Raw genomic sequence first — 55,719 nt, 5'->3', positions numbered from 1 at the left:
ATCAAGCCTGCCAGCGCCGCGAACGGGTTGTGCGTGGCCTTGGCGATTGTCGGGCTGCTGGTGGAGCCTTCCGAAAAGTATTGCTGGTCGGTGTAGCGCGAGTGTTCGTTGTCATGGCAATACAGGCACAGCAGCTCCCAGTTGGAGCCGTCTTGCGGGTTGTTGTCATGGTTGTGGTCACGGTGGTGCACGGTCAGTTCGCTCAGGCGCTTGCCGGCAAACTCGCGGGCGCAACGGCCACACACATGGGGGTACATCTTCAGGGCCTTGTCGCGGTAGCCCATTTCACGGTCACGCTGGGCATCGGCCAGGATGCGGTCCAGCTTGGCGGTGTGGGAGGGTGGATTCGCCGAACTCATGGGTTCACCTTGTAGGACTAATGACGGTTATGTCGTGAAGTTTAGCTGTTGATCAGCCTTTGATTTTTTCTGCAATCCAGATTGTATGCCGGGTGCCTTTGTTGCCGTGGGCAAAAACCTGGACTTCTTCAGCCTTGAAACCGGCTTTGCGCAGCTTGTCAGAGAACTGCTTGTCGGCGCTGGCCGACCACACCGCCAGCACGCCTTTTGGCCGCAGGGCCTTGGCGCATGCACTCAGGCCACCGGCCGAGTACAGCCAGCTGTTGGCTTTTTGAGTCAGACCTTCGGGGCCGTTGTCGACGTCGAGCATGATGGCGTCAAACCCGTTGGGTTCGGCTTGCAACACATTGGCCACGTCTTCCATGCGGATGACTGTGCGCGGGTCTTGCAGCGGGTTGCCCGATTTTTCGCCCAACGGGCCGCGATTCCACTCGACCACGCCGGGTACCAGCTCGGCGACCACCACTTCGGCAGTCTTGCCCAGATGCTTGAGTGCCGAGGCCAGTGTGAACCCCATGCCCAGGCCGCCGATCAGTACCCGCGATTGCGGGCGCCCGGCGACTTTGCGGCAAGGGATTTCGGCCAGTGCATCTTCGGAACCGTGCATGCGGGTGTTCATTAACTGGCCGCCGTCACCGCCCTGAATCTTGATCACGAAGTCTTCGCCATACTCGAACAGGCACAAGGCACCGCCGTTTTCGGGGATCGGAGTGGTGTCGAGCAAAACAAAACGTTTCATGGAAATCTCATTGAAGGGGGCAAAAACCGCAGGTTACGAGTAGCCTGAGGGCAGACAAGCCGGTCTGGCAACGGAGTGATTGATGAAACGCACTATTCTAACGGCCATTGTGTGGAGCGCGCTCTTGATAAGTGCAGCCCGGGCAACGGAATTAACCCCTGTTCCGAGCGCCCCGGTGACACCGGCACCGGGTTCGCCGGGCACTGCCACGCCGACCCCGTATCCGCAGATCACTCCCCGCGCCGTGCCAAAACCGGTTGCAGGGAGCGCCAGCTTGATCCCGCTGCCACCGATTGATCTGCCGCAACCGCCCAAGGACCAGCCGCTGCCGGGGCTTGAGGTTAAAGACTCGAAGGGCAAAATCCCCCTGGATTGATCGTTCATCAATGCAGTAGATGCTTTGTTTCCGGTCAAGTCCCCCGTGTGAGCGAGCCTGCTCGCGAATGATCTTCGCGAGCAGGCTCGCTCACACAGTTGAAGTATCCCTAGCCGCCGAAAAGGGGAGTTATCGCGGGGCTGTCAAATCCCCAGCACCTTGAACACAAACGCATATTCCAGCGCCACATCGCGCAACCCCTGATAACGCCCGCTCATGCCGCCATGGCCGGCGTCCAGCTCGGTCTTGAGCAACAGCAGATGATCGTCGGTTTTGGTGGCGCGAAGCTTGGCCACCCACTTGGCAGCTTCCCAATACTGCACGCGGCTGTCGTTGTAGCCGGCAATCACCAGCATCGCCGGATACGCTTGCGCCGCGACGTTTTCGTACGGTGCATAAGCCTTGATCCGGTCATACACCTCAGGCTCTTGCGGGTTGCCCCATTCGTCGTACTCGGTGACGGTCAGCGGCAAGTCCGGGTCGAGCATGGTGTTCAGTACATCCACAAACGGTACTTCGGCTATGGCCGCCTTGAACAGCTCCGGGCGTTGATTGAGCACGGCGCCAATCAGCAGGCCACCGGCACTGCCACCGCTGATCACCAGCTGTTCGCTACGGGTCAGGCCCTGGTCGATCAGGTGTTCGGCGCAGGCGATAAAGTCGCTGAAGGTGTTGTGCTTGTGTTCCTGCTTGCCGGCGCGGTACCAGGCTTCGCCCAGTTCGCCTCCGCCCCGCACGTGGGCGATGGCAAACGCCACGCCGCGGTCCAGCAGGCTCAGGCGGGCATGGGAAAACCACGGGTCCAGGCTTTCGCCATAGGCGCCGTAGCCATACAGGTAAAGCGGGACGGGCTGGCCGAGCGTATCGCGCTTGACCACAAGGCTGATCGGCACCTGAGTGCCATCGGGCGCAGTGGCCCACAGGCGCTGGCTGACGTAATCATCGGCATTGAACGGCCCCAGCACCGGGGTTTCCTTGAGTACGCTTTGCTCGCCCGTGGCGAGGTTCAGCTGGCGTACCTGGGCCGGACGATTCAGTGCCTCATAGCGCAGGCGGATGTGCTTGCTGTCAAATTCAAGGCTGTCTTGCACATACAGGCTGTAGGCCGCGTCCGGCAGTTGCACGCGATACGACGGCAAACCCTCAGGGCGAATCTCGATGATCGGCAGGCCACCCTCACGCAGGCTCAGGCACAAGGCCCGGGCGTTCAGGGTCATGCCTTCGAGCATCACGCTGTCGCTATGGGCGATCAGGCGCTGCCAGTCATTGCGCTGGGGCACTTCGCCGAAGGCGTAGTACAGCGCAAAGTTGATCCCGTCCTGATTGGTGCGGATAAACCACGCCCACTGGCCTTCATACAGACCGTGGTCGACGCTGTAGTCGTGGTCCTCAACCCGTGCAGCCAGACGACTGAAGTGCTGCCGGGGCTGATCGGCGTCCAGCACCCAGCTCTCACTGGTGGTTTTGCTGTTAAGCAGCAAAATCAGCTGTTGCTCGGAGCTTGAACGGTAGCAATGCAGGAAAAATCGCCCGTCCGGCTCGTTAAATACTTCGTGTGCGTCTGCTTCTCCCAGGGTATGGCGCAACAGCTTGTGCGGACGATGGGTGTCGTCCAGTTCGGCGAAAAACAGCGTCTGGTTGTCATTGGCCCAGGTCATGCTGCCATCGCAATTTTCAAATGGCAGTTCGGTGACTGCGCCGGTGCTTAGCTCTTTTACAAACAGGCGGTAGGTTTCTTCACCGCTGGTGTCCAGGCTGTAGGCCAGACGCTGGTGATCGGGGCTGATGCTGAAAGCACCCAGGGAAATAAACCCGCCTTCGGCCAGGGCGTTCGGGTCCAGCAGCAAGTGTTCGGCGTTTTCGTCCACCTGCTGGCTGTCATCGGCCGGGCGCGGGCAGCGGTAATGACGGGCGTATTCGTCACCGGCGTTGGTGCGCGTGTAATACAGGTACGGGCCCCAAGGGGAGGGCAGCGACAGATCGGTCTCGCGGATTCGCCCCTTGATCTCCTGAAACAGCGTCTCACGCAAGTTGGCCTGGTCGGCCAGCTGTGCCTCCTGATACTCGTTCTCGGCTTTCAGGTAGTCTAAAACCTCATCGCTATCGCGATTTTGTAACCACGAGTAGGGGTCTGAACCCTCGACTTTATGTGCGACAGGAGCGCTATTTGCGTAGGCTGATTCGGTCATTGCGTGTTCTCTGAAACCTGCATGAAAGGATGTGACGCTGACGGCGTTGCAGCCGCACTGCCTAAAAGCCGTTATCATAGCGCCTCATTGCCTGCAGACCATGGATACCATGACCGAGAACGACTATCTGATCGCTTGGGGCCTTTACGCCTTTGCCGCTTTGGGCTGCCTGCTCGTGTGGATGCGCATGACCCGCTTTATGTGGCGCTGGTTGCGCGAACCGCTGCGCGTGCTGATGGCCGTGCTGCTGTTCAGCCCGACCATTATTGATCCGGTCAAAGAGCAGTTTGCGCCCGCGGTGGCGATTACCGCTCTGGACCTGGCCTTTAAAGTCGGCAACAACGCCTGGCGTGCGGTCTCGGACCTGCTGATGTACACCATTATTGCGTTTTGCCTGTACGGCCTGTTTGTGCTGATCCGCTGGCCCGTCGAGCGCGCCGGCAAGGCTCGCAAGGCGCAAGCGGCGGCGGCAGAGCAAGCGCGCAAGCATGATCCTGAAGATGACCAGCCTTTCGGCTCGGCGGGCGATGATCGCTACGGCCGTGCTGCGGTGTCATCTGCACCGGGATCGTCACGGGTTGAACCGCGGTTGTAATTATTTTTCCGTCGAGCCTGAATGCGAGAGTGCGAGCATGTGTGAATTATTGGGCATGAGCGCCAACGTCCCGACCGATATTGTGTTCAGTTTCACCGGCCTGATGCTGCGCGGCGGGCGTACCGGCCCGCACCGTGACGGCTGGGGGATTGCCTTCTATGAAGGTCGTGGCCTGCGTCTGTTCCAGGACCCGGGTGCCAGTTGCGACTCCGAGGTCGCTTTGCTGGTACAGCGTTACCCGATCAAAAGCGAAGTGGTGATTGGCCATATCCGTCAGGCCAACGTGGGCAAGGTATGCCTGTCCAACACTCACCCGTTTGTCCGTGAACTGTGGGGGCGCAACTGGTGTTTCGCCCACAACGGCCAACTGGCGGATCTGGCGCCGAGCACACGTTTTTACCGGCCCATTGGCGACACGGACAGCGAAGCGGCGTTCTGTGACCTGCTCAATCGGGTGCGCGAAGCTTTTCCCGAGCCGGTTGACGTTGAACGCATCCTGCCGGTGCTGGTGGCGGCCTGCGCCGAGTTTCGCAGCAAGGGCGTGTTCAACTGCCTGCTCAGCGACGGTGACTGGTTGTTCTGCTACTGCTCGACCAAGCTGGCGCACATAACCCGTCGCGCCCCGTTTGGCCCGGCACGCTTGAAAGATGTCGACGTGATCGTGGATTTTCAGGCCGAAACCACGCCCAACGATGTGGTGACGGTCATCGCCACCGAGCCACTGACTGAAAACGAAACCTGGACCCGCTACGAGCCGGGCCAATGGAGCCTGTGGCGACGCGGCGAATGCGTCAGCCAGGGCACAACCGAATAAGGATGGGCGTGTATGTTCCTGAGCTACCTGCGGTTGGTGTTGTTTACCCTTGGCCTGTTGATCGGTGTGCAAGTGCCGGGGTTTATCAATGACTACGCCAATCGTGTCGAAGCTCATCTGATCGAGGCCCAAACCGGGCTCGCAGGTTTCCAGAACACTGCCAACCTGTTCTTCAAAGGCGACTTGCAAGCGCTGGTGGCGCATTACCAGGCCAGTGACGACCCGGTCTTTCGCAGCGATGCCACGAGCCTGGGCACCTTGCTCAACCGCCAGCGCCTGCTCGATGAGCAGTTCCAGGCCATGCAAGGCCCGTGGTACATGCGCGCCCTGCAAGTGGCCTATGCCGCCGACCCGGCTATCCGCCAGGAAACCCTGAACGCCTACACCTATCAGGTGCTGTTATCGCCAACGGCTATCGGCTGGGCGATGGCCGGGGCCTTGTTATTCTCCTTCATCATCGAAGGCGTCTTGCGCCTGATCGACTGGGTGGTGCTGGGCGGCAAGCGTCAGCGCGAGCGTATAGCCCGGCGTGAGCGCAGTTTTTAGGCGTTGCGGGAGCGAGCCTGCTCGCGAAAATTCCCAGCGACCTCCGCGAGCAGGCTCGCTCCCACAGAAGCAATCAACTTTTTCTTATGCCCGAACCCGGCTTTTATTAGTTGGACGAACGGTGTGTGGCTGTCGAAAAATGCCCTACACATAAACTATAAGAAGACCACAGGAGCATCATCGTGAGCCGCCTGTTATTGAATTGCGACATTGGTGAGAGTTTCGGCAGCTGGACCATGGGCCTGGATGCTGAGGTCATGCCGTTTATTGACTGCGCCAACATTGCCTGCGGTTTCCACGCGGGTGATCCGGGGATCATGCGTAAAACCGTGAGTCTGGCGCTGGCGAACAACGTAAAAATCGGTGCCCATCCGGCGTATCAGGACCTGGCAGGCTTCGGTCGCCGCTCCATGGCCTATTCGGCGCAAGAGCTGCAAGACCTGCTGCATTATCAGATCGGCGCGCTGGACGGTATTTGCCGGGCCCAGGGCACGCGGGTCAGCTACGTCAAACCCCACGGCGCGATGTACAACGACATGATGGCCGACCCTGCACAGCTGCGGGCGGTGATTCAGGGTCTGGCCGCTTACGATTCAAGCCTGCCGCTGATGCTGATGGCCACTCGCGACAACAGCGCCGCGCAGGCCATTGGTGATGAGTTCGGCGTAACCCTGTGGTTCGAAGCCTTTGCCGACCGCGCCTACGACAGCGCCGGGCGTCTGGTTGCGCGACAACTGCCGGGTGCCGTGCACCACGACGCAGATGTCATCGTGCAACAGGCCCTGACCATAGCAGCGGGCAAAGCGCTGGTTGCCAGTGATGGCAGCGCCTTGCACCTGCACGCCAACACGCTGTGCGTACATGGCGATAACGCCAGCTCGGTTGCCGCCGTGCAACGTATTCGCGAGGCCTTGAATCAGCAGGCTCAGGCATGAAGCCGCGTATCGAAGTGGTGGCCATCGACTGTCTGATGCTGCGTTTGTTCGATGACATTGCAGAAGCCAACATGCCGTGGATGCTGGCTGCAAGCGAACGGCTGCGCACCAGCTTTGCCGGGTATCTGATCGATCTGGTGCCTTCGTACACCACCTTGATGGTGCATTACGACGGGCTGGCGCTGAGCCCGGTCCAGGCCCGCGAACTGATCGCCCAGGCCATGACCGATCTGCGCCCGCAAACCCGAGGCCTTGGTCAGTGCCATGTGCTGCCGGTGTGGTACGACTTGAGTGTTGGCCCGGAACTGACCCTGCTGGCCACGCGTGCCGGCTGCTCGGTGAGTGAAGTGATTCGCCGTCACAGCGAGCATGAGTACCAGGTGTTTGCGCTGGGCTTTGCCCCGGGCTTTGCCTTTATGGGCCTGGTCGAAGAGGCACTGGCCGCGCCGCGCCTGAACACTCCGCGCAAGCGGGTGGCCAGTGGTAGCGTCGGGATTGCCGAGCGCCAGACAGCAGCTTACCCGGCGCAATCCCCGGGCGGCTGGAACCTGGTGGGGCGCACCCCGAGCGCACTGTTTGACCGCGAACGCGATGGCTATAGCCTGATGCAACCCGGCGATACGGTGAGATTCGAGCCTGTCTCCCACGCTGAATTCATCCGCTTGGGCGGTGACGACACACCTCAGGAGGCCCTGGCATGAGCCGTTTACTGATTCAGGCCAGCACCCCGCTGTGCCTGCTGCAAGATGCCGGGCGCTTTGGCGTACGACACCTGGGCGTGACCCAGGGCGGTGCTGCGGACTGGTTGTCGATGGCCTGGGCCAACTGGTTGCTGGGTAATTCGCCGGATGCAGCGGTGATCGAAATCACCCTTGGTGGCTTGACCCTCGTTGCGCAAGCCGATTGCACTCTGGCACTGGCGGGCGCTGACCTTTCGGCGGCAGTGGACGGCCAGGCGCTCAAGCCCTGGCGCAGTTTTGACCTGAAAAAGGGTCAGACCCTGGCCTTCACCCAGCCGCGGCTCGGTGCCCGCGCTTATCTGGCGGCCCCTGCGGGTTTTAATGCGCCTCAAGTCCTGGGCAGCTGCGCTACCGTGGCCCGTGAACAGCTTGGCGGGCCGGATGGCTTTGGTCGTGGTTTGGCCGCAGGTGATGAGCTGAGTTATGGCGGGCATGTGCAGCCGCATCGCGAACTGGCCCGTGAGCTGCAACCGCAGTTCAGCCCCAATCCTGGGCTGGACGTAGTGTTAGGTGCGCAAGTCGGTGCATTCAGCGGCCAAAGCACGTTCGATGCCTTCAACAGCCCGTGGATCCTGGACACTCGCGCTGACCGCATGGGTATCCGTTTGCTGGGGCCCCCACTGGTCTACCAGGGCGCACCGATGATTTCAGAAGGGATACCGCTGGGCGCGATTCAAGTCCCGCCCGATGGCCAGCCGATTGTGCTGCTCAATGATCGCCAGACCATTGGTGGCTACCCGCGACTGGGGGCATTGACGCCATTGGCGTTGGCGCGCCTGGCGCAATGCTTGCCGGGGGAGGGTGTGCATATGCGCCCGACCACCCAGGATGCGGCGCAGCGTGAGCATGTGGGGTTTATGCAGCGCTTTGTGCAGTAAGGCATGCGGGCGCGGGCTTGCTCGCGATTCAGGCATATCGCGTTGATGCCATCGCGAGCAAGCCCGCTCCCACACAGTCAGCGCGGTACTACTTCGCCAAAAACCGCATCCCTTCCTCCAGCCCCTCAAGGGTCAGCGGGTACATGCGGTCTTCGATCAAGTCCCGCACGATGCCGGTCGAGGCCGTGTAGTGCCAGGTGTCCTTGGGGTACGGGTTGATCCAGACCAGCTTTTTGTACTTCTCCATGAAACGCTGCATCCACTTGTAGCCCGGCTCTTCGTTCCAGTGCTCGACACTGCCCCCTGCGTGGGTGATCTCGTAAGGTCCCATCGCAGCGTCGCCAATAAAGATCACTTTGTAATCGGCGCCGTACTTGTTCAGCAGGTCCTGGGTCGAGATGCGTTCGGACTGGCGGCGCTGGTTGTTCTTCCACACGGACTCGTAAATGAAGTTGTGGAAGTAGTAGTACTCCAGATGCTTGAACTCGGTCCTGCAGGCTGAAAACAACTCCTCGCAAATCTTCACGTGGGAGTCCATCGAGCCGCCGATATCGAACAGCAACAGCAGCTTGATGTTGTTGCGCCGCTCGGGCCGCATCTGGATGTTCAGCAGCCCGGCGTCACGGGCGGTATGGTCGATGGTGCCGTCGATGTCCAGCTCGTCTGCCGCGCCCTGGCGGGCAAACTTGCGCAGGCGCCGTAGCGCGATCTTGATATTGCGCGTGCCCAGTTCGACCTGGTCGTCGAGGTTCTTGTACTCGCGTTGCTCCCAGACTTTGGCCGCCTTGCCCTGGCGGGCTCCGGCATCGCCCACGCGAATGCCTTCGGGGTGGTAGCCGCCCGAGCCGAACGGGCTGGTGCCGCCGGTGCCGATCCATTTATTGCCGCCGGCATGGCGTTCCTTTTGTTCCTCGAGGCGTTGTTTGAACGCCTCGATCAGCTTGTCCAGGCCGCCCAGGGACTGCAGCTGCGCACGGTCCTCGTCGCTTAGCGAACGCTCGAACTCCTTGCGCAGCCAGTCTTCGGGGATCAACGCCTCAAGGTGCTCATTGAGGTTTTGCAAACCGTTGAAATAGGCGCCGAACGCCCGGTCGAACTTGTCGAAATGGCGCTCGTCCTTCACCAGGATCGTGCGCGCCAGGTAATAAAACTCGTCCATGTCGGCGAAGGTCACGTGGTTCTTCAGGGCGTTGATCAGGTCCAGCAGCTCACGCACTGAAACCGGCACCTTGGCCGCACGCATTTCATTGAACAGATTAAGCAGCATGCTTATCGCCTTCTCGAAAAATCAGCGATTGGGGCGACGGCTCATAAACGCCAGGCGCTCAAGCAATTGCACGTCCTGTTCGTTTTTAACCAGCGCACCGGCCAGTGGCGGGATGGCTTTGGTCGGATCACGTTCGCGCAACACCGCTTCGCCAATGTTGTCGGCCATCAGCAGCTTGAGCCAGTCCACCAGTTCGGAGGTGGACGGTTTTTTCTTCAGGCCCGGTACTTTGCGCACATCGAAAAACACGTCGAGCGCTTCGCTGACCAGCTCTTTCTTGATGTCGGGAAAGTGCACGTCGACAATTTTTTGCAGCGTGGTGCGATCCGGGAAGCTGATGTAGTGGAAGAAGCAGCGGCGCAGGAAAGCATCCGGCAGCTCTTTTTCGTTATTGGAGGTAATGATGATGATCGGGCGAACTTTGGCCTTGATCGTCTCGTCAGTCTCGTAAACGTAGAACTCCATCTTGTCGAGTTCTTGCAGCAGGTCATTCGGGAATTCGATGTCGGCCTTGTCGATTTCGTCGATCAGCAAAATGACCCGCTCTTCGGCCTCGAAGGCTTCCCACAACTTGCCCTTTTTCAGGTAATTGCGCACATCGTGGACTTTATCGACACCCAGTTGCGAGTCGCGCAGGCGGCTGACCGCGTCGTACTCGTACAGGCCCTGATGGGCCTTGGTGGTGGACTTGATGTGCCAGGTGATCAGCTTGCAGTCAAAAGACTCGGCCAGTTGCTCGGCGAGCATGGTCTTGCCGGTGCCGGGCTCTCCCTTGACCAGCAGCGGGCGCTCCAGAGTAATGGCTGCGTTGACCGCCAGTTTCAGATCATCGGTGGCCACATAGGCGCGGGTGCCTTCAAACTTCATCTGCAATTCCTCAAACCCTGCCCCTTGCCCTGCAAGGGGCAGGGCGGGAGAACTTAAAAGTATGTCCGACTATAACGCGCTGCCCGCATAACGTGAACGCAGACGCCTCATTCAGTCTCTGAATGCAGCGTCACGGCATGACTGGACGCATGTGATCGTGAGGCCTACCCTTGGGATCTTCCTAAAAGGTGCACAAGGACCCCGCCATGAGCCGCATTTTTGCAGATAACGCCCAATCCATCGGTAATACGCCGTTAGTTCAGATCAACAGCATCGCGCCGCGTGGCGTGACTATCCTGGCCAAGATCGAAGGCCGTAACCCGGGCTACTCGGTGAAGTGCCGCATTGGCGCCAACATGATCTGGGATGCCGAGAGCCGGGGCGTGCTCAAGCCGGGCATGACCATCATTGAACCGACGTCGGGCAACACCGGTATTGGCCTTGCATTTGTTGCGGCGGCTCGCGGCTACAAAATGGTACTGACCATGCCGTCGTCGATGAGCATCGAACGGCGCAAGGTGCTCAAGGCGCTGGGGGCCGAGCTGGTCTTGACCGAACCGGCCAAGGGCATGAAAGGCGCAATCGAGAAGGCCTCCGAGATCCAGGCCAGCGATCCGGCCCGGTACTTTATGCCGCAGCAGTTTGAAAACCCGGCCAACCCGGCGATTCATGAAAAAACCACCGGCCCGGAAATCTGGAACGACACCGATGGCGGGGTAGACGTACTGGTTTCTGGCGTGGGTACGGGAGGCACGATTACCGGGATTTCGCGCTATATCAAACACACCCAGGGCAAGCCGATCCTGTCGGTTGCGGTAGAGCCGATTACCTCGCCGGTGATCACCCAGGCGCTGGCCGGGGAAGAAATCAAACCTTCGCCGCACAAGATCCAGGGCATTGGTGCTGGCTTTGTGCCCAAAAACCTTGACCTGTCGATTGTCGACAAGGTTGAGCTGGTGAGCGATGACGAATCCAAAGCCATGGCCCTGCGCCTGATGCAGGAAGAAGGCATCTTGTGCGGGATCTCCAGTGGAGCCGCCATGGCGGTGGCTGTCCGCCTGGCAGAAACCCCGGAAATGCAAGGCAAGACCATTGTCGTGATCCTGCCGGACTCGGGTGAGCGCTACCTGTCGAGCTTCCTGTTCAGCGATATGTTCAGCGATCAGGAACTGCACCAGTAAGCACGTCCTCAATCCCCGCAGGCGCCCGCAAGCTGGCGCCTGCGGGGTTTATGCAACTGACTCAAATCAAGTGGCTCAAGGCTCTGTTTCTGCATAATTAACCCGTTATTACGTATGACTTAACACTGAATGTTGGAACACGCGGGTTTTGTCCTGCGCCGGTAGTGTTTATCATGGCCGGCTGCCACGTCGGGCGATTGGTGCCGCACGGTATTTTCGAGGAGTTGTTGCATGACCTTATCCTTCGCCATCAAGGCAGGGCTGATACTGCTGTTTGTCGGCAGCATCCTTTACGTGCATTTGCGCGGCAAGGCGCGGTTGCCGGTGTTACGCCAGTTCGTCAACCACTCTGCGATCTTTGCGCCCTACAACGCCTTGATGTACCTGTTTTCCGGTGTACCGTCCAAACCGTACCTGGACCGCAGCAAGTTTCCCGAGCTGGATGTCCTCAAAGACAACTGGCAAGCGATCCGCGAAGAAGCCATGCACTTGTTCGACGAAGGCTATATTCGCGCTGCCGAAAAGAACAACGACGCCGGCTTTGGCTCATTCTTCAAAAAAGGCTGGAAGCGTTTTTACCTGAAGTGGTACGACAAAGCGCTGCCATCGGCCGAATTGCTGTGCCCAAAAACCGTTGAGCTGGTCAACAGCATTCCCAACGTCAAAGGTGCGATGTTTGCGTTGCTGCCGGGTGGTAGCCACCTCAACCCGCACCGTGACCCGTTCGCCGGCTCTCTGCGCTATCACCTGGGCCTGTCGACGCCGAACTCCGACGCTTGCCGGATTTTCGTCGATGGCGAGGAATACGCGTGGCGTGATGGCGAAGACGTAATGTTCGATGAGACCTATGTGCACTGGGTCAAAAACGAAACCGACATTACCCGTGTCATCCTGTTCTGCGACATCGAGCGCCCACTGACCAGCCCGCTGATGACCCGTATCAACCGCTGGGTCAGCGCCCAGCTGGGCAAAGCCACCGCGCCACAGAACCTCGATGACGAGCGCGTGGGCGGGATCAACAAGGCTTACGCCTGGAGCAAAACTTTCAGCGACCGCTTCAGTGGTGTGGTCAAACAGTGGAAGCGTCGCAACCCCAAGCTGTACCGCATTGCACGGCCTGTACTGGCGGTGATTGTGCTGGTGTTTCTGGGGCGCTGGTTGTTCGGCTGATCCAGTGAGGCACAAAAAACCGCTCTATCGAGAGCGGTTTTTTTTGGGGAAAAATCTGGTTGCTGGCCAGCTTACACGCCAGCAGGCTCATCAGCTTTATGTACGCTGCCTCCCCAATCCTGGTGCGCATCCACTGCTCTGCAGTCAATGGGGTCAAACTTTATTGCCCACGGCCCGCTGTTCTTGATGGCTGGATTCTCAGCCAACATCGAGTAAGCGGTGGCTCTGGCTTGTGATTCAAGACGCTGGTGTTCAAGTCGGGCTCTGGTTTTGGGCATAGGGGCGGAGGGTGGCTGAGTGGGTTCAGAATCGTTGCAATTAATGTCCAGCGTTGGTTATAGTCGACGCTCGATGAGCCCTGGTGCTCACGCCCTTATCCTCAAAAAAGATCAGCCCATGCCGGTTTCCCTTTCACATAGCGTTGACGTCTCAGCAGTGACTGCTGGCGTTGAGCCGTGCGGGAAGCAACAGCCTGTGCAGATCAGTCACTATCCCCCTCCTGTCAGCAGCACTGTGGTGTACGACGTCGTATCGCCACCGGGTGTTGTTGCGGGCTGAACCGTGCTTTCGGTTGCCCGTACCCGTCGATAAAACCACTGAACTTCAGCCTCGGCTGAGTTGGCTGTTTTGCCTGATGACAGGTGTTATCCATGTTTTCGATTTCTAAAGAATCCGCGCTGGCGGCTGCGTCCACGAGTCTGTTCGTTTTGCTGTGGAGCAGCGGGGCGATCTTTTCCAAGTGGGGGCTGGCCCACGCCTCGCCGTTTGCCTTTTTGTTGATTCGCTTTGCCATCGCACTGCTGGCGTTGGTGCTGTTGATCCCGTTGATGAAGTTCAAACTGCCCGGCACCGCTCAGGGCATACGCTATGCACTGGCTACGGGCGTGGTGCTGCTAGGCGCCTATCAGATTTTTTATTTGCTGGCGCTGGACCTTAAAGTCACGCCCGGTGTGATGGCGACGGTCATGGGGGTGCAACCGATTCTGACCGCGGTGATCATGGAGCGCCGCCTGTCCTGGAGTCGTGTGCTGGGGCTGGTGCTGGGGCTGACCGGATTGATTCTGGTGGTGTATCAGGGCATCGGACTGGCGGGGATGTCGTGGATCGGGATGCTGTTCGCGGTGCTGGCGCTGGCCAGTATGACCGTGGGCACCCTGATGCAAAAACGCATCACGACCAACCCGCTGGGGACCTTGCCCGTGCAATACCTGGCCGGGTTGGTGATGTGCGGGGTGTTTGTGCCGTTCCAGCCCTTCCACTTCGAGCACAGCGCAGGCTTTGTTGTGCCGGTGTTGTGGATGGGGTTAGTGGTGTCGGTGATGGCGACCTTGCTGCTGTACCGGATGATTTCCAGGGGCAATCTGGTCAATGTCACCAGCCTGTTTTACCTGGTGCCTGCTGTCACGGCGGTCATGGACTACCTGATCTTCGGCAACAAACTTGCGGCCCTGAGCTTGCTGGGGATGGCGATGATCATCATCGGTCTGATGTTTGTGTTCCGTAAAACTCGCTAGGCAACATCTGTTTGTAGCCGCTGCCGAAGGCTGCGATGGGCTGCGAAGCGGCCCCGTTTGAAGGTCCTTTGGCCCTTGTCGCACCCTTCGCCAGCAGCTACAGGCTCAGTTTTTTACCGCTGCCCCAGGCTTGAGCACCAGCCACAGCGCCACGGCGATCAGCAACCCGCCGTAAAGGTGCGCCATTGACAGCGGCTCACCCAGGAACAGCGCGCCCCACAACACGCCAAACGGCGGGATCATAAAGGTAACGGTCATGGATTTGACCGGGCCAATGCTGGTCAGCAAACGGAAGTAGAGGATGTAGGCAAACGCCGTACACACCAGGCCCAGTCCCAACAACGATAACCAGACATTCATGCCGCCCCAGCTGGCGGGCGGTTGAGTCATCACGCTCACGCCAAACAGTGGCAACAGGAACAGGGTGGCACCAAGCATGCTGCCCAGTGCCGAAAGCCGCGGGTCAAGACCGCCTTGCTGATCCAGCCAGCGGCGTGCCAGGAAACCGGCAAAGCCATAGAAGGTGGTGGCCAGCAGGCAGGAGAGTGCACCCAGCAGCAAGTCCAGATCAAAAGCCACTGGCCCGGCACGGGTTAAAATCCCGACGCCGAGCAATCCGAGAAACACCCCGGCCATTTTGGTCAGGGTCAGTTTTTCACTGAAAAACAGCCCGCCAATCAGCACACCCATCAGTGGAGTGGTCGCGTTAAAAATCGATGAGTAACCGGCAGGTAATACCTGGGCCGCAACCGAGTACAGCGTGGCCGGGATCCCGGAGTTGATCACCCCCAAAATCAGAATCACCTTGAGCTTGCCGCCGAAATTCCAGCTGACGCGCATCAACGCCAGAATCACCACCAGGCCGGTAGCAGCGATGGATACTCGAAAAAATGCCGTAGGAATCGTCCCGATTACAGGCGCGATAATCCGCATAAACAAAAAGCTGGCGCCCCAGATACCGGCCAGCGACAGCATGCGGACCAAATCGACAAGTCTCACGGGATTTTCCTTACAATGTTTGAGGCGGGCAGTGTAGGGGATGCTGCGCGCAAGGCAATGGTTGCGCCTGCTAACAATTGGCCACTAAGCTCAAGCGCATAACAAAACCCTCACCGACTTTCGTGCAGAGGCTCCACCATGCCCCAATCCTGGCCGGCCGCCGAAATTGCTCGAATGATCCTCGACGGCTTCGACGATTACCGTGAGCACTTTCGTCAAATTACCGATGGCGCCCGAGCCCGCTTTGAGGGGGCGTTGTGGCAAGCCGCACAGCTTGCCTCGGCCGCGCGGATCAATCTGTACGAGCAGAAAGTCAGTGAAATCAGCCAGGGCTTGCGTTGCACCTTTGGCGGTCAGGATTTACTGGATGCCGAACAATGGCCGCGGGTCAAAAGTGCTTATATCCGGCTTATAGACCTGCGTTTTGACGATGAGCTGGCAGAGACCTGGTACAACTCGACCTTTTGCAGCCTGTTCAGCCATGACCTGATCAGCGATGGCTGCATGTTTATTCACACCACCCGACCCGCTTTGCGTCAGGCCCGAGCCGCGCAAACCCGCACCTATCGGCCTGCCGGGCAGTTGTACCAGGCACTGGCGCAGATTTTTACCGACTTTGCCTTCGACGAGCCTTACGCCGATTTGCCGGGTGATCTGCGCCGGCTCGAAGCCCGCTTGCGCGAGAGCCTGCCGGATTGGGTGTGCAAAGACCCGCAGTTGAACATCGAGCTGTTTTCATCGGTGCTGTACCGCAACAAGGGTGCGTATCTGGTGGGGCGGATTTATACCCGGGACGAGCAATGGCCGTTGGTGATCGCGTTGCTGCACCGTGAAGGTCAGGGGGTCCAGATCGATGCGCTGATCACCGACGAGGCCGAGGTGTCGATCATCTTTTCGTTCACCCGCTCATATTTCATGGTGGATGTGCCGGTACCGGCAGAGTTTATCGGCTTTCTCAAACGCATCCTGCCGGGCAAGCATGTGGCCGAGCTGTACACCTCGATCGGTTTTTACAAACACGGCAAGTCCGAGTTTTACCGGGCGCTGATCAACCACCTGGCCACCACCGACGACCGCTTTATCATGGCCCCCGGGGTGCGTGGCATGGTGATGGCCGTGTTCACCCTGCCGGGCTTCAACACGGTTTTCAAACTGATCAAGGACCGTTTTTCGCCGTCGAAAAACGTTAGCCGCGCCACGGTGATTGAAAAGTACCGGCTGGTAAAAAGCGTCGATCGGGTAGGGCGTATGGCGGATACCCAGGAGTTCGCCGACTTTCGCTTCCCGTTGAGCAAATTCGAGCCCGAATGCCTGGCCGAGTTGCTGGAAATCGCACCTTCAACCGTGGTTGTCGAAGGCGATCAGGTATTGATCCGCCACAGCTGGACCGAACGGCGCATGACCCCGCTCAATCTGTATCTGGAAAACGCCAGCCCTGCGCAAATCCGCGAAGCGCTGGACGATTACGGGCTGGCCATCAAGCAACTGGCGGCGGCCAATATTTTCCCCGGTGACATGCTGCTGAAAAACTTCGGCGTCACCCGGCATGGCCGCGTGGTGTTCTATGACTACGACGAAATTTGCTACCTGACCGAAGCCAACTTCCGACATATCCCGCAGCCGCGGACCCCTGAAGACGAAATGGCCAGTGAACCCTGGTACTCCATCGGCCCGCTGGACGTGTTCCCCGAAGAGTTCCCGCCGTTCCTGTTTGCCGATGCGGGGCAGCGCCGTCTGTTCAATGAGCTGCACGGTGAAATCTACAACGCCGATTACTGGAAAAGCCTGCAAGCGGCGATTTTGGAGGGCAAGGTGATTGATGTGTTTCCCTACAGGCGCAAGGGGCTGGACGTAGCCTGATGGTTTTGTGGGCGCGGGCAAGCCCGCGCCCACAGTTATCCCCGTGTCTGCAGAGCCCAAATCTGCGACAATCCGCCCCCTGCATTTACGAAGAATTCTGCGTACCTGATGACTGACGAATCGCCTGCTATCGACCAACTGTTGAAAAACCTTGATCAAGCCATGATTGCCGACCGCCACAAGCTGCGTCGGCAGTTGCATGAGCTGCGCAAAAAGCCTGACGACCTGGCCAAGCTGGCGGCGTGGGCTGAGCGGGTGCAGGCGTCGTGTGCGCAGGTGATGGCGCGGGCGGCCAGCGTGCCGTTGATTCGCTATGACGAAAACCTGCCGATTGCCGCCAAGCGCGACGAGATCAAGGCCGCGCTGCTCAAACATCAGGTGCTGATCCTTGCCGGTGAAACCGGCTCGGGCAAAACTACCCAGTTGCCGAAAATCTGCCTGGAAATCGGCCGTGGTCAGCACGGTCTGATCGGTCACACCCAGCCGCGACGTATCGCTGCACGCAGTGTCGCCAGCAGGGTGGCCGAAGAGTTGGGTACGCCTTTGGGCGCACTGGTCGGGTATCAGGTGCGGTTTGAGGATCAGAGCGATTCCAGCACCCTGGTCAAGTTGATGACCGATGGCATCCTGCTGGCCGAAACCCAGCACGATCGCTATCTCGAACGTTATGACACGATCATCGTCGACGAAGCCCACGAACGCAGTCTGAACATCGACTTTCTGCTGGGTTATCTGAAGATCCTGTTGCCGCGCCGCCCGGATCTCAAGGTCATCATTACCTCGGCGACCATCGATCTGGAGCGCTTCTCCAAGCACTTTAACGACGCGCCGATTGTCGAAGTGTCGGGCCGTACCTACCCGGTCGAAACCTGGTATCGCCCGTTGACTTCCGAGCAGGATGAAGAGGGCAACAACGTCGAAGAGGACTTGAGCGTCGATCAGGCGATCATCGCCACCCTGGACGAGATCGCCGCCTTCGAGCGCAGTGAGCGCAAAAGCCCGGGCGACGTGCTGGTGTTTTTGCCCGGCGAGCGCGAAATCCGCGATGCCGCCGACATGCTGCGCAAGGCCCAGCTCAAACACACCGAAATCCTGCCCTTGTATGCGCGGCTATCGCCCGCCGAGCAGCAGCGGATTTTCCAGTCCCACCCGGGGCGCCGCGTAGTTCTGGCCACCAACGTGGCAGAAACGTCGCTCACGGTTCCCGGCATTCGCTATGTGATCGACAGCGGTACCGCCCGTATCAGCCGTTACAGCTATCGGGCCAAGGTGCAGCGGCTGCCGATCGAGGCGATTTCCCAGGCCAGTGCCAATCAGCGCAAAGGGCGTTGTGGTCGGGTCGAGCCGGGTATCTGCGTACGTCTTTACGCTGAAGAAGATTTTAACGGTCGCCCGGAATTTACCGATCCGGAGATTTTGCGTACCAACCTCGCGGCAGTAATCCTGCAGATGCTGCACCTGCGTCTGGGCGAAATCACGGCGTTTCCGTTTATCGAGCCACCAGATGGCAAGGCGATTACCGACGGTTTCAACCTGCTGCAAGAACTGTCGGCGGTTAACCGCGAAAATCAGCTCACCCCGCTGGGCCGCCAATTGGCGCGCTTGCCGGTGGACCCGCGCATGGGCCGCATGCTGCTTGAGGCCGCCAAGCTCGGCAGCTTGCAGGAAGTGTTGATTGTCGCCAGTGCGATGTCGGTGCAAGACCCGCGTGAACGTCCGCCTGAGCGTCAACAAGCGGCGGATCAGGCCCACGCACAATGGAAAGATGTTGACTCCGATTTCGCTGGTTTGATCAACGTCTGGCGTGGTTTTGAAGAGCAACGCCAGGCCCTGACAGCCAGCCCGTTGCGCAACTGGTGTCGCAAGAACTTCCTCAATTACCTGCGGTTGCGCGAGTGGCGCGATTCCCATCGTCAGTTGAGCCTGATCTGCCGTGACATGCAGCTCACGGTCAACCAAGAGCCGGCCGACTACCCGAAATTGCACAAGGCGGTGCTGTCCGGCCTGTTGAGTCAGATCGGGCAAAAAACCGAAGACGGTGATTACCTGGGCGCGCGTCAACGCCGGTTCTGGATTCATCCCTCGTCCGGCCTGGGCAAAAAGCGTCCGCAATGGCTGATGACGGCCGAGCTGGTGGAAACCACCAAGCTGTATGCGCGGATGGTGGCCAAGATCGAACCGGACTGGATCGAGCCGCTGGCCGGGCATTTGATCAAAAAGAATTACTTCGAACCGCACTGGGAGAAGAAGCGCGGGCAAGTGGTGGCCTACGAGCAGATCACCTTGTTTGGCCTGATCGTGGTCGGTCGGCGTGCGGTGCATTACGGACCGATCGATCCGGTGCTGTCACGTGAGCTGTTTATCCGCGAAGGGCTGGTGCGTGGCGAGATTCAGTCGCGGGCCAAGTGCCTGACGGCTAACGCCCAGTTGCTCGAGCAGCTCGACGAGCTGGAGGCCAAGGCCCGTCGCCGCGATATCCTGGCCGACGAAGAAACCCTGTATGCGTTTTACGACGCCCGTCTGCCTGCCGAAATCCACCAGACGGCGACGTTTGATAGTTGGTACCGGGTTAACAGTCAGAAAGACCCGCAGTTGTTGATCATGCGCGAAGAAGACGTGCTGGCCCGCGAAGCCACCGAAATCACCGCCAGGCATTACCCGGACACGCTGCACCTGGGGGATCTGACCCTTGAGCTGAGCTATCACTTTGAGCCCAACCACCCCCGTGACGGGGTGACGGTCAAGGTGCCTGCGCCGCTGCTGCCGGTATTGCCGCCCGAGCGACTGGAATGGCTGGTGCCTGGAATGATCGAAGCCAAGTGCATTGCACTGGTGCGCAGTTTGCCCAAGGCATTGCGCAAAAACTTTGTACCGGTGCCGGACTTCATCAAGGCGGCCCTGGAGCGCATGGAGTTTGCTCAAGGTTCGCTGCCCCAGACCCTGGGCCGCGAATTGCTGCGCATGACCGGTGCCCGGGTGAGTGACGAGGCGTGGGCAGAAGCCGCGCTGCAGGTCGAAAATCACCTGAAGATGAACATTGAAGTGGTCGACGCGGACGGCAAGTTCCTCGGTGAAGGCCGTGATCTGGCCGAGTTGACGGCGCGCTTCGCCCAGGCCAGCCAGGCGGCACTGGCCGTACCGCAAACAGCCAAGAACCAGCTGCCGGTCGAGGCCAAGGTGTTTGCCCCGGTTGCCGCAAAGACCCAGCAGAAGATCGCGGGCCTGTCGATGACGGTTTATCCGGCGCTGGTGGAAGAGGGCAATACGGTCAAGGAAGGGCGCTTTTCGACCCCTGCCGAGGCCGAGTATCAGCATCGCCGTGCGTTGCAGCGCCTGTTGATGCAGCAACTGGCCGAGCCGGCGAAGTTCTTGCGCGGCAAGTTGCCGGGGATGACCGAGTTGGGCTTGCTGTACCGCGAACTGGGCCGGGTTGAGAGCCTGGTCGAAGATATTCTGCTGGCCAGCCTCGACAGCTGCATCCTGGAAGGCGAAGCGGTATTGCCCCGTGATGGCGCCGGGCTGGCGTCGCTGGCCGAGCGCAAGCGTGGTGCCTGGACCGAGCATGCGGAAAAACTGGCCAGGCTGACGCTGGATATCCTCAAGCTATGGCACGGGCTGCAAAAGCGTTTCAAGGGCAAGATCGATCTGGCCCAGGCCGTTGCCCTGAATGACATCAAGCAGCAGTTGAGCCACCTGGTGTATCCGGGGTTTGTCCGTGAAACCCCGGCGATGTGGCTCAAGGAGCTGCCGCGCTACCTCAAGGCGATAGAAATGCGCCTCGAAAAACTGCCGGGCCAGGTGCAGAAAGACCGGGTCTGGAGTGGCGAGTTGAGCGGTTTGTGGGCGCAGTATCAGGCCCGCGCCACCAAGCATGCCCAGGAAGGTAAACGCGACCCGCAGCTTGAGCTGTACCGCTGGTGGCTGGAGGAATACCGCGTATCGTTGTTCGGCCAGCAACTGGGCACCAAGGTGCCTATTTCGGACAAGCGCCTGAGCAAGCAGTGGAGTGCGGTGGACGCATAGATGCCACTGATAACGGGATGCCTTGTTACCGGCCAAGGCCCCCTGTGGGAGCGAGCCTGCTCGCGAAAAATCTTCGCGAGCAGGCTCGCTCCCACAGTTGAAGTTTCTGCAGTGGCGCTCATCGCGCGTGCAAATGACGCCAAATGCTGGCGTTTATGGCAAACTTCGCGGCTATCGACACCTGAATACCTATAGAGGAACGACCGTGCATAACGTCGTCATCAGCGGCACCGGCCTGTACACCCCGGCCAACAGCATCTCCAACGAAGAGCTGGTGCAGTCTTTCAATACCTATGTGCAACAGTTCAACGCGGACAACGCCGCGGCTATCGAGGCCGGTGAAATCCAGCCTCTGGCCGAATCGAGCGCTGCCTTTATCGAAAAAGCGTCGGGTATCAAAAGCCGCTTTGTGATGGACAAGGACGGCATCCTTGACCCGCAACGCATGCGCCCGCACTTGTCGGCCCGTAGCAACGATGAAATGTCGGTTCTCTGCGAAATGGCCGTAGGCGCTGCCCGGCAAGCACTGGAGCGTGCAGGCAAGACCGCTGCCGACATCGACGGCGTGATCGTGGCGTGCTCCAACCTGCAACGCCCGTACCCGGCGATTGCCATCGAAGTCCAGCACGCGCTGGGCATTCAGGGTTTTGGTTTTGACATGAACGTGGCCTGTTCTTCGGCGACCTTCGGTATCCAGACAGCCAGCAACAGTGTCCAGCTGGGTCAGGCTCGCGCAGTGCTGCTGATCAGCCCTGAAGTGTGCACCGGCCACCTGAACTTTCGTGACCGTGACAGCCACTTCATCTTTGGCGATGCAGCGACGGCAGTGATTGTCGAACGCGCAGATCTGGCAACGTCCAAGCACCAGTTCGATATCGTCAGCACCAAATTGCTGACTACCTTCTCGAACAATATTCGCAACAACTTCGGCTTCCTTAACCGTGCTTCTGACGAGCCGGCTGATAGCCCGGACAAACTGTTCGTACAGGAAGGGCGCAAGGTGTTCCGCGACGTGTGTCCGATGGTGGCCGAGCTGATCGGTCAGCACCTGGAAGAAAATCAGCTGGACGTGGCGCAAGTGAAGCGCTTCTGGCTGCACCAGGCCAACCTGAGCATGAACCACCTGATCGTGCGCAAGCTTTTGGGCCGTGAAGCCTCGATCGAAGAAGCCCCGGTGATTCTCGATACATACGCCAATACCAGTTCGGCGGGTTCGGTCATTGCCTTCCACAAGTACCAGGACGATCTGCCAAGCGGTGCGCTGGCAGTGCTCAGCTCGTTCGGTGCAGGCTATTCGATTGGCAGCGTGATTTTGCGTAAACGCTAAACACAACGTGCTTCATGCAGGAGCGGGCTTGCTCGTGAGGGCACCAACTCGGTCTTCCAGTTAAGCCGAGCTGTCTGAATCGCGAGCAAGCCCGCTCCTGCAGGGGGCGATTGCTGAGGCCTCCATGGCAACTGCTGACGACGCTGAACTACTCAAAAGCCTGTTGGCCGGCGATCAACAGGCTTTTCGCCAGTTGGTCACTACCTATCAAAGTGCGATGCGTGCAGTGGCGTATGCCATCGTCGGCAGCCGCCATGCCGACGAAGCGGTGCAAGATGCATGGCTGTCAGTTGTGCGTAACCTGGCCGGGTTCGAAGGTCGCTCCAGCCTCAAAACCTGGCTGCTGACCATCACCGCCAACTCGGCGAAAAACCGCTACAAGCAAAATCGCCGCGAAGTATTGCTCGACGATCTTCCCTCGCCCCACGGCACCATCGATGACGACCGGTTCAGCGGCGATGGCCACTGGTTGCTGGCGCCGTTTGCCTGGCATCAAGACACGCCTGAAGCTTTGCTCACAGAAGATGAGTTGCGTGAATGCCTGGAGCACACGCTGCTCAGCCTGCCGCAGTTGCAAAGCAGTGTGCTGTTGTTGCGCGAGCGCCAGGGGCTGGAGCTGGAGGAGATTTGTAATTTACTGGAGATATCGCTCTCTAATGCTCGAGTGCTGGTGCATCGAGCCAGGCTTAAAGTCTTTGCCACGGTGGAGCATTTTGAGGAAACCGGTGAATGTTGACCTGCAAACAGCAAGTAGCACGCTCAAGCGACTACCTGGACGGCCAGCTGAGTTTCCGTGAGCGGCTGTTGGTGCGTCATCACCTGATGTTTTGTCCGAACTGCCGACGTTTTATCAAGCAAATGCGTTTGATGAGCGCCACGTTGAAAAAGCTTCCCGAACCGCTGCCGACTGATCTTGAGCAAACGGTTGAGCGGATGATGCGTGAGCGATCACGCTAAAGGCGGGGCATGAGCGAGGATGCCGTCGGTGGATTTGAAGGGGGCCGACGACACCCAGGCTCTGCTTCAGAGACACAGAACGCTGAATGACTTCAGCGTTCTGTTTGTTGCGTGAAACTCGGTGTAACCCGTTTTTAGAACTTGGCTTCCAGGTCCAGTTGCAAGGTGTTGGCCTTGGCATCTTTCTGTGTGGACGTTACGTAGTCAGCCTTGGTCAGGAAGTAAGTCACGCCGACACCGAAGTTCTTGTCGATTTCGTAACCCACTTTGAACTTGTGACCGCGCGAACCGGTAGTGCCGTTGGCGAAGTCAGAGTCAGTGAAGGCCCCGACCACGGCGTTACGCTGAATATCGCGGTAGTTGTAGTCCAGGCTGAATGCGTCGAGCTTGCTCTTGAAGCCCACCAGCCAGGCGTTGTCCTGATCGCTGTCGGTGGCTGCGTTGTGTACGTATTGCCCGTACAACGACAGTGGCAAAGGCAGGTTGGCGATATCGACCTGGCCGAAGCCTTCGTACAGACGGAACTCGTCAGTGCTATTGCCGTTAACTGCCAGGGCGCAAGGGGTAGTCTTGGTCCCGGTGGCAGGGCAGGCGCTGTCCTTGGCGTTGTCGTAACTGTAAACGCTACCGCCCAAGGTGACTTTCAGGCTGTCTGTGGGGGCGAATTTTGCACCCAGCTGACCTGCATACAGACGCAAGTCATGACGGAACTGCACGCCGTCGCCGTCGACGTTGTCCTTGAGGGTGTAGTAACCGGCGCTACCGAACATCTCGACGCCGCTGTTGCCCAGGTTGTGCTTGTAAGTGGCGGCCAGGCCTTCCGGGTTGATATCGCTATCCCAGATCACGTCACCCATGCTGACCCACGGTTGTGCCATCTTGCCGGCGATCAGGTGCAGGTCCTTGACGGCAGTCGGGTGGTAGTCGATGAAGGCCATGTCCAGCCACAGCTGCTTCTTGTCGAAGTAGTTGTCCAGGTCCTGGTTGGTGGAGCGCGCATCGTCGCCGCCGCCAGTGGCGATACGGATACCGGTGTTCACTTGCGGGTTGATTTCGGTGTAGGCGCCCAGGCGGGCTCGAATACGCTGACGGTCCTTGTTCTTGCCATCGGACTCGCCGTCGATCTTGATGTTTTCGTGACGAACCCGTACATCCCCCTTGAGTTCGGTTTTGGCTGCCCAGGCCACTTTCTGTTCGAAGGCGGTCAGGTCAGATTTCTTCACCTGATTGGCGACAGCTTCTTGCTTGGCTTGATTCTCACTGGCGAGTTCGGTTTGCAGCTCGGAGTATTGCGCCGGCGAAATGGAACCGTTGGCTTTAAGCATTTCGAGCAGTTTGGCATCGACCGCAGCGCTGGCCGGAATGCTCATGGCCATTACCAGGCCACCACACAGTCCCGCCGCAACCCGTGTAGATACAAGACGCATATGAATCTCCCAGTGCTGAGATGGCCCTAGCCACCCCAAAAAAATCGGCCCTTTACGGGCTCACGTTAACGAGGCTTGGGTGTGTCATGAGTGTGTTGGCAAACAGTCAGCTCATAACCCCGTGTTCTAAGAAGCGGCGCCAGTATCGCGGCTGGATATGACAGAAAAGTGGCAGGCTGATAGCAACTCTGTGACAGTCGCCAATTCCGCGAAAAGCCTGAGCTAGAGGGCTTGCCAGCGATGACCCCGCGGCGGCTTGTTTGCCTTGCCGGGGTCAAGCAATCGCTGGCGAGTCAGCTCCCACCCGGGTTCCGGTGCTACCATCGGCGCTCAAATGCCGTGGGTCGGGGATTTTCAATGCCGTTACAACGCCTGGACAGCCTGTCTGCCATCACCGCTCTGGAGTGGGATGCGCTGGTGCCTGTGGCCCAACCTTTCTTGCGTCATGCCTTTCTCAGTGCGCTGGAGGACAGCGCCAGCCTGGGGCCGCATTCCGGCTGGCAACCCGAGCACTTGCTGCATTACGAGAACGGGCAACTGCGGGCGGCGTTGCCCAGTTACCGTAAATGGCACTCCTACGGCGAATACGTGTTCGATCACGAGTGGGCGCAGGCGTGTGAGCGTGCGGGTATTGAGTACTACCCCAAACTGTTGACCGCCGTACCGTTCAGCCCGGTCAGCGGCCCCCGGTTGTTGGCCGCCCGTGCCGAGGACGGGCTTGATTTGCTGGCAGCCTTGCCCGGTTATCTGGAGATAGAAGGGCTGTCCAGTGCACATATCAATTTCACCGATGCACTTGCCGATACCGCCCTGGCTCAGCAACCTGGCTGGATGCAGCGGCTGGGGTGTCAGTTCCATTGGCAGAACCGCGAGTACCGCGACTTTCAGGATTTTCTGGATGCGCTGAGTTCGCGCAAGCGCAAGCAAATGCGCAAGGAGCGCGAACAAGTGGCCGGGCAGGGGTTTGAGTTTGAATGGCTCGAAGGTCAGCAGGTCAGCGAGGCGCAGTGGGATTTTGTCTATGCCTGCTACGCCAATACCTACGCCGTACGCCGGCAAACGCCGTACCTGACGCGGGCGTTTTTCAGCCTGCTGGCCGAACGCATGCCCGAATCGATTCGCGTCGTGCTGGCCAAACAGGGCTCAACCCCGGTCGCGATGGCGTTCAGCCTGATCGGGGGCGGCAGTCTGTATGGTCGTTACTGGGGTTGTCTGGGCGAGTTTGACCGTCTGCATTTCGAGACGTGTTTCTACCAGGGCATGGATTACGCCATTGCCCAGGGTATCCAGCGTTTCGATGCCGGTGCTCAGGGTGAGCACAAGCTGATACGCGGCTTTGAGCCGGTGATCACCCACTCATGGCATTACCTGCGCCATCAGGGCCTCAAGGCCGCCGTCAGTGATTTTCTGCAGCGCGAGCGGGTCGGTGTGCTGGCGTATGCCGAAGAGGCGAGGTCGGCGCTGCCCTACCGGCAGGCCTGATCCTCGCCGGTTCGTGGGTCAGCTCTCTTCCTTGGCCAGCCATCGATAGGTCACCCCGCCAATGGCGGCGCCCACCAGTGGTGCCAGCCAGAACATCCACAACTGTTGAAGCGCCCAGCCGCCGACGATCAAGGCCGGGCCCATGCTGCGTGCCGGGTTGACCGAGGTGTTGGTCACGGGGATCGATATCAGGTGGATCAGCGTCAGCGCCAAACCGATGGCGATAGGCGCAAAGCCTGCCGGAGCGCGTTTGTCAGTGGCACCCATGATGATGAGTATGAACATCGCGGTCATCACCACTTCGCACACCAGCCCTGACACCATTGAGTAGCCGCCGGGGGAATGCTCGCCATAGCCATTGGCAGCCAGCCCGCTGGCAGCCAGATCGAACCCGGGTTTACCGCTGGCAATGAAATACAGCAGAGTGGCGGCGATGATGCCCCCCAGTACCTGGGCCACGATGTAGGCGGGCAGCTCTTTTGCAGGGAAGCGCCCACCCACCCACAGCCCGAACGACACGGCAGGGTTGAGGTGACAGCCGGAAATGTGCCCGATAGCGTATGCCATGGTCAGTACGGTAAGGCCAAAAGCCAGTGCGACCCCCAGCAGTCCGATGCCTACATTGGGGAAGGCTGCAGCGAGTACTGCGCTGCCACAACCTCCAAGAACCAGCCAGAAAGTACCTACCAACTCAGTTGCCGAACGTTTGAGCAAGGTCATGGGAAGATCCCGGATAGATGAAAATCTATCGAGCAGTTGAAACGGCGTAGCATCCTGCGGTTAACAACAGAACTCTCCCGAATCCTTCTTTTAGTACAGCACCCGTCCGGGTTTTTTCCAGTGCCATGAAAAACGCCAGAGCCCTTTAAAACCGGGCGCTGGCGTTGTGTATCAACAGCGTTACAGTGGCTTTGTTTTTGAGTCAGTCGATACCTACAAAACCGCCTGTCTGATGCTGCCAGAGACGTGAGTACAATCCGCCCCTGGCCAGCAGTTCACTGTGGGTTCCGGTTTCTGCGATATGGCCTTTTTCCAGTACCACCAGACGGTCCATGCGGGCGATGGTCGAAAGGCGGTGGGCGATGGCTATCACGGTTTTGCCTTGCATCAGGGTTTCGAGGCTTTCCTGGATCGCCGCCTCGACTTCGGAGTCCAGCGCCGAGGTAGCTTCGTCCATTATCAGGATCGGAGCGTTCTTGAGCAGGACGCGGGCAATGGCGATGCGCTGGCGTTGACCGCCGGACAGTTTGACGCCGCGCTCGCCCACATGGGCGTCAAAACCGGTGCGCCCCTGGGCATCTGACAGGAGCGGGATAAACTCGTCGGCACGGGCCTTGCGCACGGCTTCCCAGAGTTCTTCGTCGGTCGCATCCGGTTTGCCGTACAGCAGGTTGTCACGGATCGAGCGGTGTAGCAGCGAAGTGTCCTGGGTAATCATGCCGATTTGCTCGCGCAAGCTTTCTTGCGTTACTTCGGCGATGTTCTGATCGTCGATCAGGATACGTCCGCCTTGCAGGTCGTACAGGCGCAACAACAGGTTGACCAGGGTCGACTTGCCGGCACCCGAGGGGCCGATCAGGCCGATTTTTTCACCGGGGCGGATCACCAGGTTGAGGTCGCTGATGATCCCGCTGTGTTTGCCGTAGTGGAAATCAACGTGTTCGAAGCGCACTTCGCCACGGGTTACGGCCAGGCGTGGCGCCTGATCACGGTCGGTGACGGCCACGGGCTGGGCAATGGTTTGCAGGCCGTCCTGCACCATGCCGATGTTTTCAAAAATGCCGTTGACCACCCACATGATCCAGCCGGACATGTTGACGATACGGATCACCAGGCCGGTGGCCAGGGCAATGGCGCCGACGCTGATCAGCGACTGGCTCCACAGCCACAGTGCCAGGCCGCTGGTGCCGACGATCAACAGACCGTTCATGGTGGTGATCGTGACGTCCATGCTGGTGACGACGCGGCCGGCCAGCTGGGTTTTTTCGGTTTGCTCGATAATGGCTTCGCGGGCGTACTGTTGCTCGAAGTTGGTGTGGGCGAACAGCTTGAGGGTGGTGATGTTGGTGTAGCCGTCAACAATGCGTCCCATCAGTTTGGAGCGCGCATCCGAAGACACCACGGAGCGTTCCTTGACCCGGGGTACGAAGTAGTACAAGGCGCCGACGTAGCACGCGATCCAGATCAGCAATGGGATCATCAGGCGCCAGTCGGCTTCGGCAAACAGCACCAGCGAACTTATGGCATAGATCAATACGTGCCACAGGGCGTCTACCGCCTGCACGGCCGAGTCGCGCAGGGAGTTGCCGGTTTGCATGATGCGCTGGGCGATGCGCCCGGCGAAGTCGTTCTGGAAGAAGTTGAGGCTTTGTTTGAGCACGTAGCGGTGGTTCTGCCAGCGAATCATGCTGGTCATGCTCGGGCTCAGGGTCTGATGCACCAGCAAATCGTGCAGGCCGAAGAATACGGGCCGTATGACCAGTGCGACAACAGCCATCCAGATGAGCTCGCTGCTGTGTACCTTGAAGAAGTCGGTATTGGGTGTGCCCTGGGTCAGGTCGATCAGCGTGCTCAGATAGCTGAACAGCGATACCTCGATCAGTGCCGCGACCAGCCCGACCACCAGCAAGGCGGCAAACATGGGCCAGACCTGACGCAGGTAGTAGAGATAAAACGCCCAGACAGTACTGGGAGGGGCTGCGGTGGGGGCTTCGCGGAAAATATCGATCAGTTGTTCGAAACGACGATAAAGCATGGGCACTGACGCCCGCTATGCGGGCTCTCCTTTAGTGGTGTGACCGGTGCAGCAAAGCTCTGTAGCCACCGGCGCAGGCTGCGCCAGCGGCTACAAGGCCTGACTTTTGCCAATCAATGCTTCCTGCATGATTGAGCCTGTCAGTCGACGCGTTTGGCCGACTTGATCAGCACCGGGTCGATTGGCACATTCTGCATGCCCTGTTTGGTGGTGGTTTGCGAGTTGACGATCTGGTCAACCACGTCCATGCCATTCACCACCTTGGCGAATACGGCGTAGCCAGCGTCACGGCCCGGGTCCAGGAATGCGTTGTCAGCCACGTTGATAAAGAACTGGCTGGTGGCCGAGTTCGGGTTGGACGTACGGGCCATCGACAGGGTGCCGCGAACGTTATGCAGGCCGTTGCTGGCTTCGTTCTTGATCGGGTCGCGGGTCGGTTTTTGCACCATTTGCTGGGTGAAGCCGCCGCCTTGCACCATAAAACCCGGGATCACACGGTGGAAAATGGTGTTGTTGTAAAAACCGCTGTCCACATACTTCAGAAAGTTGTCAGTGCTGATCGGCGCCTTGACCGGGTCCAGCTCGATTTCGATCTTGCCGAAGCTGGTGTCCAGCACGACATGAGGCGCCTTGGAAGTGTCGGCAGCCATCAGGTTGGCAGCAAACAGCATGGCGCCAGCGGCAAGTGCAATTTTTTTAAGCATGGTTCAGTGATCCTGGAAAGTGGGGTGACTGTTCAATGTCACGCAAACGGGTGCAAGGTGCATTGAAACAATGCCCGTGACGCATCCGGCAGTGGCGGATGTTCACGGGCTGCGGGTGTTGGACAGGATATTCTCGAATCAGGTTCCTGCCCACTGATCTTCACGCTTGCTGTGGGGCTGCGAACGGCGCGTCCAGTGGAGCGGTGTCGAAAGTCTGCAGCAGTTCGACGAGGATTTGTGTGGCCGGGCCCAGTGGTTTGTCCTTGTTGGCGTACAGGAAAAACACCGGATGACGATTACCGCCCTGATTCAAGGGCAACGGTTTGAGCACGCCTTCCTTGAGTTCGCGCTCGATCATGTGCCGTGGCAACCAGGCAAAACCCAGCCCGCTGCCCACAAAGGCTGCGGCTGTGGCCAGGCTGCCGACGGTCCAGCGCTGTTCGGAGCCAAGCCAGCCCACGTCACGTGGTTGCTGGCGACCCGAGTCGCGAATCACCACTTGCAGCTGGCTTTCGAGGTCCTGGAAGTGCAGTTCGCGTTGCAGGCGATGCAGCGGGTGATCGGGGTGGGCCACTGCGACAAACTCCACAGTGCTCAACTCGGTACCCAGGTAGCCGGGAATATTGAAGCTGCTGATGGCCAGGTCAGCCACGCCTTCGAGCAGCACCTCTTCGACGCCGGACAATACTTCTTCGCGTAAACGCACACGGCAGCCACGGCTTTGCGGCATAAAGGCGGTCAGGGCGCGCACCAGCCGCGCGTTGGGGTAGGCGGCGTCAACCACCAGCCGGACCTCGGCCTCCCAGCCCTGCTCCATGTGGTGGGCAAGGTCCTCGAGCTGGCTGGCCTGTTTCACCAGTTGCCTGGAGCGGCGCAGCAGTACGGCGCCGGCCTCGGTGAGCACGGCTTTGCGCCCGTCGATACGCAGCAGCGGCACGCCGAGCTGATCCTGCATGCGGGCCACGGTGTAGCTGACAGACGACTGTGAGCGATGAAGTACTTCAGCGGCTTGGGCAAAGCCACCGTGATCAACCACCGCTTGCAAGGTGCGCCATTGATCAAGGGTCACGCGGGGCGCTTTCACGATGAATTCCTCTGGTGTGGGGTTGTGACAGGATACCGCTAAATAAACAGGTTTATAGATAGGTTGTAGCAGGTTATTGCGCTTTTTTATCGAACTGATGATCTCTACTCTCTGCTCCATCGCCTTACAGTATTTACAGATGGAGCTTACCCGCCATGTCCAATGTTCTGATCATTGAAAGCAGTGCCCGTCAGCAAGACTCGTTTTCCCGGCAGTTGACCCGGCAGTTCATCAGCCAGTGGCAAGCCGCGCATCCTGCTGATCGTGTGACCGTTCGTGATCTCGCCCGCAACCCGGTGCCACACCTTGACGCCAACCTGCTGGGAGGCTGGATGAAGCCCGAAGCGCAACGCAGCGCCGAAGAAAACGCCTCCCTGCAGCGCTCCAATGAACTGACCGATGAGGTACTGGCCGCTGATGTTCTGGTGCTGGCGGCCCCGATGTACAACTTTGCGATTCCCAGCACCCTCAAGGCGTGGCTTGATCACGTGTTGCGGGCCGGGGTGACCTTCAAATACACCGAGACCGGGCCACAAGGGCTTCTGACCGGCAAGCAAGCATACGTACTGACTGCCCGCGGCGGGCTATATGCGGGTAGCACCTCGGACCACCAGGAACCCTACCTGCGTCAGGTCATGGCATTTATCGGGATTCACGATGTGACCTTTATCCATGCCGAAGGCCTGAACCTGGGCGGTGATTTCCAGGAAAAAGGTCTGAACCAGGCCAAGGCCAGACTTGCTGCAATCGCATAGGCTGTTAATCAACAGATAATCGCCGGGTGGCTTAATCGTTTCATTGCTCCTTCAAGCATGCGGTTCGCGCATCGAACCTCCCTTTGCACTTTCTTGAGTGCTCGTACCCGATCAGCCCTTGCGCTGGATCGGGTTTTTTTTGTCTGCGCATTACCGGGTGATGGTAAAGGTCGATGTAAAACCGCTAAGGTCGCGCACCTTCTGATGAGCTTGCGGGTGTGTTGCCGGTGAGCAGTTTCGATTTCTGAGCGAGAGATTCATGGGCTATCTGTTAATTGTCACCTTGATTCAGGCGTTCTCCTTCAGCCTGATTGGCGAGTATCTGGCCGGGCACGTCGACAGCTACTTTGCTGTTCTGGTGCGCGTGGTGCTGGCGGGGCTGGTGTTTATCCCGCTGACGCGCTGGCGTCAGGTAGAACCCGGCTTTATGCGTGGCATGTTGCTGATCGGCGCCCTGCAGTTCGGGATCACCTATGTTTGCCTGTACCTGAGTTTTCGTGTGCTGACGGTGCCTGAGGTGTTGCTGTTCACCATTTTGACGCCGCTGCACGTGACCCTGATCGAAGATGCACTCAACCGGCGTTTCAACCCGTGGGCGCTGGTGGCGGCGCTGGTGGCCGTGGCGGGGGCAGGGGTGATTCGCTTCGACAGCATCAGCCCTGATTTCTTCAAGGGCTTCTTGCTGCTGCAACTGGGCAACTTTACCTATGCCGCCGGGCAGGTGTTGTACAAGCGCCTGGTGGCGCGCTATCCGAGCGACGTGCAGCATTACCGACGATTTGGTTTCTTTTATCTGGGGGCTTTGGCAGTGGTGTTGCCGGCATTTCTGCTGTTTGGCAAGGCCAACTTCCTGCCGGAAGCTCCCTTGCAATGGGGCGTGCTGGTATTTCTGGGGCTGATTTCTACAGCGCTGGGTCTGTACTGGTGGAACAAAGGTGCATGTATGGTCAGGGTCGGCACTTTGGCTGTGATGAATATCTTGCATGTGCCGGTCGGCTTGTTGATCAGCTTGCTGATCTGGAACCAGCACGAGTCCCTAGGGCGCTTGTTCGTTGGCGCGATGGTGATTGTGCTAGCCGTCTGGATCAGTCGGCTAGACCGCAGGGCTGTGACGGTCTAAGGTCAATCACAGTCCATTTACCACCGCAAGGGAGAGTCGGAATGACAGTCAGGGTGTTGATCTTGCCGGGCCTGTTCAATTCGGGAGCAGAGCATTGGCAATCTCACTGGGAGCAGCGCTACAGCGGGCTGCACCGCGTCAAGCAGGAAGACTGGGAGACCCCCGTCTGCACAGACTGGGTGCAGAACCTGCAAAAAAAGATCACCAAAAGCGAGCGTCCTGTGGTGCTGGTGGGGCATAGCCTGGCGTGCACGCTGATTGCCCGCTGGGCGCAGCAGCATCCCGCAGAGGCCAAGCGGGTACGCGGGGCCTTGCTGGTCGCGCCCAGTGATACCGAAGCCGAGAGCTACCCTGGCGGTACGGCGGGCTTCACTCCGATGCCGCTGAATGCGCTGCCGTTTGACGCGATTACCGTGGCCAGCACCAACGATCCCTACGTCACCCGCGAGCGGGCCACTGCATTCAGCGAAGCCTGGGGCAGCGAACTGGTGTGGCTGGAGAATGCGGGCCATATCAATGGTGACGGGGGCTTTGGGGCCTGGCCGCAGGGGATCGAGTTGCTGTTCAAGCTGACCGGCGATCCCCAGTTCAAGCAGGCTTGAACATGTAGTCGCTGACGAGGCGCGCAGCCTCGTTCCTCGTCAGCGGTTACACATCAGTCTTCGGCCATGGCCAACGGCGCCTTTATCTTGTTCAGCAGCCCGTCGCGCAGGTCATTGCCGCTCGGTTGCTGATATACGCTCAGCCCGAACTCGGGCATCACGGCCAGCAGATAGTCAAAGATATCGCCCTGGATCTGCTCGTACTCGTCCCACACCGTGGTGCGGGTAAAGCAATAGACTTCCAGCGGTACACCTTCGGGTGTGGCTTGCAGCTGGCGCACCATGCACGTCATGTTCGGCTGAATCATGGCGTGGCTTTTCAGGTACGGCAATGCGTAGGCGCGGAATGTGCCGATATTGGTCATGCGTCGACGGTTGGCGGACAGCGCCGCGACGTTGCCCTGGGCTTCGTTCCAGCTTTTGAGTTCGGCTTTCTTGCGGGTCAGGTAATCGCGCAGCAGATAGACCTGCTCCAGGCGCTCTTCCTGCTCATCGGTCAAAAAGCCAACCCCGGCGGCATCAATATTCAGGCTGCGCTTGATCCGGCGCCCGCCGGACTGCTGCATGCCGCGCCAGTTCTTGAACGACTCGGACATCAAGCGCCAGGTCGGAATCGACACGATGGTCTTGTCGAAGTTCTGCACCTTGACGGTGTGCAGGGTGATATCGATGACATCGCCATCGGCACCGACCTGCGGCATCTCGATCCAGTCGCCCACACGCAGCAAGTCGTTGCTGGTCAGCTGCACGCTGGCCACGAACGACAGCAGGGTGTCTTTGTAGACCAGCAGGATCACCGCAGACATCGCGCCCAGGCCCGAGAGCAGCAGCATCGGCGAGCGGTCGATCAGGGTTGCGACAATGATGATGGCCGAAAATACATACAGCAGCATTTTCGTCAGCTGGATGTAACCCTTGATCGGTCGGGTCTTGGCGTAATTGGTGCGCGAGTAGATATCGAGCAAGGCGTCCAGCAGTGCGCTGATGACCCGCGTCAGGACAAAAATCGTAATGGCCAGCGCCAGGTTGCCAAGGAAGTGGCGACCGTTGTCGCTCATGTCCGGCACGAGATTGCGTCCGAATTGCACCATCAAGGAGGGCGTCAATTGCGCCAGGCGGTGAAAGACCTTGTGCTCACGCAGATCGTTGATCCAGTGCAGGGCCGGTTGGCGGGCCAGAATCTTGGTAACGCGCAAAATCAGGATGCGGGCCACGTGTCCGGCCAGCAGAGCGATGGCCACCAGAATAATCAGCCCGAAAAGTGCTGACACCCAAGGGTGCTGATCCAGATTGCTCCAAAGATCCTGGAATTGGGCCCAGAGTGATTGAGTATCCATAGGTTAAAACGCTGTCCTGTAAAGAAATGACAGAGGGGATTAGAGCACTTCAGGGCAATTTAGTGGCCTTCGTTGGACTAAAGACCTTAAAAAACCATTTGTTTCACGCCGTTCGTGCAAAGAAACTCGGCCTTGGCGCTCGAAACCGTTACTCTATGCCGCTGATTTTTTGTATTTCTTCGAGGTAGCACCCGTGTTTTCCGATTTCGCCCTGCACGAACGCCTGCTTAAAGCTGTGGCCGAGCTTAAATTTGTCGAGCCTACGCCTGTGCAAGCAGCGGCCATCCCGCTCGCGCTCGAAGGGCGTGACCTGCGGGTTACAGCTCAAACCGGGAGTGGCAAAACTGCCGCTTTCGTCCTGCCGATTCTGAACCGTCTGATTGGCCCAGCCAAAATCCGCGTCAGCATCAAGGCGTTGATTTTGCTGCCGACCCGCGAGCTGGCGCAGCAGACGCTTAAAGAAGTTGAGCGCTTTTCGCAGTTCACGTTCATCAAGTCCGGCCTGATCACCGGCGGTGAAGACTTCAAGGTCCAGGCTGCCATGCTGCGCAAGGTGCCGGACATCCTGATCGGTACTCCTGGCCGTTTGCTGGAGCAACTGAACGCCGGCAACCTCGACTTGAAAGAAGTTGAAGTGCTGGTGCTCGACGAAGCCGACCGCATGCTCGACATGGGCTTCTCCGAAGACGTTCAGCGTCTGGTCGACGAGTGTCCGAACCGTCAGCAGACCATGCTGTTCTCGGCCACCACCGGTGGTTCGGGTCTGCGTGAAATGATCGGCAAGGTTCTGAAAGATGCCGAGCATTTGCAGCTCAACCAGGTCAGCCAGCTGAACGCCACGACGCGCCAGCAAGTGATCACCGCTGACCACAACCAGCACAAAGAACAAATTGTGAACTGGCTGCTGGCCAACGAGACGTATCAGAAAGCGATCGTTTTCACCAACACCCGCGCCATGGCAGACCGTATATACGGTCGCCTGGTGGCTCAGGACTACAAAGCATTTGTCCTGCACGGTGAGAAAGATCAGAAGGATCGCAAGCTGGCCATCGACCGCCTGAAGCAGGGCGGCGTCAAGATCCTGGTTGCCACCGACGTGGCAGCACGTGGTCTGGACGTTGAAGGCCTGGATCTGGTGATCAACTTCGACATGCCACGCAGCGGCGACGAATACGTACACCGTATTGGTCGTACCGGCCGTGCGGGCAACGACGGTCTGGCCATCTCGCTGATCTGCCATGGCGACTGGAACCTGATGTCCAGCGTTGAGCGCTACCTGAAGCAAAGCTTCGAGCGTCGCACCATCAAGGAAGTCAAAGGCACCTACGGCGGACCAAAAAACGTCAAGGCCTCGGGCAAAGCTGTTGGCGTGAAGAAGAAAAAGACCGATGCCAAAGGCGTCAAGAAGAAGTCGGGCGCCAAGGCACCGACCAAGCGCAAGATAGCCAATCGCCCGAAGACCGACGCTCTGTCGCTGGTCAGCAAAGACGGCATGGCACCGCTCAAGCGCCGCAAGCCGGAAGCTCCAGCCGCTGAATAAGGCGCTGGCGTGACCCACAAAAAACCCGGCCTGTGCCGGGTTTTTTGTTGTCTGTACCGCTGTTTTCGTAAGGGTTGGCTTACCAGCCCGGCTCAGTAAAAAGTCCGTTCAGCCTTGAACGTCAACAGGCCATCACACTGGGAGTTCTGCCCCGAATAGGCCGAGCACTCCATGCCATCTAGGCTGGAGTCGCTGTAGATCAGGTTCAGGTCGATGCCCATCCAGGGTCGTGACAGCTTCACTGACCAGTCATTGAACGCGTGTACGCTGCTGCCATCTGCGATGGATACGGGCGTGCCCAGCTGGTGAGTGGTGTACTTCATGCTCACCCCGATGCCGAAGGGCTGGTTGAGCCCCAAATCGGCAAACAGTGTACTGTCGCGCCGGTCCGGGTCGTTGCTGAAGGCGGCGCCAAAGCGCGTACCCAGCACTGTGAGGCCGGCAAAGAATTGTTGGCTGTCGAGGGAGTCGAGTTTTGGGTAGCTGTAATGGATCAACCCCAGTTCGTAGCCCAGGGTCTGGTCGAAAGGGTGTTTGTAGCCCAGGTAGGAGTCGACTTCGAGGTTGCTGCCAGGCTTGATGCCCATGGTGGGCGCCCATTGTCCGACATACCAGCCGCTGTCGTGGGTGAGGTCCAGGCCGCCATGGAAGGTCGAGCCGGGGGTTGTGGGCTTGACCAGGCCCTGAGCCATGCTGCGGCTAGGCTGGGTGGCCAGTTTGAGATCGAAATCCCCCAGTTCCCGTGCAAAGACCTGTGCGTCCACAGTGGCGCTGGCGAGTAGCGTACCGGCCAGCAGTAAAGCCCGTGTGAGCATGATCGGCTCCCTATATGGGCTCAAAGGCTTGATTCAGAGCCTTTGGAGCATACGCAGGAAAGTCGGCAGCAGGGTGCCGTTCGTCGATTTATCGATTCGAATCAGGGGCGTTACAGGGGAACAAAGGGGATAAATCGATAGTCCTAGCGCCTTGGATGGCAAAGCGCATGAGGACCAGATGACGCGAGGGGTATTACTTTTTGCCCAGCGTGATCTGCTTGGACGGGCCAAAAGTCTGGCCGCTGACGCCTTTTTTGATTTCCTGAATTTCGCCGCCGGATTTCAAGAATGCTTCAATTTGAGCATTGATTGAGGCGCTGGTTTCAACAGCGGGAGCTGGCTTGGCTTTGCTGGCGGATGCTTTTACACGCATGGCGGCTATTGTCCTGTAGAAAATAACTTGGCCAGCGATAGTACCTGAAATACTTGACAATTGCTTGTTAAATATCTTCGTAAAATAAAGGCGGTGTTCTGTGGTCGGTGATAAACAATCGTGTAATTGTCGGCTAACTCGCTGTTTTAATTCATAACAGAGGAGGGTATTTAATCGTGTTCAGGCGCTGCTCGCTGGATTTCCAGCCCCTTGCCGGCTGACGAGTGGCACCCGGGGTGCGCTATAAAATCCAGACAAATCAAACCTTTCGCAGATTTTTTGGATGCCGGGCTGCGGCGCTCCAATTCGCCCCCCTAAACTCGGGTAGAATGCCGCCTACGTAATGAGGGTATTGGACATGGCTTTAATCGGTCGCTACAACAGTTTGCAAGTGGTTAAACATACGAGTTTTGGTTTGTATTTGGACGGCGGGGCAGACGGCGAAATCCTGTTGCCCAATCGTTATATTCCAAAAGATATTCCCAGCGAAGATGAAGACTGGCTCAACGTCTTTGTTTATTTGGACAGTGAAGACAAATTACTTGCCACCACTGAAAAACCAAAAGTTCAGGTCGGTGAGTTCGCCAGTCTTAAAGTGGTAGAAGTTAATAGCATCGGTGTGTTCCTTGATTGGGGCCTGCCGAAAGATTTGCTGTTGCCGTATTCCGAAGAAAAACGCCAGATGACCGCCGGCGAATATGTCGTGGTGCACGTTTACCTCGACAAGCACACGCGTCGTATCACCGCGACTGCGCGTCTTGACCGTTATCTGGACAAAACCCCGGCCAATTACCAGGTTGGCCAGGAAGTTGATCTGTTGGTGGCCGAAGCCACGGACATGGGCTTCAAGGCCGTGATCAACAACAAGCACTGGGGCTTGATCCACAAGAATGAAATCTTCAAGTTCATGCGTGCGGGCAAGCAAGAGAAAGGCTTCATCAAGGAAGTTCGCGCAGACGGCAAGATCAGCCTGAGCCTGCAGCCGGTCGGCCAGGAAGCCGCCAGCAGCCTGAACTCGAAAATCCTGAGCAAGTTGCGTGACAACAGCGGCGTGCTGCCGGTCAGCGACAAAAGCGCGCCTGAAGTGATCAGTAACCTGTTCGGCGTCAGCAAGGGCAATTTCAAAAAGGCCATTGGCGCGCTGTACAAGGAAGGCAAGATTGCAATCCACGCAGATCGTATCGAACTGATCTGAGCCAAAGCCAAGGGGGCTGGCGACATGAGAAAAGCAGTGTGGGCGTATATCGGTGCGTTGATGGCTTTTCTGGTGCTCGACGGCCTGTGGCTGGGCGTGCTCATGAGCTCTACCTATAAAGAGCTGCTGGGTTCGCTGATGCTGGAGCAACCCAAGTGGGGGCCCGCCATCGTGTTCTATCTGTTGTACGTGCTGGGCGTGGTGTTCTTTGTCGTGATGCCGGCCCTGGCCCGTGGCAGCGCGCGAAGAGCAGCCTTGACCGGCGCGTTTTTCGGATTGGTGGCCTATGGCACCTACGACATGACCAACTGGGCGACGCTGCAAGGCTGGTCTGCCCAGTTGGCGTTGATGGACATGGCCTGGGGCGGGTTATTGACCTGTCTTGCAGCCTTGTCGGGTTATTGGGCGGCACGCAAGCTGGCGTCCTGACTCCTTTCGGCAACAGGTTACATACTGCGCTGTATCTGGCCTTTCCCGGGCGTAGCTTTTTAGGTGGTCTATGAGTATTTCGCGGCGAGCAACGGATGCTTTCGCTCTGCAAGTCATGCTGGGCCTGTGCCTGATCTGGGGTGTGCAACAGGTGATAATCAAAATCGCGGCGCCGGACATCGCACCCGTGATGCAGGCGGCCGCGCGCTCCGGCATCTCGGCGCTGCTGGTGGGGCTGTTGATTTGCTGGAAAGGCGGCTGGAACCAGGTGCCCGCCACTTGGCGCGGTGGCTTGCTGGCCGGTAGCCTGTTCGGCCTGGAGTTCTTCTTTATCTCCGAAGGGCTGCAACTGACCAGTGCCGCGCATATGTCGGTATTCCTTTATACCGCACCGATTTTCACCGCTCTGGGGATTAACTGGTTATTGCCCAGCGAGCGCTTGCGGCCGTTGCAATGGCTGGGGATTTTCCTCGCGTTTGCAGGGATCGCCTTCTCCTTTGCCGGCGGTATGTCGTTTGCGGACATGGATCGCAATATGCTGCTGGGCGATGCCTACGGGATTCTGGCCGGCATGGCCTGGGGTGCGACCACGGTAGTGGTGCGCGGCTCCAGGCTGTCCGAAGCGCCGGTGACGCTGACTTTGTTCTATCAACTGATTGTCGGTTTCGTCGGTTTGCTGGTAATCGCTGCGGCCAGCGGCCAGATCACCCATGTCAGCCTGACCAGCGTCGCAGTGGCCAGTGTGCTGTTCCAGGGGCTGGTGGTGTCGTTCTTCAGCTACCTGGTGTGGTTCTGGCTGCTCAAGCGCTACCTGGCCTCCAACCTGGCGGTGTTCTCGTTCATGACGCCGCTGTTCGGCGTGACGTTCGGTGTGCTGGTGCTGCACGAGCCCTTGAGCATCAATTTTGTGGTGGGCGCAATTTTCGTGCTGCTGGGCATCACGTTTGTCAGTGCGGAGCAGTGGGTGCGTCGCAAAGTACGCGCTCTGCTGGGCAGTTGACCGACTGCCAGGCCAGCACGCCTGCCAGCAGCAACCCGCTGGCAGCAATGACCAGCGCCGGTTGCAGCCCACCACTGAAATGACTGCTGAGCGCTGCCAGCAACGGCCCGCACAGCTGGCCCACGGCGAAGCAGGCGGTCAACAAGGCAGCGTTGCGGGCCGTCGCATGGGGCGCCAGGTCCCGTGAGCGTTGCATGACCAGCGGCATGCAGGCCAAAAACGGTGTGCCGCACAGGATGACGCCCAGTGCCAGCCCGGTACTGCTCGGCAACAGGCACGCCAGCACGCCAAGGGCTTGAATCCATAATCCGCCCATCAGCCAGAAGCGCGTGGTGCCGGGGTCGGGGCGGCGCAAGCTGATCAGCGCCACGCCTGTCGCGGCGCATAGTCCGAAGGCGGGCCAGAACAAGTCGGCTTGCCACTGGCCGTGAAACTGGGCGCTGGCCATTTGCGACAAAAACGTTGCAGGGATGATGTAGCCCAAACCATAGAGCCCATAAATCGCCCCCAGGCGTGCAATCCCGGGTTGGCGCGTGCCCGGTGCAGCGGTCGGTGGCTGTGCCGGTAGCGCGGACGATTGCGGCAGTATCGGCACAATCACCAGTAACATGATCAGCGCCGCAACGGCATAGACCAACCAGAGCGTGGCAGAGCCTTGGCCCGATACATTGGCGGCCAGTGCCAGCAAACCGGTCAGCACAACGCCAGCCCCGGGCCCTGCAAACACCAGCGCTCCCAGGCGCGGGCGGTTGGCGCTGACGGCTATCTGTTGACTGAGGGCGGTGATCATCACCATCACCCAGGCACTGGCGACCCCCGAGCCAAAGCGCAAGAGCAGATGCGGCCAAAAGCCGTAGGCCCAATATGAAATCAGCGTCAGTCCGACACACAGCCATAGGCCTGTGTGCAAGCGGCCACGGACTTGATCCGGGCGTCTGGCGCGCATGGCATCCAGGGCGCCGACCAGATAGCCCAGATAATTGGCCGCCGCGATCAGCCCGGCACCGGTGAGGTCGATCTGCCCTTCGCTGATCAGGTGCGGCAGTTGCGGCGTCAGGGAAAAGCGGCCAATGCCCATGGCCATCATGAGTGCGATAAAGCTGGCGAGTAAGCGGGTCAGGGGTGACATGCTGCGAGTTCCTGAGAGAAGACAATGACCGTCAGGCTAGAGGCAATTGACATTCCTTAAAAATGAATAATAGTGAGTAACTTGTTCTGTTTTGGAGAATGGTGTGGAGTTCAGCCAGTTACGAATTTTTCAGGCCGTGGCCGAAGAAGGATCGATCACCCGAGCGGCTGAGCGACTGCATCGCGTGCCCTCCAATCTGTCGACCCGGCTCAAGCAGCTTGAAGAGCAAATGGGCGTCGAGTTGTTTGTGCGCGAACGCCAGCGCTTGCAGCTGTCCCCGGCGGGGCAGGTGTTGCTGGACTACACCGCGCGGCTGTTTGCCCTGCACGATGAAGCGCTGGGGGCGGTGCAGGGCGGTGTGCCGTCAGGCAAGTTCACCCTGGGCACGATGTACAGCACCGCGGCGATTCATCTGCCCGCGTTGCTGGCGCGCTATCACCGCAGCTACCCGGGGGTGAACCTGAACGTGCAGTCGGCACCGAGCGGCGAGCTGCTCGAAGGGTTGCTGGCCGGGCGTCTGGATGCTGCGCTGGTGGATGGGCCGCTGGAACTGGCAGGGCTGGATGGGGTGGTGTTCTGCGAAGAAAGCCTGGTGCTGATCAGCGATCTGGATCATCCGCCGATTACCCGCGCCCGGGACGTGCAGGGCAGGGAGGTGTTTACCTTTCGACAAGGCTGCTCGTACCGGGCCCGGCTTGAAGCCTGGTACGCCAGTGATCGCGCCGCTATGGGGCGGGTGATGGAGATTGAGTCCTACCAGGGCATGTTGGCCTGTGTGGTGGCCGGATCGGGCGTGGCGCTGATGCCTGCGTCTATGCTGGCCAGTTTGCCGGGGCGTGAAAGTGTCGGCATACATGCCTTGCAACAACCTTTTGCCAACGCTACAACATGGCTGATGTGGCGAAAAGGCATGATGGGCGCCAACCTGAATGCGTGGATAGAGCTGCAGCAGACACCGTCGGCGTTAAACAGCCCGCTGTCGACGAAACTTCGGGTGTCGGCTTGAGTCAGATTTGTACGAGATTAGCCTAAAGTTCATTGACCTTAGGCAAGCATTGCGTAGGACTTAGGGCTATTATCTGTGTGAAGCGACTACAGAATTCCCGTCGCCAGAGTGACCCCAAGGGGGAAATATGAAAGACAAACTGCAAACCTGGCTCCATGACGTTGGTGTTGCACTTGGCCTGATCGAGCCGCCACTGCAACCTGTGCCTATTCCTGTCCAGGAACCGCGTCGTCGTCCGCAACGTCGCCGTTAAGGCATGCATGCTTGCGCCGTGCGCAGGTGGCTGTCCTGTTTCTTCTGCTTCTGGCCGGTAGAAGCTGCTGTTGCGTGAAAGAAAGGGCAGTGTGAACTGCCCCCCTATCTTCAGGGCCTGTTAGCCCATGCTATAGCGCACGCTGTAATTGAGCGGCGCAGTGTCTGTTTTCTCCGTAATTCGTGCCTCGCACTTCACATCATCCATACCTGTAGAGGATGCACTGGCTGACCGAGTGGAGCTCAGTGTCGGCCTCAACATGCCGAATGACTGGGTAACTCTCAGCTCTGTGGTAAAGGTGCATTCCCGATTGCCGTTGGCATATGAAATGGTTTCGCGAAGTGTTGCAGGGGTTTTTCTGGGGTAGCCGAAGTTGGTCCTGTAGTTGGCTTCAAATGAGTGCTCGCTTAACGGGTCGACATCAAAGAACCCCGGCTCGGTCAGCGACAGATTCCAGCTCGAGCGATTGAGTTTGAGCGGTCCGGACGTCTTATTGATGATTTCGAAGGTCAGTGTGGTGACATCTGCCTGAGCATTGACGCCAGCCAGCGCCATGCCGGTAGCCACTAAAATAGAGGCCAGATACTTTTTAAAGTGGGTCATGAGGTTAAGTCCATTTAATGTCAGGAAGTGCTTGAGGTTGTGCGGCGACATCCCATGTCGGCGCTTTTTAAGAGTAGTTTGAGGGTCTGATTGGCTGGCAGCGATAAAGCGCTGTAGTGGCGGGGTATTGGTGTTCTGGTTTGTATGAGGCAGTAGATACAGCGGGGGCATTTCTAAAAAAAACGGGTACGACATGTGATGTCGCACCCGTAGAAGCAAGTGTTTGTCAGGCGATGCTGGCCACTGGTACTGGCCGCCGATCCAGCAGGCTGACCACTACAAAGCTGATCAATGCCACCGCCAGGCTGAAGTAAATCGGTGTGTTGGCTTCCAGGCCGTCCTTGAACATGAACCCCAGTGCCGTGACAAACCCCAGCGCCATACTGGTAATAGCGCCTGCGGTGGTGGCGCGCTTCCAGAAAATCGCCCCGATCAATGGCACCAGCATGCCGCCGACCAGCAGGTTATAGGCCAGCGTGAGGGCGCTGATCACATCGTTGACCACCAGTGCGATTCCCAGCACGGCAAACCCCGTCAGCAAGGTAAACAGGCGGTTGATGTTGAGGCTCGACTGTTTGCCGCCGCGCAACTTGGGCAGCAGGTCTTCGGTCAGCACCGTGGAGGCTGCGAGCAAGCCTGCGCTGGCGGTCGACATCATGGCCGCCAGGGCTGCAGCAATCACCAGCCCGCGAATGCCGTCCGGCAGTGAGGCTTTAACGATCGCGGCGAAGGCGTTGTTGACGTTGTCCAGGTCCGGCAGCAGCACATGCGCCGCCATGCCGATCAGGGCGCAGGTCAGGCCGTAGAGGATGCAGTAAAGACCGGCGAACGTGCCCGCGTACTTGGCCACTTTGGCGGTTTTTGCGGTGAATACCCGTTGCCAGATGTCCTGGCCGATCAGGATGCCGAAAAAGTAGATCATGAAGTAGGTGATGATCGTGTCCCAGCCGATGCTGGTGAAGCTGAAGTTCGAGGCGGGCAACTTGCTCACCAGCTCATCCCAGCCGCCGACGCGGTACAGGCAGATGGGCAGCAGCACGAACATCAGGCCGACGGTCTTGATCACAAACTGCACGATGTCGGTCAGGGTCAGCGACCACATGCCGCCAATGGTCGAGTACACCACCACCACACCGCCACCGAGCAACACCGAAATCCAGAAGGGCAGGCCGAACAGCACTTCCAGTACGGTGCCGATGGCCAGAATCGAGGTCACGCCGATCATCAGTGCGTAGGCCAGCATGATTACCGCGCTGGCCTGACGGGCCATCGGGTTGTAACGCTTCTCCAGCACCTGGGTGACGGTGAAAATTTTCAGCTTGAGCAGCGGCTTGGCCAGGAACAGGTTCAGCGCGATGATCCCGCAACCCAGTGCGGCACACAGCCAAAAGCCGGAAATCCCGTGCACATACCCAAGGCGCACCGTGCCGACGGTTGAGGCGCCGCCCAGTACGGTTGCCGCCATGGTGCCCATGTATAGCGTGGGGCCCAGGTTGCGCCCGGCGACCAGATAGTCTTCGTGGGTCTTTGCCTTGCGCATGCCGTAGTAACCCAGCACGAGCATTGCCGCTGCGTAGATAAGGACGACCAGTAGATCTAAAGCCATGATGGCGAATCTCCGATTATTTTTTTTATGGATGCAGCTAGTCACAGCACGGGTGGGCGGCACCGTTTTAATGGTGCCGCGCAGACGTCCTTATCGATGCACGACGCCGGGGAGCACGCAGAGCATTTCGTAGAGCAGATTGGCGCCCAGCAGTGAGGTATTGCCGGTCGTGTCATAGGGCGGCGAGACCTCTACCAGGTCGCAGCCGACCAGGTCGAGGCCCTGACAGCCGCGTATCACTTCAATCGCCTGAATGGTGGTCAGCCCGCCGATTTCCGGGGTCCCGGTGCCGGGCGCCCATGCCGGATCGATGCCGTCGATATCAAAACTCAGATACACCGGGCCATTACCGACTTTCTCGCGCACTTCGGCCATCAGCGGTGCCAGGGATTTGTGCCAGCACTCTTCGGCCTGCACCACGCGAAAGCCCTGGTTGCGGCTCCAGTTGAAATCTTCGGCGGTATAGCCCTGGGCGCGCAGGCCGATCTGCACGACCCGGTCACAGTCCAGCAGGCCTTCTTCCACGGCGCGGCGGAAGGTAGTGCCGTGGGCGATTTTCTCGCCGAACATGTGGTCGTTCACATCCGCGTGTGCATCGATATGCACCAGCCCGACCTTGCCGTGTTTTTTGTGGATCGCCCGCAGAATCGGCAGGGTGATGGTGTGGTCACCGCCCAGGGTCAGCGGGATCACGTCGTGTTCGAGGATCTCGTCGTAAGACTCTTCGATGATGCGCACTGCATCCAGCAGGTTGAAGGTGTTGATCGCCACGTCGCCGATATCGGCCACCGACAGCGAGTCAAAAGGTGCGGCGCCGGTGGCCATGTTGTAGGGGCGGATCATCACCGATTCGGCGCGGATTTCCCGGGGGCCAAAGCGGGTGCCGGGGCGCAGCGAGGTGCCGATGTCCAGCGGTACGCCAATAAAGGCCGCGTCCAGGCCTTTGGCCGACTGCAGGTGAGGCAGGCGCAGCATGGTGGCGATGCCGGCGAAGCGCGGCATTTCGTTGCCGCCCAGTGGTTGATGAAGAATTTTGTCCACGGGATAAGCCTCGTCGTTTGTTGTGGTTATGGCGTTCGATTCTGCGAAAGGTGTGCGGCGGGAAGAATCCCTGTGGGCAAATACTTAGTTCAGATTTTTCTAAACTAAAGAGGTTAAACTTCTGGTCTCAAAATCACACAGCTGGGCTGTGGGAAGGTCAGTCCCCGCAATCAGGTGAGTCATCCATGGCCAACGCTTTACCCGATCTGAAACTATTGCGAATCTTTGCCAGCGTGGTCAGGCACCAGGGCTTTGCCAATTCCCAGCAGGCGCTCAACCTCTCGACCTCGGCCATCAGCACCTACATGAGCCAGCTTGAAGCCAACCTGGGGTTGGTGCTGTGCCATCGCGGCCGGGGCGGGTTCAGCCTGACGAGCAAAGGCGAGCTGTTCCATCAGGAAACCTTGCGTCTGCTGGGCGAGCTGGAGGGTTTTGAGCAATACGCGGCGGCGCTCAAGGGCGAGTTGCGCGGCACCTTGAACCTGGGTGTGATCGACTCCACCGTCAACGACAAGGCGCTGCCCTTTGCCGAGGCCATTGGCGCCTACAGTCAGGAGCACCCGGCCGTGCACCTGCATTTGTCGGTGCTGAGCCCGTATGAGTTGCAGCTCGGGGTGCAAGATAATCGCCTGGACCTGGCCATCGGTGCGTTTTCCACGCGCATGAGCGGGTTGCTTTATCAACCGTTGTATCGCGAGCAACACTGGCTGTACTGCAGCAGTCGCCATCCCTTGTTCAGCGAGCGGCGCATCCCCGAACCGGTGATTACCCAGCAGCGCATGGTTGGGCGCGGGTACTGGAGCCAGGCCGAACTGGCGCGCCATGGCTTCAAACACAGCGCGGCGACGGTCGACAGTATGGAGGCGCAACTGATCCTGGTGCTCTCGGGGGCTTACATCGGCTATCTGCCCGAACACTACGCAGAACCGTGGGTGGAGAAGGGCGACTTGCGTGTGCTGCTCCCCGCGACCTTTGGTTATCAAGCACCGTTTTCGATGATCGTGCGCCGCGGCCGCAGCCGGGAACCGCTGATTCAAACCTTCCGCGACTTGCTCAAAGCGCAGCTTCATAAACCTTGACCGAGAGTTTTACAACCATGTCCCGAGCCCAATGCCCTCGTTGCTTGCGCCCGCAAACTCACTGCTTGTGCGAACTGATCCCACAGCTTGAAAGCCGTACCCGGGTCTTGCTGTTGCAGCACCCGAGTGAGGTCAACCATGCGCTAAACACGGCGCGGCTGGCTGCATTGGGCTTGGCCAACGCCGAGTTGCGAGTGGGTGAGGTGTTTGAGGATCTGGCCACGCTGCTCAACCCGCCCGGGTACAGGGCGCGGCTGTTGTTTCCGGGGGATGACGCGCAGTTGATCTCTGCCCATGCCCCGCCAGGGGATGACCTGCCACTGTTGTTGGTGGTGCCGGACGGTACGTGGCGCAAGGCGCGCAAGTTGCTGCACCTCAACCCGTTGCTGGCGCAGTTGCCACGGGTCACGTTGCCTGAAGGTGCTGTGTCGCGCTATCGACTGCGCAAAGCGCCGGGGCCGGGAGCCTTGTCGACCCTGGAAGCCATCGTGCAGGCGCTGGAAATCCTTGAACCTGCCACTTCGTTCGCGCCCTTGCTGCGTCCGTTCGAGGCGTTGATTGAAGGGCAGATTGAAGCAATGGGTGCCGAGACCTATCAGAAAAATCACGGTAAGCCTCAAGACCTGTAGATACTCTGTTGTAGGTCAAGCCCTATTCGCGAGCAGGCTCGCTCCCACAGTTGCCGTTTTCCTGCAGCCTTCGGCAGCGGCCACCAGTTGTTTGGGGGTCAGGGTTTTTCGAGGGTTTTTTGACGCAGGATGTAAATGCTCACCAGCACCGCACTGGTCAGCATAAAGCCCCGTGCCCAAGGGAGGGGCACGAGGTAGCAGGACAATCCGATACTCAGCCACATCAGGCCAATGGCGTAGACCTTGCCCTTGAGCGGGATACCGTTGCCGTCCAGATAGTCGCGGATCCATGGCCCGAGCCGTGGGTGCTCGACCAGCCATTGATAAAAACGTGGCGAACTGCGCGCAAAACATGCGGCAGCCAATAGCAGAAAGGGTGTTGTAGGCAGGACAGGCAGGAAAATACCGATAACCCCCAACGCTACGCTCAGCCAGCCGATGGCAAACAGAGCGTAGCGCAGCAACCGCGGACGGTTGCCGGGCGAGGGCTGAGCCACTGAGTGATCAGTGGTGACGTGGCTTGAGGATCGCCGGCTTCTCGTCAGGTGCCTGGCACAGCAGGTACAGGGCGGTCAGCGCTTCAGGGATCTGAACGATCATGTCGTCCATCAGGTTGGCATCCTTGGCGATGTCTTCGAACTCAGGCTGGTCATCGAACAGGCCCGAACCGACCATGATCGGCAGCAGCATTTCGCTGACTTCTTCTTCGGCGGTTTCGAACCAGGCGGCTTCGCGCATGAATACGCCTTCCATGAAGCCGACACACCAGCCGCGCAAATCGGAATCGTCCGGCTCGTCGCCCAGATCCAGGTCACAAGGCAGCTCGAACTCTTCGTCGGACGCCAGTTGGCGAGCGATGTGAGCCTTGAGCTGGATCAGCGTGCCTTCGATCTCGGCGCGCTGGGCGTCGTCCTGGTAATGCGGGGCTTCGGAGAAGATGGCGTCGATCCACTCGCGCTCAGGCACATCTTCAGAACAGATGGACAGGGCAGTCAGATAGCCGTGGGTGGCCACGTAGTCCAGCGCCTCGTCATGCAGCTCGTCGGCGTCGAGGAAGACTTGCAGGCGGGTTAGTTGCTCAGCGAAGGACATTAATGTGCTACCTAGTAAATAAACGATAGTGAATTCTAGGCTTTCTTGAGCGCCCAAGCCAGTCGCAGGGCACATTTGCCATCAGTTCCCGGTTATCAGTGTTGCAATTACACGCCCCGCAGCGGGGGAGTGCTCGGGTATACTGCCGCGTTTTGTGATGCCCTGCGGTAAATGTAGCGCACCGGTGCCCGAGCCTTTAAAAGGCTTGCGGCCACGGCGGGTCGTGCTGGCGCAGGGGTGTTTCGGCGATTTCTGGAGTTTCTATGCTCGAACAGGCTCAACGCGTACTCAAAGACATCTTCGGCTACGACAGTTTCCGTGGCCGCCAGGGTGACATTATTGAGCGCGTGGCCCTGGGTGGCGACGCCTTGGTGCTGATGCCTACCGGCGGCGGTAAATCCTTGTGCTTCCAGGTCCCGGCGCTGCTGCGTGACGGTCTGGCCGTGGTGGTGTCGCCGCTGATTGCCTTGATGGACGATCAGGTCGCAACCCTCGAGGAACTCGGTGTGGCCGCTGCGGCCTTGAACTCGACGCTCAACGCCGAGCAACAGCGTGAGCTGGCGATCCGGATCAAGCGCGGCGAAGTCAAAATGCTCTACCTGGCGCCCGAGCGTCTGGTGCAGCCGCGCATGATGGCGTTCTTGCAAAGCCTGGATATCGCCCTTTTTGCCATCGACGAAGCCCACTGCGTATCGCAGTGGGGTCACGATTTCCGCCCGGAATACCTGCAACTGGGCCAGTTGGCCGAAGTGTTCCCGAATGTGCCGCGTATTGCCCTGACCGCCACGGCAGACAAGCGCACCCGCGAAGAAATCGTTACCCGTCTGCATTTGCAGAACGCCGAACGTTTTTTGTCGAGCTTCGACCGGCCCAATATTTTTTACCGCATCGTGCCCAAAGAGCAGCCGCGCAAGCAGTTGCTGGCGTTCCTCTCGGAACGGCGCAGCGACGCGGGCATCGTTTACTGCCTGTCGCGTAAAAAGGTCGACGAGGTGGCGAAGTTTCTCTGTGAGCAGGGCTTCCCGGCCTTGCCGTATCACGCCGGCTTGCCGAGCGACACCCGCGCCGCCAACCAGAAGCGCTTCCTCAACGAGGAAGGGCTGATCATGGTGGCGACCATTGCTTTCGGCATGGGTATCGATAAATCCAATGTGCGCTTTGTGGCGCACCTGGATTTGCCCAAGTCCCTTGAGGCGTATTACCAGGAAACCGGCCGGGCAGGGCGTGATGGCTTGCCCGCCGACGCCTGGATGGCCTACGGCCTGCAAGACGTTGTGATGCTCAAGCAAATGCTGCAAAACTCCGAAGGCGATGAGCGACACAAGCGCCTGGAGCATCACAAACTCGACGCCATGCTGTCCTTGTGCGAAGAGCCCCGCTGCCGCCGTCAGACCTTGCTCGCGTACTTCGATGAAGAAATGCCGCAACCCTGCGGGCATTGCGACAACTGCGTGGATGGCGTGCAAACCTGGGACGCCACCGAGCCTGCGCGTCAGGCGCTGTCGACGATTCACCGCACTGGCCAGCGCTATGGCACAGGTCACTTGATCGACGTGCTGCTGGGTCGGGAGAACGAAAAAATCCGCAGTGTGGGTCATCAGCATCTGTCGGTCTTTGGCATTGGCAAAGACCGCGCCGAAGGTGAGTGGCGCACGCTGTTCCGCCAGCTGGTGGCCCGTGGCCTTGCCGATATTGATATCGAAGGCTATGGCGGCTTGCGTCTGAGCGACAGCTGCCGGCCGTTGCTGCGTGGCGAAGTGACGCTGGAGCTGCGTCGCGAACTCAAGCCGCAAACCACGGTTAAAAGCAGCTCTGCCAGCCCGGCCAGCCAGTTGGTGCGCGGCGAAGAGCGCGAGCAGTGGGAAGCCCTGCGCGCCTTGCGCCGCAAATTGGCCGAAGAGCACGGCGTGCCGCCTTACGTCATCTTCCCCGATTCGACCTTGCTCGAAATGCTGCGCAGCCAGCCCACCTCGTTGTCCGAGATGGCCACGGTCAGCGGCGTGGGTGCGCGAAAACTGGAACGTTACGGCGAGGCATTCCTCGAGGTGCTGGGCGGGCAGGCCGAAACGCCAAAAGTGGTGGCTGATATCCGCCACGAATTGATCAGCCTGGCCCGGGCCGGCATGACCCCGCTGCAGATCAGCGGGCAACTGCAGTGTTCTGAGAAGAATGTTTACACCATGCTGGCCGAGGCCATCGGGCGTCAGGAACTGTCGCTGGAGCAGGCGCTGGACCTGCCTGAAGACCTGATGGAAGAAGTGCAGGATGCGTTCCTGGATGGCGAAGGGGAGCTGCCGAGCGTGGCCAGCATTGCCGAACAGTTCAAGGGCCGGGTGCCTGAAGGTGTGCTGTATTGCGTGCGAGCTGCACTGCAATCGGAGTTCGAAATCTGACTATGATGTTGATTATGTAACGATTGATTGACTTACACCCCTTGCCTATGTGCAAGCGCCATGCTTAGCTGACTAATAATTAGTTTCACTCTATTTTCAGTCTAATCATTGAGTTTTTTATGCCGTTAACCGATCAGCACCGTTTTGGTATGCAACTGGCCCAAATGTCCCGTGGCTGGCGTGCCGAACTGGATCGTCGTCTTGCCGGTCTCGGCTTGTCCCAGGCCCGTTGGCTTGTGCTGCTGCACCTGGCGCGTTTTGATGACGCGCCGACTCAGCGTGAACTGGCCCAAAGTGTTGGCGTCGAAGGTCCGACCCTGGCCCGCCTGCTCGACAGCCTGGAGGCCCAGGGGCTGGTACAGCGCCACTCGGTGGTTGAGGACCGGCGCGCCAAGAAGATCGTCCTGAGTGATTCTGCCCGGCCGTTGATCGAGCAGATCGAAGCCATTGCCACCGCGTTGCGCCAAGAGCTGTTCGTGGGCATAGATGAGGAGGAGCAGCGCATTTGCCTGCGGGTTCACAAGCGCATTCTGGATAACCTCGAAAAGCACTGATCCCTGCACATTTCTCCTTGTGGGAGCGAGCCTGCTCGCGATGACATCACTGCGGTCTCTTTGGAAGACCGCGCTGCCAGCATCGCGAGCAGGCTCGCTCCCACATTGGCTTGAACCGTCAGAACGTCTGTCCAAGGTTCAAATACAACGCCTTCTGGTTATCGTCGTTAAAGCCATAACTGAAATTCAGGGGGCCAAGCGGTGTGTCGAATCCGATAAAGATGCTCGCCGCGTTGATATAGCCGCTGTCGAACTCGTTGTCATTGTTCCAGGCGCGCCCGCGCTCCAAAGAGGCACCGGCATACAGCGGGAAATCAAACGGCAAGTACGAACGCGGGGTAAGCCGGCGATAGTAAACGGCACGTATCAGGCTGATGTTTTGCCCGGAAATCGCGTCCTGCCTGAAGCCCGACAACTGCCGGGCTCCGCCCAGCAGGTAGCTCGATGTGACCACGTTGGCCTGATCCAGCGTGCGGGCGTAACGCCCGCCCAGAATCCAGGTGTCGGGCCCTGAACTCATGGCCTTGTCCAGATTGAACTCCCATTGGCGATAGCGCTCGTCCGAGCCCAGCGCCGGTTCGAACTGGCGCACGCTCATGCTGATGTCTTCGCCCGAGTGCGGGAAGTACACGTTGTCCAGCGAGTCGAACGAGTACTTGAGGTCGTAGAAGCCTTCATTGAAGCTGGTGCTTGGCAGGTCCTGCTCACCAATTCGCACATTGGCTTCGCCCCATGCCTCGCCGACACCCAGGCGGATCTCGCCGCTGTTACCGATTTGACGACCGACATTCAAGCCAAAACCGTAGCGCTCCAATCGATATTCGGCGATGGGGTCGTTGTCGAGGATGGCTTCCACGTTTTGTGACTGGGCATTGATGTACGGCGCCACGAAGTACCGCGAGCCCGCATCCAGCGGCTGATAAAACTCGCTGTAGAGCTCTTGCTGATCGCCAATCTGCACCCGGGTCAGCCATTCCGCGCCCAGGGTGTTGATGCCGTTGACCCGGTAGCTGGCGCCGAGGTTAAACGCGTTGTCGCCGCGCAGGTCGTCAGACAGGTTGAGCCCCAGTCGCAGGTAATCGGTGCCGCCGCGTTTGGCCCGTGCAGTGATCACCAGTGTGCGTTCCTTGCCTTTGTGCACCACGCGGTATTGCACCTGGTCGAAGTAGTCCAGGCCGTAGAGTGTGCCCATGTCCCGTTGCAGACGGCCCAGGTCCAGTGGTTCGCCGATGGGTTGGCGGATGTAATAGCGGATCACCGAGTCGCCGATTTTTGAGTCGTTTTCGATTTTGATCGCGGTAATGACCGGCGTGCGTTCTTCGGCGGTGCGGGCGGCTGCCAGTTGCGCGTCGTCGGGCTGGCGCAGGCTGGACAGGCGCTTTTCGAGAATTTGTGTGGCGCGGTAGCCGGCGTTGATGATGTCTTGCGAGCGGCCAAAGTCGGTGACGCCGAAGCTGGCGAGTGCGGGCTGGATCAGGATGTCATCGGGTTTAAGGGACGCAAGCTGCACCTCGGAGTTGCTGCGGGTCATCAGGGTGATGGATTGATTGAGGATGTCGAACACGGTGTTGAGCTGTTTGCGCCCGCGCAGCGGGGTGCCGATGTCGACCACTATGACCAGGTCCACGCCCATTTCCCGGGCCACATCCACCGGGATGTTGTCGACCATGCCACCGTCGACCAGCAATTGACCGTTGATTTCAACCGGGGCGAACACGGCCGGGATCGACATGCTGGCACGGATCACCTGGGGCAGATGGCCTTTGCGGAACACTACTTTTTCACCGTTCACGATATCGGTGGCAACGGCGCGGAACGGGATCGGCAGCTTGTCGAAATCACGGATATCGCTGCTGTGGGCCAGCAGGCTTTCCAGCAGCAGTGCCAGGTTCTGCCCCTGGATCACGCCCAATGGCAGGCCCAGACTGCCATCGTCGCGAAAACTGAGCTTTTGCTTGATCAGAAAGTCACGATCATCCTGCTTGCGCCGGAACGGCACGTCCTCACGGTCTGGCGAGTCGGACAGGGCTTCTTGCCAGTCGATGCCCAGTGCGAGTTTTTCAAGCTCGTCGATCTTGTAGCCGGAGGCATACAGGCCGCCGATCACCGCGCCCATGCTGGTGCCCGCGATGGCATCGATGTGAATACCCTGTTCTTCGAGTGCCTTGAGCACGCCGACGTGGGCCAGGCCTCGGGCGGCACCGCCTGACAGCACCAGACCGATTTTCGGCTTCGGGGCTTCGGCGGCAAACAGTACCAAGGGGCATAAACACAGGAGTAAAAAGCTCAGCAGGCGGCGCATCATGAATCTCGGGGCAAGCGACAAAGGCGGCTATTATAGCGGCGCCTTTCCCTTCAGAGCCTTTGAAATCATGTCGCTCACCAAACCTGAAATTGTCATTACCTATTGCACCCAATGCCAGTGGCTGCTGCGCGCTGCATGGCTGGCTCAGGAACTGCTCAGCACCTTTGCCGAAGACCTGGGACGGGTTGCACTGGAGCCGGGTACCGGCGGGGTATTCCGCATCACCTGCAACGGCGTACAGATCTGGGAGCGCAAGGCTGATGGCGGCTTCCCGGAGGCCAAGGTGCTCAAGCAGCGGGTTCGCGACCAGATCGACCCGCAGCGTGATCTTGGCCATAACGACCGGGTTCAGTGAGCGGCGGCATCTACTGATGCCTTGCCCGGTGCCGGGCCGCTGGCCATGCGGCTCGACACCACGATCGCGACGATAATCAACACGCCGCCCAGCAGCATGCCCAGCGTGGGCGTTTCGTGGAACAGCACCCATGCCAGGGTGATGCCGTAGACCGGCTCCAGAGCAAAGACCACGGCGGCCGTACGTGCCTTGATCACCGCCAGGCTGGCGACGAACAGGCTGTGGGCCACCCCGGTGCACAGCACGCCGAGCAGGCCGATCCACAGCCAGTCCAGCGGGCGAACGTCACCCAGCCCCGGGGCAGCGAAAGGCAGCAGGCACAAGGCAACCACCGCGTTTTGCCACATGGCGGCCTGCACGGCGGGGATCCGCCCCGAGTTGGCGCGGTTGTTGAGGGACAGCAACGAAAACAACAGGCCCGAGGCAACCGCCCACAGCAAGCCCTCGGTGGCCTGGCTGGCCAGATCAAAGCTCGGGGTGACGAGGATCAGTCCTGCGCTGACCAGTATCACCAGAATGATTTCGTTGAGCCGGATACGCTCGCGAAAAATCAGCCCTTCAAGTATCACGGTAAACGCCGGGAAGCTGGCAAAGCCCAGCGTTGCAATCGCCACCCCGGCAATCTTTACCGAGATAAAAAAGCTCACCCAGTGCCCGGCCAGCAGCAAGCCGCTGAGCAGCAGATTGCGCGCGTCACGCAGTGACAACCGGTACCAGACCGTACTTTTGGCCAGCCCGGCAAAGCAGGCCAGGGCCAGTACGGCGAACGCGGCGCGGCCGAAGACAATGATCGAGGGGGATGCCGCCGCGAGTTTGCCGAACACGCCGGTCAGGCCGAACATCAACGCGCCAATATGCAGAGCGCCCAAAGCGGTACGCGGAGTCATTGCAATCCTTAAATCAATACAGGCAAGGGCTGCAGTCTAAGGCGCGGGTTGGGGGGTTGTCTGTCGCGGGACTGGCGTCAGTTGTCGCCAGACTCGCGGCGCAGCACCGAGGGCGATGCGCCGAATTCGCGGAGCATGGCGGCGGCGAATGCGCTTTGCGAGCTGTAACCGACGCGGCTGGCGATTTCGCCGATGGGCAGGTGGCTATTGCACAGGAGAGTGCGCGCGTTGTGCAAACGGCGCTGACGGATGTAGTCCATCGGTGTTTGCCCACACTCGGTGATGAAGCGACTGTGCAGGCGCGCGCAGGACAAACCCGCAATGCGTGCAAGATCTGCAACTTGAAGCGGGTAGGCGGCGTTCTGGTCGATATAGGCATCCAGAGCACCGAAGGGCAGGCGTCTGGGTTGGGCTTGTTCTGGCGCGAGGGTATTCAAGCTGGCCAGCAGCAGAATCGCCCCTTGGCGAGCGATCAGAGGGTCAGTGACGGGGCTGGCGGCAAGCCAGCTCACCAGCTGATGTTGCCTGGGGTCCAGGGGCAAGTGCCCGGCGGTGTCGAGCAACCGGCGGCTGGCATCGGCGTGATTGCCCAGGGATTGTCCGAGCCAGTTTTCGCCCGGCACATCCAGCACCAGGCAATGGCTGCCCCGGGGGCTGCCGCAGGTGTGGTGGGCCCCGGCGGGCACGATGATCAAGTGCTGCTGGTGCAGCAGGCTGGCCCGGCCGTCCACCTCAAAGTCGAGTGTGCCGGACAAGCTGATCACCACTTGCGCGTGCTCATGGCTGTGGGCAATCACGTCGTGACGGTAATGGCGCAGTGACAGGATTTGGCC

At 59.2% G+C, this 55,719-nt stretch carries 53 protein-coding genes (1 of these 53 only partly in view); 30 read left to right on the top strand and 23 right to left on the bottom strand.

Going from position 1 to position 55,719, the window contains the following annotated elements; all coding sequences use genetic code 11:
• Positions 1 to 359, bottom strand: the 5' portion of a protein-coding gene (locus ACZRMS_RS21395) for a YajD family HNH nuclease (protein WP_048360672.1). It extends 16 nt beyond the left edge of the window; 359 of the gene's 375 nt are visible here — the first part of the coding sequence; the start codon lies at positions 357 to 359; its stop codon lies beyond the left edge, outside the window.
• Positions 360 to 411: 52 nt separating this feature from the next.
• Entirely contained in the window at positions 412 to 1,098 is a 687-nt protein-coding gene (locus tag ACZRMS_RS21390; protein WP_048360673.1) for a spermidine synthase, read from the bottom strand.
• An 82-nt stretch (positions 1,099 to 1,180) separates the two neighbouring features.
• Here ACZRMS_RS21390 and ACZRMS_RS21385 point away from each other — a divergent pair, with 82 nt between their 5' ends.
• Positions 1,181 to 1,474, top strand: coding sequence for a hypothetical protein (locus tag ACZRMS_RS21385; RefSeq protein ID WP_463996973.1), 294 nt, complete (start codon positions 1,181 to 1,183; stop codon positions 1,472 to 1,474).
• A 143-nt stretch (positions 1,475 to 1,617) separates the two neighbouring features.
• Here the strand turns inward: ACZRMS_RS21385 and ACZRMS_RS21380 are convergent, their stop codons facing one another.
• Entirely contained in the window at positions 1,618 to 3,663 is a 2,046-nt protein-coding gene (locus tag ACZRMS_RS21380; protein WP_463996972.1) for a S9 family peptidase, read from the bottom strand.
• A gap of 100 nt (positions 3,664 to 3,763) precedes the next feature.
• On the opposite strand from ACZRMS_RS21380, the gene ACZRMS_RS21375 reads away from it, so the two are divergent.
• From ACZRMS_RS21375 to ACZRMS_RS21350, 6 genes are all read left to right on the top strand, one after another.
• Positions 3,764 to 4,258 carry an MFS transporter gene (locus ACZRMS_RS21375; protein WP_463996971.1) on the top strand — a complete coding sequence of 165 codons (495 nt, stop codon included), beginning with the start codon at positions 3,764 to 3,766 and terminating at the stop codon, positions 4,256 to 4,258.
• A gap of 37 nt (positions 4,259 to 4,295) precedes the next feature.
• Positions 4,296 to 5,072, top strand: coding sequence for a class II glutamine amidotransferase (locus tag ACZRMS_RS21370; RefSeq protein WP_463996970.1), 777 nt, complete (start codon positions 4,296 to 4,298; stop codon positions 5,070 to 5,072).
• A 12-nt stretch (positions 5,073 to 5,084) separates the two neighbouring features.
• The gene (locus ACZRMS_RS21365) at positions 5,085 to 5,618 is read left to right on the top strand and encodes a DUF2937 family protein (protein ID WP_463996969.1); all 534 of its coding nucleotides are present in this window, start codon (positions 5,085 to 5,087) and stop codon (positions 5,616 to 5,618) included.
• A 182-nt stretch (positions 5,619 to 5,800) separates the two neighbouring features.
• A complete protein-coding gene (locus tag ACZRMS_RS21360; RefSeq protein WP_463996968.1) occupies positions 5,801 to 6,553 on the top strand; it encodes a 5-oxoprolinase subunit PxpA in 753 nt (250 codons plus the stop codon).
• A complete protein-coding gene (locus tag ACZRMS_RS21355; protein WP_463996967.1) occupies positions 6,550 to 7,254 on the top strand; it encodes a 5-oxoprolinase subunit B family protein in 705 nt (234 codons plus the stop codon). The genes ACZRMS_RS21360 and ACZRMS_RS21355 overlap by 4 nt, the downstream gene beginning before the upstream one ends.
• Positions 7,251 to 8,171 (top strand): 5-oxoprolinase subunit C family protein, encoded by a 921-nt coding sequence (locus ACZRMS_RS21350; RefSeq protein ID WP_463996966.1) that lies wholly within the window; start codon positions 7,251 to 7,253, stop codon positions 8,169 to 8,171. The genes ACZRMS_RS21355 and ACZRMS_RS21350 overlap by 4 nt, the downstream gene beginning before the upstream one ends.
• A gap of 88 nt (positions 8,172 to 8,259) precedes the next feature.
• Here the strand turns inward: ACZRMS_RS21350 and ACZRMS_RS21345 are convergent, their stop codons facing one another.
• Positions 8,260 to 9,438: a vWA domain-containing protein gene (locus ACZRMS_RS21345; protein WP_463996965.1), complete on the bottom strand. Its 1,179-nt coding sequence runs from the start codon at positions 9,436 to 9,438 to the stop codon at positions 8,260 to 8,262.
• Positions 9,439 to 9,459: 21 nt separating this feature from the next.
• Entirely contained in the window at positions 9,460 to 10,305 is an 846-nt protein-coding gene (locus ACZRMS_RS21340) for an AAA family ATPase (RefSeq protein ID WP_463996964.1), read from the bottom strand.
• 206 nt (positions 10,306 to 10,511) lie between these two features.
• Here ACZRMS_RS21340 and cysK point away from each other — a divergent pair, with 206 nt between their 5' ends.
• From cysK to ACZRMS_RS21325, 3 genes are all read left to right on the top strand, one after another.
• On the top strand, positions 10,512 to 11,486 hold the full coding sequence (gene cysK / locus ACZRMS_RS21335) for a cysteine synthase A (protein WP_463996963.1): 975 nt from the start codon (positions 10,512 to 10,514) through the stop codon (positions 11,484 to 11,486).
• Between the two features lie 231 nt (positions 11,487 to 11,717).
• Positions 11,718 to 12,656, top strand: coding sequence for an aspartyl/asparaginyl beta-hydroxylase domain-containing protein (locus ACZRMS_RS21330; protein ID WP_463996962.1), 939 nt, complete (start codon positions 11,718 to 11,720; stop codon positions 12,654 to 12,656).
• A 650-nt stretch (positions 12,657 to 13,306) separates the two neighbouring features.
• Positions 13,307 to 14,170, top strand: a complete 864-nt coding sequence (locus tag ACZRMS_RS21325; protein WP_463996961.1) for a DMT family transporter — start codon at positions 13,307 to 13,309, stop codon at positions 14,168 to 14,170.
• Positions 14,171 to 14,275: 105 nt separating this feature from the next.
• On the opposite strand, the gene ACZRMS_RS21320 is transcribed toward ACZRMS_RS21325, so the two are convergent.
• Complete coding sequence (locus tag ACZRMS_RS21320) at positions 14,276 to 15,169, bottom strand: DMT family transporter (protein WP_463996960.1); 894 nt, start codon at positions 15,167 to 15,169, stop codon at positions 14,276 to 14,278.
• Between the two features lie 138 nt (positions 15,170 to 15,307).
• Between ACZRMS_RS21320 and aceK the strand changes: the two genes are divergently transcribed.
• The 5 genes from aceK to ACZRMS_RS21295 all read left to right on the top strand — a co-directional run bounded on the left by aceK (position 15,308) and on the right by ACZRMS_RS21295 (position 23,336).
• Complete coding sequence (gene aceK, locus ACZRMS_RS21315) at positions 15,308 to 17,029, top strand: bifunctional isocitrate dehydrogenase kinase/phosphatase (protein ID WP_463996959.1); 1,722 nt, start codon at positions 15,308 to 15,310, stop codon at positions 17,027 to 17,029.
• Positions 17,030 to 17,137: 108 nt separating this feature from the next.
• The gene (gene hrpA, locus ACZRMS_RS21310) at positions 17,138 to 21,052 is read left to right on the top strand and encodes an ATP-dependent RNA helicase HrpA (RefSeq protein ID WP_463996958.1); all 3,915 of its coding nucleotides are present in this window, start codon (positions 17,138 to 17,140) and stop codon (positions 21,050 to 21,052) included.
• A gap of 205 nt (positions 21,053 to 21,257) precedes the next feature.
• Positions 21,258 to 22,379 (top strand): beta-ketoacyl-ACP synthase III, encoded by a 1,122-nt coding sequence (locus tag ACZRMS_RS21305; protein ID WP_463996957.1) that lies wholly within the window; start codon positions 21,258 to 21,260, stop codon positions 22,377 to 22,379.
• A gap of 124 nt (positions 22,380 to 22,503) precedes the next feature.
• Positions 22,504 to 23,115 carry an RNA polymerase sigma factor gene (locus ACZRMS_RS21300; RefSeq protein ID WP_463996956.1) on the top strand — a complete coding sequence of 204 codons (612 nt, stop codon included), beginning with the start codon at positions 22,504 to 22,506 and terminating at the stop codon, positions 23,113 to 23,115.
• The gene (locus ACZRMS_RS21295; protein WP_048360690.1) at positions 23,109 to 23,336 is read left to right on the top strand and encodes an anti-sigma factor family protein; all 228 of its coding nucleotides are present in this window, start codon (positions 23,109 to 23,111) and stop codon (positions 23,334 to 23,336) included. The genes ACZRMS_RS21300 and ACZRMS_RS21295 overlap by 7 nt, the downstream gene beginning before the upstream one ends.
• Before the next feature lie 134 nt (positions 23,337 to 23,470).
• Here the strand turns inward: ACZRMS_RS21295 and ACZRMS_RS21290 are convergent, their stop codons facing one another.
• Positions 23,471 to 24,763, bottom strand: a complete 1,293-nt coding sequence (locus ACZRMS_RS21290) for a putative porin (RefSeq protein ID WP_463996955.1) — start codon at positions 24,761 to 24,763, stop codon at positions 23,471 to 23,473.
• A 357-nt stretch (positions 24,764 to 25,120) separates the two neighbouring features.
• Here ACZRMS_RS21290 and ACZRMS_RS21285 point away from each other — a divergent pair, with 357 nt between their 5' ends.
• Positions 25,121 to 26,245: a GNAT family N-acetyltransferase gene (locus tag ACZRMS_RS21285; protein ID WP_463996954.1), complete on the top strand. Its 1,125-nt coding sequence runs from the start codon at positions 25,121 to 25,123 to the stop codon at positions 26,243 to 26,245.
• 18 nt (positions 26,246 to 26,263) lie between these two features.
• Here ACZRMS_RS21285 and aqpZ read toward each other — a convergent pair whose 3' ends face one another.
• The 4 genes from aqpZ to ACZRMS_RS21265 form a co-directional block, all read right to left on the bottom strand.
• Complete coding sequence (gene aqpZ / locus ACZRMS_RS21280; RefSeq protein WP_463996953.1) at positions 26,264 to 26,965, bottom strand: aquaporin Z; 702 nt, start codon at positions 26,963 to 26,965, stop codon at positions 26,264 to 26,266.
• Between the two features lie 202 nt (positions 26,966 to 27,167).
• Positions 27,168 to 29,000 (bottom strand): ABC transporter ATP-binding protein, encoded by a 1,833-nt coding sequence (locus ACZRMS_RS21275; protein ID WP_463996952.1) that lies wholly within the window; start codon positions 28,998 to 29,000, stop codon positions 27,168 to 27,170.
• A 140-nt stretch (positions 29,001 to 29,140) separates the two neighbouring features.
• Complete coding sequence (locus ACZRMS_RS21270) at positions 29,141 to 29,704, bottom strand: peptidylprolyl isomerase (protein ID WP_463996951.1); 564 nt, start codon at positions 29,702 to 29,704, stop codon at positions 29,141 to 29,143.
• Positions 29,705 to 29,864: 160 nt separating this feature from the next.
• Entirely contained in the window at positions 29,865 to 30,788 is a 924-nt protein-coding gene (locus ACZRMS_RS21265) for a LysR family transcriptional regulator (protein WP_463996950.1), read from the bottom strand.
• A 155-nt stretch (positions 30,789 to 30,943) separates the two neighbouring features.
• On the opposite strand from ACZRMS_RS21265, the gene ACZRMS_RS21260 reads away from it, so the two are divergent.
• The 3 genes from ACZRMS_RS21260 to ACZRMS_RS21250 all read left to right on the top strand — a co-directional run bounded on the left by ACZRMS_RS21260 (position 30,944) and on the right by ACZRMS_RS21250 (position 33,265).
• Positions 30,944 to 31,543: an FMN-dependent NADH-azoreductase gene (locus tag ACZRMS_RS21260; protein WP_463996949.1), complete on the top strand. Its 600-nt coding sequence runs from the start codon at positions 30,944 to 30,946 to the stop codon at positions 31,541 to 31,543.
• Between the two features lie 259 nt (positions 31,544 to 31,802).
• Positions 31,803 to 32,663, top strand: a complete 861-nt coding sequence (locus ACZRMS_RS21255) for a carboxylate/amino acid/amine transporter (protein WP_463996948.1) — start codon at positions 31,803 to 31,805, stop codon at positions 32,661 to 32,663.
• A gap of 41 nt (positions 32,664 to 32,704) precedes the next feature.
• On the top strand, positions 32,705 to 33,265 hold the full coding sequence (locus ACZRMS_RS21250) for an RBBP9/YdeN family alpha/beta hydrolase (protein ID WP_463996947.1): 561 nt from the start codon (positions 32,705 to 32,707) through the stop codon (positions 33,263 to 33,265).
• Between the two features lie 53 nt (positions 33,266 to 33,318).
• On the opposite strand, the gene ACZRMS_RS21245 is transcribed toward ACZRMS_RS21250, so the two are convergent.
• Entirely contained in the window at positions 33,319 to 34,602 is a 1,284-nt protein-coding gene (locus ACZRMS_RS21245) for a mechanosensitive ion channel family protein (protein ID WP_463996946.1), read from the bottom strand.
• Positions 34,603 to 34,795: 193 nt separating this feature from the next.
• Here ACZRMS_RS21245 and ACZRMS_RS21240 point away from each other — a divergent pair, with 193 nt between their 5' ends.
• Positions 34,796 to 36,142, top strand: coding sequence for a DEAD/DEAH box helicase (locus ACZRMS_RS21240; RefSeq protein WP_048360701.1), 1,347 nt, complete (start codon positions 34,796 to 34,798; stop codon positions 36,140 to 36,142).
• 92 nt (positions 36,143 to 36,234) lie between these two features.
• Here the strand turns inward: ACZRMS_RS21240 and ACZRMS_RS21235 are convergent, their stop codons facing one another.
• Together ACZRMS_RS21235 and ACZRMS_RS21230 are read right to left on the bottom strand one after the other, a co-directional pair.
• Positions 36,235 to 36,957, bottom strand: coding sequence for a TorF family putative porin (locus tag ACZRMS_RS21235; RefSeq protein ID WP_463996945.1), 723 nt, complete (start codon positions 36,955 to 36,957; stop codon positions 36,235 to 36,237).
• Positions 36,958 to 37,150: 193 nt separating this feature from the next.
• Positions 37,151 to 37,330, bottom strand: coding sequence for a hypothetical protein (locus tag ACZRMS_RS21230; protein ID WP_048360704.1), 180 nt, complete (start codon positions 37,328 to 37,330; stop codon positions 37,151 to 37,153).
• A gap of 358 nt (positions 37,331 to 37,688) precedes the next feature.
• Between ACZRMS_RS21230 and ACZRMS_RS21225 the strand changes: the two genes are divergently transcribed.
• From ACZRMS_RS21225 to ACZRMS_RS21215, 3 genes are all read left to right on the top strand, one after another.
• Complete coding sequence (locus ACZRMS_RS21225; protein ID WP_463996944.1) at positions 37,689 to 38,525, top strand: CvfB family protein; 837 nt, start codon at positions 37,689 to 37,691, stop codon at positions 38,523 to 38,525.
• 24 nt (positions 38,526 to 38,549) lie between these two features.
• Complete coding sequence (locus tag ACZRMS_RS21220; protein WP_463996943.1) at positions 38,550 to 38,954, top strand: DUF2177 family protein; 405 nt, start codon at positions 38,550 to 38,552, stop codon at positions 38,952 to 38,954.
• 70 nt (positions 38,955 to 39,024) lie between these two features.
• Entirely contained in the window at positions 39,025 to 39,954 is a 930-nt protein-coding gene (locus ACZRMS_RS21215; protein WP_463996942.1) for a DMT family transporter, read from the top strand.
• Here the strand turns inward: ACZRMS_RS21215 and ACZRMS_RS21210 are convergent.
• A complete protein-coding gene (locus ACZRMS_RS21210) occupies positions 39,902 to 41,083 on the bottom strand; it encodes an MFS transporter (RefSeq protein ID WP_463996941.1) in 1,182 nt (393 codons plus the stop codon). The two genes, ACZRMS_RS21215 and ACZRMS_RS21210, sit on opposite strands and share 53 nt — an antisense overlap.
• A gap of 103 nt (positions 41,084 to 41,186) precedes the next feature.
• Here ACZRMS_RS21210 and ptrR point away from each other — a divergent pair, with 103 nt between their 5' ends.
• Together ptrR and ACZRMS_RS21200 are read left to right on the top strand one after the other, a co-directional pair.
• Positions 41,187 to 42,089 carry a putrescine utilization regulator PtrR gene (gene ptrR / locus ACZRMS_RS21205; RefSeq protein WP_463996940.1) on the top strand — a complete coding sequence of 301 codons (903 nt, stop codon included), beginning with the start codon at positions 41,187 to 41,189 and terminating at the stop codon, positions 42,087 to 42,089.
• A 127-nt stretch (positions 42,090 to 42,216) separates the two neighbouring features.
• Entirely contained in the window at positions 42,217 to 42,342 is a 126-nt protein-coding gene (locus ACZRMS_RS21200) for a PA1414 family protein (protein ID WP_463996939.1), read from the top strand.
• Positions 42,343 to 42,462: 120 nt separating this feature from the next.
• On the opposite strand, the gene ACZRMS_RS21195 is transcribed toward ACZRMS_RS21200, so the two are convergent.
• From ACZRMS_RS21195 to speB, 3 genes are all read right to left on the bottom strand, one after another.
• Entirely contained in the window at positions 42,463 to 43,140 is a 678-nt protein-coding gene (locus ACZRMS_RS21195) for a hypothetical protein (protein ID WP_463996938.1), read from the bottom strand.
• A 31-nt stretch (positions 43,141 to 43,171) separates the two neighbouring features.
• Positions 43,172 to 44,551: a sodium:solute symporter family protein gene (locus ACZRMS_RS21190; RefSeq protein WP_463996937.1), complete on the bottom strand. Its 1,380-nt coding sequence runs from the start codon at positions 44,549 to 44,551 to the stop codon at positions 43,172 to 43,174.
• A 90-nt stretch (positions 44,552 to 44,641) separates the two neighbouring features.
• Complete coding sequence (speB, locus tag ACZRMS_RS21185; protein ID WP_048360711.1) at positions 44,642 to 45,592, bottom strand: agmatinase; 951 nt, start codon at positions 45,590 to 45,592, stop codon at positions 44,642 to 44,644.
• A 185-nt stretch (positions 45,593 to 45,777) separates the two neighbouring features.
• Here speB and ACZRMS_RS21180 point away from each other — a divergent pair, with 185 nt between their 5' ends.
• A complete protein-coding gene (locus ACZRMS_RS21180; RefSeq protein WP_463996936.1) occupies positions 45,778 to 46,671 on the top strand; it encodes a LysR family transcriptional regulator in 894 nt (297 codons plus the stop codon).
• 17 nt (positions 46,672 to 46,688) lie between these two features.
• Positions 46,689 to 47,300: a tRNA-uridine aminocarboxypropyltransferase gene (locus tag ACZRMS_RS21175; RefSeq protein WP_463996935.1), complete on the top strand. Its 612-nt coding sequence runs from the start codon at positions 46,689 to 46,691 to the stop codon at positions 47,298 to 47,300.
• A 98-nt stretch (positions 47,301 to 47,398) separates the two neighbouring features.
• On the opposite strand, the gene ACZRMS_RS21170 is transcribed toward ACZRMS_RS21175, so the two are convergent.
• Together ACZRMS_RS21170 and ACZRMS_RS21165 are read right to left on the bottom strand one after the other, a co-directional pair.
• Positions 47,399 to 47,797 carry a YbaN family protein gene (locus tag ACZRMS_RS21170; RefSeq protein ID WP_162200696.1) on the bottom strand — a complete coding sequence of 133 codons (399 nt, stop codon included), beginning with the start codon at positions 47,795 to 47,797 and terminating at the stop codon, positions 47,399 to 47,401.
• A 7-nt stretch (positions 47,798 to 47,804) separates the two neighbouring features.
• Positions 47,805 to 48,392 carry a UPF0149 family protein gene (locus ACZRMS_RS21165; RefSeq protein ID WP_048360714.1) on the bottom strand — a complete coding sequence of 196 codons (588 nt, stop codon included), beginning with the start codon at positions 48,390 to 48,392 and terminating at the stop codon, positions 47,805 to 47,807.
• A gap of 263 nt (positions 48,393 to 48,655) precedes the next feature.
• Here ACZRMS_RS21165 and recQ point away from each other — a divergent pair, with 263 nt between their 5' ends.
• The gene (recQ, locus tag ACZRMS_RS21160) at positions 48,656 to 50,785 is read left to right on the top strand and encodes a DNA helicase RecQ (RefSeq protein WP_463996934.1); all 2,130 of its coding nucleotides are present in this window, start codon (positions 48,656 to 48,658) and stop codon (positions 50,783 to 50,785) included.
• A 119-nt stretch (positions 50,786 to 50,904) separates the two neighbouring features.
• Positions 50,905 to 51,339 (top strand): MarR family transcriptional regulator, encoded by a 435-nt coding sequence (locus tag ACZRMS_RS21155; RefSeq protein WP_463996933.1) that lies wholly within the window; start codon positions 50,905 to 50,907, stop codon positions 51,337 to 51,339.
• A gap of 118 nt (positions 51,340 to 51,457) precedes the next feature.
• Here ACZRMS_RS21155 and ACZRMS_RS21150 read toward each other — a convergent pair whose 3' ends face one another.
• Positions 51,458 to 53,641, bottom strand: coding sequence for a patatin-like phospholipase family protein (locus ACZRMS_RS21150; protein ID WP_463996989.1), 2,184 nt, complete (start codon positions 53,639 to 53,641; stop codon positions 51,458 to 51,460).
• Positions 53,642 to 53,711: 70 nt separating this feature from the next.
• Between ACZRMS_RS21150 and ACZRMS_RS21145 the strand changes: the two genes are divergently transcribed.
• On the top strand, positions 53,712 to 53,999 hold the full coding sequence (locus tag ACZRMS_RS21145; RefSeq protein WP_048361058.1) for an Rdx family protein: 288 nt from the start codon (positions 53,712 to 53,714) through the stop codon (positions 53,997 to 53,999).
• Here ACZRMS_RS21145 and ACZRMS_RS21140 read toward each other — a convergent pair.
• Both ACZRMS_RS21140 and ACZRMS_RS21135 read right to left on the bottom strand, forming a co-directional pair.
• Positions 53,993 to 54,886, bottom strand: a complete 894-nt coding sequence (locus tag ACZRMS_RS21140) for a DMT family transporter (RefSeq protein WP_463996932.1) — start codon at positions 54,884 to 54,886, stop codon at positions 53,993 to 53,995. The genes ACZRMS_RS21145 and ACZRMS_RS21140 overlap by 7 nt on opposite strands.
• A 77-nt stretch (positions 54,887 to 54,963) precedes the next feature.
• Entirely contained in the window at positions 54,964 to 55,713 is a 750-nt protein-coding gene (locus tag ACZRMS_RS21135) for a helix-turn-helix transcriptional regulator (RefSeq protein WP_463996988.1), read from the bottom strand.
• Positions 55,714 to 55,719: the final 6 nt, after the last annotated feature.

This window comes from Pseudomonas sp. B424 (genome assembly GCF_055408345.1).
This window is presented reverse-complemented; position numbering and strand designations above follow the sequence as displayed.

What these genes read in the sequence shown, in the direction of transcription:
- ACZRMS_RS21390 (WP_048360673.1), bottom strand. Translation starts at nt 1,098, where the DNA reads ATGAAACGTTTTGTTTTGCTCGACACCACTCCGATCCCCGAAAACGGC.
- ACZRMS_RS21385 (WP_463996973.1), top strand. Translation starts at nt 1,181, where the DNA reads ATGAAACGCACTATTCTAACGGCCATTGTGTGGAGCGCGCTCTTGATA.
- ACZRMS_RS21380 (WP_463996972.1), bottom strand. Translation starts at nt 3,663, where the DNA reads ATGACCGAATCAGCCTACGCAAATAGCGCTCCTGTCGCACATAAAGTC.
- ACZRMS_RS21375 (WP_463996971.1), top strand. Translation starts at nt 3,764, where the DNA reads ATGGATACCATGACCGAGAACGACTATCTGATCGCTTGGGGCCTTTAC.
- ACZRMS_RS21370 (WP_463996970.1), top strand. Translation starts at nt 4,296, where the DNA reads ATGTGTGAATTATTGGGCATGAGCGCCAACGTCCCGACCGATATTGTG.
- ACZRMS_RS21365 (WP_463996969.1), top strand. Translation starts at nt 5,085, where the DNA reads ATGTTCCTGAGCTACCTGCGGTTGGTGTTGTTTACCCTTGGCCTGTTG.
- ACZRMS_RS21355 (WP_463996967.1), top strand. Translation starts at nt 6,550, where the DNA reads ATGAAGCCGCGTATCGAAGTGGTGGCCATCGACTGTCTGATGCTGCGT.
- ACZRMS_RS21350 (WP_463996966.1), top strand. Translation starts at nt 7,251, where the DNA reads ATGAGCCGTTTACTGATTCAGGCCAGCACCCCGCTGTGCCTGCTGCAA.
- ACZRMS_RS21345 (WP_463996965.1), bottom strand. Translation starts at nt 9,438, where the DNA reads ATGCTGCTTAATCTGTTCAATGAAATGCGTGCGGCCAAGGTGCCGGTT.
- ACZRMS_RS21340 (WP_463996964.1), bottom strand. Translation starts at nt 10,305, where the DNA reads ATGAAGTTTGAAGGCACCCGCGCCTATGTGGCCACCGATGATCTGAAA.
- cysK (WP_463996963.1), top strand. Translation starts at nt 10,512, where the DNA reads ATGAGCCGCATTTTTGCAGATAACGCCCAATCCATCGGTAATACGCCG.
- ACZRMS_RS21330 (WP_463996962.1), top strand. Translation starts at nt 11,718, where the DNA reads ATGACCTTATCCTTCGCCATCAAGGCAGGGCTGATACTGCTGTTTGTC.
- ACZRMS_RS21325 (WP_463996961.1), top strand. Translation starts at nt 13,307, where the DNA reads ATGTTTTCGATTTCTAAAGAATCCGCGCTGGCGGCTGCGTCCACGAGT.
- aceK (WP_463996959.1), top strand. Translation starts at nt 15,308, where the DNA reads ATGCCCCAATCCTGGCCGGCCGCCGAAATTGCTCGAATGATCCTCGAC.
- hrpA (WP_463996958.1), top strand. Translation starts at nt 17,138, where the DNA reads ATGACTGACGAATCGCCTGCTATCGACCAACTGTTGAAAAACCTTGAT.
- ACZRMS_RS21300 (WP_463996956.1), top strand. Translation starts at nt 22,504, where the DNA reads ATGGCAACTGCTGACGACGCTGAACTACTCAAAAGCCTGTTGGCCGGC.
- ACZRMS_RS21295 (WP_048360690.1), top strand. Translation starts at nt 23,109, where the DNA reads ATGTTGACCTGCAAACAGCAAGTAGCACGCTCAAGCGACTACCTGGAC.
- ACZRMS_RS21290 (WP_463996955.1), bottom strand. Translation starts at nt 24,763, where the DNA reads ATGCGTCTTGTATCTACACGGGTTGCGGCGGGACTGTGTGGTGGCCTG.
- ACZRMS_RS21285 (WP_463996954.1), top strand. Translation starts at nt 25,121, where the DNA reads ATGCCGTTACAACGCCTGGACAGCCTGTCTGCCATCACCGCTCTGGAG.
- aqpZ (WP_463996953.1), bottom strand. Translation starts at nt 26,965, where the DNA reads ATGACCTTGCTCAAACGTTCGGCAACTGAGTTGGTAGGTACTTTCTGG.
- ACZRMS_RS21275 (WP_463996952.1), bottom strand. Translation starts at nt 29,000, where the DNA reads ATGCTTTATCGTCGTTTCGAACAACTGATCGATATTTTCCGCGAAGCC.
- ACZRMS_RS21270 (WP_463996951.1), bottom strand. Translation starts at nt 29,704, where the DNA reads ATGCTTAAAAAAATTGCACTTGCCGCTGGCGCCATGCTGTTTGCTGCC.
- ACZRMS_RS21260 (WP_463996949.1), top strand. Translation starts at nt 30,944, where the DNA reads ATGTCCAATGTTCTGATCATTGAAAGCAGTGCCCGTCAGCAAGACTCG.
- ACZRMS_RS21255 (WP_463996948.1), top strand. Translation starts at nt 31,803, where the DNA reads ATGGGCTATCTGTTAATTGTCACCTTGATTCAGGCGTTCTCCTTCAGC.
- ACZRMS_RS21250 (WP_463996947.1), top strand. Translation starts at nt 32,705, where the DNA reads ATGACAGTCAGGGTGTTGATCTTGCCGGGCCTGTTCAATTCGGGAGCA.
- ACZRMS_RS21245 (WP_463996946.1), bottom strand. Translation starts at nt 34,602, where the DNA reads ATGGATACTCAATCACTCTGGGCCCAATTCCAGGATCTTTGGAGCAAT.
- ACZRMS_RS21235 (WP_463996945.1), bottom strand. Translation starts at nt 36,957, where the DNA reads ATGCTCACACGGGCTTTACTGCTGGCCGGTACGCTACTCGCCAGCGCC.
- ACZRMS_RS21230 (WP_048360704.1), bottom strand. Translation starts at nt 37,330, where the DNA reads ATGCGTGTAAAAGCATCCGCCAGCAAAGCCAAGCCAGCTCCCGCTGTT.
- ACZRMS_RS21225 (WP_463996944.1), top strand. Translation starts at nt 37,689, where the DNA reads ATGGCTTTAATCGGTCGCTACAACAGTTTGCAAGTGGTTAAACATACG.
- ACZRMS_RS21220 (WP_463996943.1), top strand. Translation starts at nt 38,550, where the DNA reads ATGAGAAAAGCAGTGTGGGCGTATATCGGTGCGTTGATGGCTTTTCTG.
- ACZRMS_RS21215 (WP_463996942.1), top strand. Translation starts at nt 39,025, where the DNA reads ATGAGTATTTCGCGGCGAGCAACGGATGCTTTCGCTCTGCAAGTCATG.
- ACZRMS_RS21210 (WP_463996941.1), bottom strand. Translation starts at nt 41,083, where the DNA reads ATGTCACCCCTGACCCGCTTACTCGCCAGCTTTATCGCACTCATGATG.
- ACZRMS_RS21200 (WP_463996939.1), top strand. Translation starts at nt 42,217, where the DNA reads ATGAAAGACAAACTGCAAACCTGGCTCCATGACGTTGGTGTTGCACTT.
- ACZRMS_RS21195 (WP_463996938.1), bottom strand. Translation starts at nt 43,140, where the DNA reads ATGTCGTACCCGTTTTTTTTAGAAATGCCCCCGCTGTATCTACTGCCT.
- ACZRMS_RS21190 (WP_463996937.1), bottom strand. Translation starts at nt 44,551, where the DNA reads ATGGCTTTAGATCTACTGGTCGTCCTTATCTACGCAGCGGCAATGCTC.
- ACZRMS_RS21180 (WP_463996936.1), top strand. Translation starts at nt 45,778, where the DNA reads ATGGCCAACGCTTTACCCGATCTGAAACTATTGCGAATCTTTGCCAGC.
- ACZRMS_RS21175 (WP_463996935.1), top strand. Translation starts at nt 46,689, where the DNA reads ATGTCCCGAGCCCAATGCCCTCGTTGCTTGCGCCCGCAAACTCACTGC.
- ACZRMS_RS21165 (WP_048360714.1), bottom strand. Translation starts at nt 48,392, where the DNA reads ATGTCCTTCGCTGAGCAACTAACCCGCCTGCAAGTCTTCCTCGACGCC.
- recQ (WP_463996934.1), top strand. Translation starts at nt 48,656, where the DNA reads ATGCTCGAACAGGCTCAACGCGTACTCAAAGACATCTTCGGCTACGAC.
- ACZRMS_RS21155 (WP_463996933.1), top strand. Translation starts at nt 50,905, where the DNA reads ATGCCGTTAACCGATCAGCACCGTTTTGGTATGCAACTGGCCCAAATG.
- ACZRMS_RS21150 (WP_463996989.1), bottom strand. Translation starts at nt 53,641, where the DNA reads ATGCGCCGCCTGCTGAGCTTTTTACTCCTGTGTTTATGCCCCTTGGTA.
- ACZRMS_RS21145 (WP_048361058.1), top strand. Translation starts at nt 53,712, where the DNA reads ATGTCGCTCACCAAACCTGAAATTGTCATTACCTATTGCACCCAATGC.
- ACZRMS_RS21140 (WP_463996932.1), bottom strand. Translation starts at nt 54,886, where the DNA reads ATGACTCCGCGTACCGCTTTGGGCGCTCTGCATATTGGCGCGTTGATG.